Source organism: Dyadobacter sp. HNCC25DJ184, assembly GCF_056895215.1.
In genome coordinates, this window is sequence record NZ_JBXHAQ010000003.1 from 1 (window position 1) to 57,671 (window position 57,671).

Annotated in this window: 53 protein-coding genes, 3 tRNA genes and 1 pseudogene (1 of these 57 running past the window's edge); 18 read left to right on the top strand and 39 right to left on the bottom strand. The window is 40.8% G+C overall.

From position 1 onward, the window contains the following. Window positions 1–211, top strand: a 211-nt coding sequence (locus AC1XUD_RS05165; protein ID WP_483359901.1) for a hypothetical protein, incomplete at its 5' end; no start/stop codon positions are given. A 187-nt stretch (window positions 212–398) separates the two neighbouring features. Here AC1XUD_RS05165 and AC1XUD_RS05170 read toward each other — a convergent pair. From AC1XUD_RS05170 to AC1XUD_RS05255, 18 genes and pseudogenes are all read right to left on the bottom strand, one after another. Continuing rightward, window positions 399–1,055 (bottom strand): P63C domain-containing protein, encoded by a 657-nt coding sequence (locus AC1XUD_RS05170; protein WP_483359902.1) that lies wholly within the window; start codon window positions 1,053–1,055, stop codon window positions 399–401. After that, the gene (locus AC1XUD_RS05175) at window positions 1,052–2,266 is read right to left on the bottom strand and encodes an ImmA/IrrE family metallo-endopeptidase (RefSeq protein ID WP_483359903.1); all 1,215 of its coding nucleotides are present in this window, start codon (window positions 2,264–2,266) and stop codon (window positions 1,052–1,054) included. The genes AC1XUD_RS05170 and AC1XUD_RS05175 overlap by 4 nt, the downstream gene beginning before the upstream one ends. Before the next feature lie 408 nt (window positions 2,267–2,674). Next, a complete protein-coding gene (locus tag AC1XUD_RS05180; protein ID WP_483359904.1) occupies window positions 2,675–3,517 on the bottom strand; it encodes a relaxase/mobilization nuclease domain-containing protein in 843 nt (280 codons plus the stop codon). Then, window positions 3,514–4,185, bottom strand: a complete 672-nt coding sequence (locus tag AC1XUD_RS05185; RefSeq protein WP_483359905.1) for a plasmid mobilization protein — start codon at window positions 4,183–4,185, stop codon at window positions 3,514–3,516. Before AC1XUD_RS05185 ends, AC1XUD_RS05180 begins: the two co-directional genes overlap by 4 nt. A 236-nt stretch (window positions 4,186–4,421) precedes the next feature. Continuing rightward, the gene (locus tag AC1XUD_RS05190) at window positions 4,422–4,949 is read right to left on the bottom strand and encodes a hypothetical protein (RefSeq protein ID WP_483359906.1); all 528 of its coding nucleotides are present in this window, start codon (window positions 4,947–4,949) and stop codon (window positions 4,422–4,424) included. Then, a complete protein-coding gene (locus AC1XUD_RS05195) occupies window positions 4,930–5,637 on the bottom strand; it encodes a P-loop NTPase family protein (protein ID WP_483359907.1) in 708 nt (235 codons plus the stop codon). Before AC1XUD_RS05195 ends, AC1XUD_RS05190 begins: the two co-directional genes overlap by 20 nt. After that, window positions 5,634–6,005 carry a hypothetical protein gene (locus AC1XUD_RS05200; RefSeq protein WP_483359908.1) on the bottom strand — a complete coding sequence of 124 codons (372 nt, stop codon included), beginning with the start codon at window positions 6,003–6,005 and terminating at the stop codon, window positions 5,634–5,636. The genes AC1XUD_RS05195 and AC1XUD_RS05200 overlap by 4 nt, the downstream gene beginning before the upstream one ends. Then, on the bottom strand, window positions 5,974–6,333 hold the full coding sequence (locus AC1XUD_RS05205; RefSeq protein WP_483359909.1) for a hypothetical protein: 360 nt from the start codon (window positions 6,331–6,333) through the stop codon (window positions 5,974–5,976). The genes AC1XUD_RS05200 and AC1XUD_RS05205 overlap by 32 nt, the downstream gene beginning before the upstream one ends. 3 nt (window positions 6,334–6,336) lie before the next feature. Further along, window positions 6,337–6,612, bottom strand: a complete 276-nt coding sequence (locus AC1XUD_RS05210; RefSeq protein ID WP_483359910.1) for a helix-turn-helix domain-containing protein — start codon at window positions 6,610–6,612, stop codon at window positions 6,337–6,339. A gap of 134 nt (window positions 6,613–6,746) precedes the next feature. After that, complete coding sequence (locus AC1XUD_RS05215; protein WP_483359911.1) at window positions 6,747–7,505, bottom strand: hypothetical protein; 759 nt, start codon at window positions 7,503–7,505, stop codon at window positions 6,747–6,749. A 197-nt stretch (window positions 7,506–7,702) separates the two neighbouring features. Beyond that, window positions 7,703–8,260 (bottom strand): antirestriction protein ArdA, encoded by a 558-nt coding sequence (locus tag AC1XUD_RS05220; protein ID WP_483359912.1) that lies wholly within the window; start codon window positions 8,258–8,260, stop codon window positions 7,703–7,705. 862 nt (window positions 8,261–9,122) lie between these two features. Next, a pseudogene (locus tag AC1XUD_RS05225) lies at window positions 9,123–9,536 on the bottom strand (IS256 family transposase); the annotation flags it as partial. A gap of 285 nt (window positions 9,537–9,821) precedes the next feature. Next, the gene (locus AC1XUD_RS05230) at window positions 9,822–12,851 is read right to left on the bottom strand and encodes a metallophosphoesterase (RefSeq protein WP_483359913.1); all 3,030 of its coding nucleotides are present in this window, start codon (window positions 12,849–12,851) and stop codon (window positions 9,822–9,824) included. An 800-nt stretch (window positions 12,852–13,651) separates the two neighbouring features. Next, window positions 13,652–14,470, bottom strand: a complete 819-nt coding sequence (locus AC1XUD_RS05235) for a hypothetical protein (protein WP_483359914.1) — start codon at window positions 14,468–14,470, stop codon at window positions 13,652–13,654. Between the two features lie 58 nt (window positions 14,471–14,528). Further along, window positions 14,529–15,443, bottom strand: coding sequence for a BRCT domain-containing protein (locus tag AC1XUD_RS05240; protein WP_483359915.1), 915 nt, complete (start codon window positions 15,441–15,443; stop codon window positions 14,529–14,531). Window positions 15,444–15,643: 200 nt separating this feature from the next. Further along, window positions 15,644–16,075, bottom strand: a complete 432-nt coding sequence (locus AC1XUD_RS05245) for a phage integrase SAM-like domain-containing protein (RefSeq protein WP_483359916.1) — start codon at window positions 16,073–16,075, stop codon at window positions 15,644–15,646. 528 nt (window positions 16,076–16,603) lie between these two features. Continuing rightward, window positions 16,604–17,824 (bottom strand): site-specific integrase, encoded by a 1,221-nt coding sequence (locus AC1XUD_RS05250; protein WP_483359917.1) that lies wholly within the window; start codon window positions 17,822–17,824, stop codon window positions 16,604–16,606. Between the two features lie 250 nt (window positions 17,825–18,074). Next, window positions 18,075–18,147, bottom strand: a tRNA-Lys gene (locus AC1XUD_RS05255). 61 nt (window positions 18,148–18,208) lie between these two features. Here AC1XUD_RS05255 and AC1XUD_RS05260 point away from each other — a divergent pair. Continuing rightward, on the top strand, window positions 18,209–18,952 hold the full coding sequence (locus tag AC1XUD_RS05260; protein ID WP_483359918.1) for an SH3 domain-containing protein: 744 nt from the start codon (window positions 18,209–18,211) through the stop codon (window positions 18,950–18,952). 80 nt (window positions 18,953–19,032) lie between these two features. Next, window positions 19,033–19,503, top strand: coding sequence for a CHRD domain-containing protein (locus AC1XUD_RS05265; RefSeq protein ID WP_483359919.1), 471 nt, complete (start codon window positions 19,033–19,035; stop codon window positions 19,501–19,503). A gap of 81 nt (window positions 19,504–19,584) precedes the next feature. On the opposite strand, the gene AC1XUD_RS05270 is transcribed toward AC1XUD_RS05265, so the two are convergent. The 8 genes from AC1XUD_RS05270 to AC1XUD_RS05305 form a co-directional block, all read right to left on the bottom strand. Continuing rightward, complete coding sequence (locus AC1XUD_RS05270) at window positions 19,585–20,817, bottom strand: DEAD/DEAH box helicase (RefSeq protein WP_483359920.1); 1,233 nt, start codon at window positions 20,815–20,817, stop codon at window positions 19,585–19,587. A gap of 182 nt (window positions 20,818–20,999) precedes the next feature. Continuing rightward, window positions 21,000–21,908, bottom strand: coding sequence for a bestrophin family protein (locus tag AC1XUD_RS05275; RefSeq protein WP_483359921.1), 909 nt, complete (start codon window positions 21,906–21,908; stop codon window positions 21,000–21,002). 35 nt (window positions 21,909–21,943) lie between these two features. After that, complete coding sequence (locus AC1XUD_RS05280; protein WP_483359922.1) at window positions 21,944–22,402, bottom strand: hypothetical protein; 459 nt, start codon at window positions 22,400–22,402, stop codon at window positions 21,944–21,946. A 147-nt stretch (window positions 22,403–22,549) separates the two neighbouring features. After that, window positions 22,550–23,917 carry a HAMP domain-containing sensor histidine kinase gene (locus tag AC1XUD_RS05285; RefSeq protein WP_483359923.1) on the bottom strand — a complete coding sequence of 456 codons (1,368 nt, stop codon included), beginning with the start codon at window positions 23,915–23,917 and terminating at the stop codon, window positions 22,550–22,552. Further along, window positions 23,901–24,596 (bottom strand): response regulator transcription factor, encoded by a 696-nt coding sequence (locus AC1XUD_RS05290; protein ID WP_483359924.1) that lies wholly within the window; start codon window positions 24,594–24,596, stop codon window positions 23,901–23,903. The genes AC1XUD_RS05285 and AC1XUD_RS05290 overlap by 17 nt, the downstream gene beginning before the upstream one ends. A 112-nt stretch (window positions 24,597–24,708) precedes the next feature. Further along, window positions 24,709–25,008: a chaperone modulator CbpM gene (locus tag AC1XUD_RS05295; RefSeq protein ID WP_483359925.1), complete on the bottom strand. Its 300-nt coding sequence runs from the start codon at window positions 25,006–25,008 to the stop codon at window positions 24,709–24,711. Window positions 25,009–25,020: 12 nt separating this feature from the next. Further along, the gene (locus AC1XUD_RS05300; protein ID WP_483359926.1) at window positions 25,021–25,899 is read right to left on the bottom strand and encodes a DnaJ C-terminal domain-containing protein; all 879 of its coding nucleotides are present in this window, start codon (window positions 25,897–25,899) and stop codon (window positions 25,021–25,023) included. 52 nt (window positions 25,900–25,951) lie between these two features. Then, window positions 25,952–26,182 (bottom strand): VF530 family protein, encoded by a 231-nt coding sequence (locus tag AC1XUD_RS05305; RefSeq protein ID WP_483359927.1) that lies wholly within the window; start codon window positions 26,180–26,182, stop codon window positions 25,952–25,954. A gap of 85 nt (window positions 26,183–26,267) precedes the next feature. On the opposite strand from AC1XUD_RS05305, the gene AC1XUD_RS05310 reads away from it, so the two are divergent. From AC1XUD_RS05310 to AC1XUD_RS05330, 5 genes are all read left to right on the top strand, one after another. Further along, the gene (locus AC1XUD_RS05310; protein WP_483359928.1) at window positions 26,268–27,248 is read left to right on the top strand and encodes a Gfo/Idh/MocA family protein; all 981 of its coding nucleotides are present in this window, start codon (window positions 26,268–26,270) and stop codon (window positions 27,246–27,248) included. A 206-nt stretch (window positions 27,249–27,454) separates the two neighbouring features. Then, on the top strand, window positions 27,455–28,354 hold the full coding sequence (locus AC1XUD_RS05315) for a hypothetical protein (RefSeq protein ID WP_483359929.1): 900 nt from the start codon (window positions 27,455–27,457) through the stop codon (window positions 28,352–28,354). A 31-nt stretch (window positions 28,355–28,385) separates the two neighbouring features. Beyond that, window positions 28,386–29,330, top strand: a complete 945-nt coding sequence (gene miaA / locus AC1XUD_RS05320) for a tRNA (adenosine(37)-N6)-dimethylallyltransferase MiaA (RefSeq protein ID WP_483359930.1) — start codon at window positions 28,386–28,388, stop codon at window positions 29,328–29,330. Window positions 29,331–29,373: 43 nt separating this feature from the next. Next, the gene (locus AC1XUD_RS05325; protein WP_483359931.1) at window positions 29,374–29,802 is read left to right on the top strand and encodes a hypothetical protein; all 429 of its coding nucleotides are present in this window, start codon (window positions 29,374–29,376) and stop codon (window positions 29,800–29,802) included. Between the two features lie 334 nt (window positions 29,803–30,136). Continuing rightward, a complete protein-coding gene (locus AC1XUD_RS05330; protein WP_483359932.1) occupies window positions 30,137–31,414 on the top strand; it encodes a citrate synthase in 1,278 nt (425 codons plus the stop codon). 103 nt (window positions 31,415–31,517) lie between these two features. Here the strand turns inward: AC1XUD_RS05330 and pdxH are convergent, their stop codons facing one another. Continuing rightward, window positions 31,518–32,159, bottom strand: a complete 642-nt coding sequence (pdxH, locus tag AC1XUD_RS05335) for a pyridoxamine 5'-phosphate oxidase (protein ID WP_483359933.1) — start codon at window positions 32,157–32,159, stop codon at window positions 31,518–31,520. Window positions 32,160–32,266: 107 nt separating this feature from the next. On the opposite strand from pdxH, the gene AC1XUD_RS05340 reads away from it, so the two are divergent. Further along, a complete protein-coding gene (locus tag AC1XUD_RS05340; protein ID WP_483360260.1) occupies window positions 32,267–34,171 on the top strand; it encodes a DUF349 domain-containing protein in 1,905 nt (634 codons plus the stop codon). 111 nt (window positions 34,172–34,282) lie between these two features. Beyond that, window positions 34,283–34,355: transfer RNA gene (locus AC1XUD_RS05345), tRNA-Thr, on the top strand. 946 nt (window positions 34,356–35,301) lie between these two features. Here the strand turns inward: AC1XUD_RS05345 and AC1XUD_RS05350 are convergent. The 3 genes from AC1XUD_RS05350 to AC1XUD_RS05360 form a co-directional block, all read right to left on the bottom strand. Then, window positions 35,302–36,744 (bottom strand): T9SS type A sorting domain-containing protein, encoded by a 1,443-nt coding sequence (locus AC1XUD_RS05350; RefSeq protein WP_483359934.1) that lies wholly within the window; start codon window positions 36,742–36,744, stop codon window positions 35,302–35,304. 124 nt (window positions 36,745–36,868) lie between these two features. Next, the gene (locus AC1XUD_RS05355; RefSeq protein ID WP_483359935.1) at window positions 36,869–37,225 is read right to left on the bottom strand and encodes a hypothetical protein; all 357 of its coding nucleotides are present in this window, start codon (window positions 37,223–37,225) and stop codon (window positions 36,869–36,871) included. Window positions 37,226–37,451: 226 nt separating this feature from the next. Beyond that, the gene (locus AC1XUD_RS05360) at window positions 37,452–37,883 is read right to left on the bottom strand and encodes a hypothetical protein (RefSeq protein ID WP_483359936.1); all 432 of its coding nucleotides are present in this window, start codon (window positions 37,881–37,883) and stop codon (window positions 37,452–37,454) included. Between the two features lie 886 nt (window positions 37,884–38,769). Between AC1XUD_RS05360 and AC1XUD_RS05365 the strand changes: the two genes are divergently transcribed. After that, window positions 38,770–38,851, top strand: a tRNA-Leu gene (locus tag AC1XUD_RS05365). Window positions 38,852–38,898: 47 nt separating this feature from the next. Here AC1XUD_RS05365 and AC1XUD_RS05370 read toward each other — a convergent pair. Beyond that, entirely contained in the window at window positions 38,899–39,513 is a 615-nt protein-coding gene (locus tag AC1XUD_RS05370; protein ID WP_483359937.1) for a deoxynucleoside kinase, read from the bottom strand. Between the two features lie 281 nt (window positions 39,514–39,794). Between AC1XUD_RS05370 and trhO the strand changes: the two genes are divergently transcribed. Further along, window positions 39,795–40,769, top strand: a complete 975-nt coding sequence (trhO, locus tag AC1XUD_RS05375) for an oxygen-dependent tRNA uridine(34) hydroxylase TrhO (protein ID WP_483359938.1) — start codon at window positions 39,795–39,797, stop codon at window positions 40,767–40,769. Between the two features lie 89 nt (window positions 40,770–40,858). Here trhO and AC1XUD_RS05380 read toward each other — a convergent pair whose 3' ends face one another. After that, on the bottom strand, window positions 40,859–41,350 hold the full coding sequence (locus AC1XUD_RS05380; RefSeq protein ID WP_483359939.1) for a GNAT family N-acetyltransferase: 492 nt from the start codon (window positions 41,348–41,350) through the stop codon (window positions 40,859–40,861). 122 nt (window positions 41,351–41,472) lie between these two features. Here AC1XUD_RS05380 and surE point away from each other — a divergent pair, with 122 nt between their 5' ends. The 4 genes from surE to AC1XUD_RS05400 all read left to right on the top strand — a co-directional run bounded on the left by surE (window position 41,473) and on the right by AC1XUD_RS05400 (window position 46,754). Next, complete coding sequence (gene surE, locus AC1XUD_RS05385) at window positions 41,473–42,240, top strand: 5'/3'-nucleotidase SurE (protein ID WP_483359940.1); 768 nt, start codon at window positions 41,473–41,475, stop codon at window positions 42,238–42,240. A gap of 19 nt (window positions 42,241–42,259) precedes the next feature. Then, on the top strand, window positions 42,260–43,843 hold the full coding sequence (locus tag AC1XUD_RS05390) for a GH3 family acyl-acid amido synthetase (RefSeq protein WP_483359941.1): 1,584 nt from the start codon (window positions 42,260–42,262) through the stop codon (window positions 43,841–43,843). Between the two features lie 72 nt (window positions 43,844–43,915). Further along, window positions 43,916–44,257, top strand: a complete 342-nt coding sequence (locus AC1XUD_RS05395) for a cupin domain-containing protein (RefSeq protein WP_483359942.1) — start codon at window positions 43,916–43,918, stop codon at window positions 44,255–44,257. Window positions 44,258–44,507: 250 nt separating this feature from the next. Further along, window positions 44,508–46,754 (top strand): bifunctional alpha,alpha-trehalose-phosphate synthase (UDP-forming)/trehalose-phosphatase, encoded by a 2,247-nt coding sequence (locus AC1XUD_RS05400; protein ID WP_483359943.1) that lies wholly within the window; start codon window positions 44,508–44,510, stop codon window positions 46,752–46,754. Here the strand turns inward: AC1XUD_RS05400 and AC1XUD_RS05405 are convergent. The 5 genes from AC1XUD_RS05405 to AC1XUD_RS05425 all read right to left on the bottom strand — a co-directional run bounded on the left by AC1XUD_RS05405 (window position 46,749) and on the right by AC1XUD_RS05425 (window position 51,392). Beyond that, window positions 46,749–46,985: a hypothetical protein gene (locus AC1XUD_RS05405; protein WP_483359944.1), complete on the bottom strand. Its 237-nt coding sequence runs from the start codon at window positions 46,983–46,985 to the stop codon at window positions 46,749–46,751. The genes AC1XUD_RS05400 and AC1XUD_RS05405 overlap by 6 nt on opposite strands. A gap of 132 nt (window positions 46,986–47,117) precedes the next feature. Continuing rightward, on the bottom strand, window positions 47,118–48,188 hold the full coding sequence (locus tag AC1XUD_RS05410) for a dipeptidase (RefSeq protein WP_483359945.1): 1,071 nt from the start codon (window positions 48,186–48,188) through the stop codon (window positions 47,118–47,120). 57 nt (window positions 48,189–48,245) lie between these two features. After that, window positions 48,246–49,352 (bottom strand): D-TA family PLP-dependent enzyme, encoded by a 1,107-nt coding sequence (locus AC1XUD_RS05415; RefSeq protein WP_483359946.1) that lies wholly within the window; start codon window positions 49,350–49,352, stop codon window positions 48,246–48,248. 86 nt (window positions 49,353–49,438) lie between these two features. After that, window positions 49,439–49,915 carry a RidA family protein gene (locus AC1XUD_RS05420; RefSeq protein ID WP_483359947.1) on the bottom strand — a complete coding sequence of 159 codons (477 nt, stop codon included), beginning with the start codon at window positions 49,913–49,915 and terminating at the stop codon, window positions 49,439–49,441. 172 nt (window positions 49,916–50,087) lie between these two features. Continuing rightward, on the bottom strand, window positions 50,088–51,392 hold the full coding sequence (locus AC1XUD_RS05425) for a gluconate:H+ symporter (RefSeq protein WP_483359948.1): 1,305 nt from the start codon (window positions 51,390–51,392) through the stop codon (window positions 50,088–50,090). 274 nt (window positions 51,393–51,666) lie between these two features. Here AC1XUD_RS05425 and gyrA point away from each other — a divergent pair, with 274 nt between their 5' ends. Together gyrA and AC1XUD_RS05435 are read left to right on the top strand one after the other, a co-directional pair. Next, entirely contained in the window at window positions 51,667–54,270 is a 2,604-nt protein-coding gene (gene gyrA, locus AC1XUD_RS05430; protein WP_483359949.1) for a DNA gyrase subunit A, read from the top strand. Between the two features lie 60 nt (window positions 54,271–54,330). Next, on the top strand, window positions 54,331–55,791 hold the full coding sequence (locus tag AC1XUD_RS05435; protein ID WP_483359950.1) for a tetratricopeptide repeat protein: 1,461 nt from the start codon (window positions 54,331–54,333) through the stop codon (window positions 55,789–55,791). A gap of 379 nt (window positions 55,792–56,170) precedes the next feature. Here the strand turns inward: AC1XUD_RS05435 and AC1XUD_RS05440 are convergent, their stop codons facing one another. Next, the gene (locus tag AC1XUD_RS05440; protein ID WP_483359951.1) at window positions 56,171–57,340 is read right to left on the bottom strand and encodes a hypothetical protein; all 1,170 of its coding nucleotides are present in this window, start codon (window positions 57,338–57,340) and stop codon (window positions 56,171–56,173) included. Further along, window positions 57,337–57,671: the final stretch of a hypothetical protein gene (locus AC1XUD_RS05445; protein ID WP_483359952.1), read on the bottom strand. The gene runs 775 nt beyond the window's last position; the window shows 335 of its 1,110 coding nt (coding positions 776–1,110); the start codon falls outside the window, past its right edge; it ends in the stop codon at window positions 57,337–57,339. The genes AC1XUD_RS05440 and AC1XUD_RS05445 overlap by 4 nt, the downstream gene beginning before the upstream one ends.

Genomic DNA, 57,671 nt, shown 5'->3' on the forward strand with positions numbered 1-57,671 from the left:
ATCGCGCCAAAATAATGGAATTTTCGATAATAGAATACTAAGGTTAGATCTATTCAGGAAGATCCTCCCTTCCAAATGTGGTGAGTTCAGTGAGTTTGTCGGAGAGTTGTTTTACGCGAATCGCCAATTTTCAACTGACGCAATTCCCTTGTCATTCACACCAGAAAATAATGATATTGTACATCCTGTGTTGGTTGTTACTCAAATCTGAGTGGCATTTTTCACTTATGAATGGTATCAGCAGACAGAAAAAAATATGTTACTTTTCTACCAATATCTTCCAAATATCACACAAGATTCTCCTTTTACTACGACGAGGAGATAGGTGTTCACTTTTTGAACTCAGTACATAAAGAGAAAATCAAAAATGACAATCCAAGACTTGCTTAGTCTTAATGCTATTCTGATTTATGAAAAAGCTGAGATTGGTATCCCACATCGTATTTCTTGAATAAGTCTTTTCTGAATTCATACCAGTCGGTATGTTTCTTCATTAGCTCTATACTTTCATCTCTGAATTGCATCAACATTTCGATTCCCTTGTCATTTAAAAAATGGTATAATTTCCCTTTACGTACATAACTACCAGGGAGTTTTGGGTTCATAACGCGTAATGCAGGGAGAACATCTTTATGAAACCGAGAATAAATGACCTCATTAATCCACTTTCCCACTATCGCTGGCTTGTGAAAGTCATTGGGGTTCAGAGTATCCCATTTGTTTAGTCGATAAATTTCGCTAAAAAATGGCACATCATTAGGGAACATAGCCTCGTACTTTCTTTGGACAGCACTTAGTAAGGATTTTATTTCCCCTATGGAAAGCGTTACTCCATTTATTTCTATGGTAGTATCCTGAAGCACCTTTTTTCGCTTCCGCTTTGCCTTAGCTAAATCATCCGTTTGCTGAATTAGCATACCAGCAAGAAATAATCGCTCTTGGCGTGACTCCTCGCTAATTTCCGGTTGTTTAACCTCTTTTAAATCATTTTGTTCTTTTTTAACGATTTCGATTGCCGAGGATAATAGCGCAAGCTTTTCTTCTTCCTTTTTCATGATGTAACTGTATTATATGATTTGTGTGCAAAAGTGGGAACTAGTAACTCAATACGCTCGTGCTCCTTCCAAGATATGTCCAAAGGTTTTTCGCACTCGTCAAGATCAGGAGAAAAAACACGAGCTCTCGCCCAAGCAGACCTATCCGACTTACTCGCATTGAACGCATGAAATGCGTAGATTAGGCTTTTATGAATCTGATTTTCGGCTGCAAACTCAGCTATAAATGTTTCATCATTGATTAGCCTCTTTACAATCTTCATCTTATCTTCTGAAAACAGATATTCTTTGGCGAAATTATCCGCCTCGGCTTCTCGCTCTCTAACTGATAGTTTCTCATTTGAATCGTCAGTAAGGTGATATCTATTCTCTTTAATCTCCTCCCAGTCAAACAGCACGTGGTACAATTCATGAATCAGTGCAAACCACAACGTAGAATAGAATCCTTGATAATTCGTCAAAATGATCGAAGGATTTCCATTATGATTAAATGTAGCTCCCCTCAATTGTAGAGTTAACATCGACGGCTGGTACAAGACGGTCAGTCCCAAATCAAAAAGCTCCCGTGATATTTCTAAAAGCCCCTTTTGGACATTCATTGTATACCACCTAATTTTTGGAAAAAGTCTAATTAGTGCCTCTCGATCAAAAGGGTTAGGGTTTCGTATCTCAGAAAGAGAGGCTTGAGCCGCACTAATCCAAAATGCTCTTGTAGCATTATTATCTACTTTTCTTGAACCTGAACTAAAGGCTACATCAACCGTCGGTCTCTTATATTCAAATATTGAGCGTAATCCTAATCTAGCAGTAATCCTTTCACGAATGTGTTTGAAGTCTCTAATATTGTCTATCACGCCAGCCTTTTTTAAAACAGTGAGATCAAAATTCTCATTTATAAAATGAATTTCGTCAGAAGATATATTGATCATTGGGAAATTCTTTTCGATTAATTCCACATACATTTCAACTACCTCTGATTTCGATATTTGTAAGAAATGAGAAAGTTTTATCAGATTTAAAACGTCTACTTGCTTTTGGGATCCGTTCAATATTCCCTTCATTGTCCTAGACTGTACCTCCATTACATCGAATGCATCGGTGGCAGAAATTTTCAATTCATTCAACTTATTATCAAACAGATCTTTGAGAGTCGGTTTTTGTGGTTTTAATCCACTCAACAGTGCTTCGATATCCGTGAACTTGTTATTCATTGAGCTTACTCCTTAATTTAATTGTACTTATACAAACCCAAATATATATCAAAAAATGACATATTCTTAATTTATGACAGAAAAATTGTAAATCTGCACCTAAATTTTTCGCTAGCCAGATTGTGTGATTCTTAGTGCAAGATAACAAATGTGACCGCTACTAGATCAATACACCTTTCATATGATAACTTGATATGACTATCTTATGTATCACGAACAATGCTTCACGACTAATATAAATTGGATGTAACCTCAATAACATTGTTTCTGATTAAGGAAGCATTATTTTGATTTTTAATGCATCTATCACAAAAATGAGGCGCGCCGGTTTTGGTGCCTTATACAAACATTAAAAATTTTGCATTCAGGCAATGTCTTTGACCGAAGCACTGGCCCCTGTGTTGGTTATCAACTGACTGTGAGCTTTTTCGTTTTATGCAAACTCTTTTCTTTTCTCTCAGCCTGATCTAAGAGCAGTGCCATACCCAATCGTTTTTCCAGATTAGCTAACGAGTATTCCCTTCCGATCTGCGACCCTTTGAGTTTCATACCATTTTTGGTGTTCATAAACGCTATGCCTCTGCCCAAATAGGTTTTGTAACCCTGTTTTTCAAGCTGTGATTTCAGCTCTTCAACACTCTTGACAGCAGACAACTGCTGATCGATCATTTCTTTTAGTCTGAGGATCGCTTTGTTGGTTTGTCTGTTTTCCTGTCTGTTCTCATCGGTCAGATGCATTTCCGGCGTGATTGACAAGCCTAGTTCCAACTCTATTCTACGGCAGAATTTTCCAGTACGCGCATAATTATTGAAATGATCCGCCGTGTTCTTTCCGTTATAATTAATACGATTGGCGACCAAATGGAAGTGCGCATGCATCGTGTCCGTGTGCCGGAATACCAGCATCTGGTTCTGCTCAAAACCGAAGTCTTTGGCAAATTCGGCAGTGATCTGCCGGATCTTATCATCGCCCGGATTCTCACCGGGCGGAAAACTAAACGACTGGTGCCAGACAAATTTATTGAGCTTTGTATTCTTGTCACGGTTGTCTAAAAATTGCTTGATCAGATTATCAATATCAAATCTTCCATCAGGCAGTTTTTGAAGTGCCAGGTGCTGGATGTAGACAAGCTCCCCGCGAACATCGTCCGGCCCAACTATCTTACTCTGCTGTGGTGTGAGGTGTTTGTCGTAGTAGCAATACTCAATGATCCGTTTTGCGTAATTTCCCAGTTTCACTTGCCCAATCATAATCTTCTGTTTTTAATCAGCTCCTCGGCTGCCTGTCTGATCATTTCATAGACTGCTGCTGGCTGGGTGTTTTCTGATTCTTTCCAAATCGGTAAAAGCTCATCAGGTATTTCGTCTTTCAGATAATGCGCTTCGTATTTTTTCAAAAGTTCACCGCTGGCCTGATACAGATGCTGAGTCTTTTCCATTACACTGGTTTTGTTCTCTGTCTGTGGCAAAACAATATCCAGATAACTATACAACTGAGATGTCCAGTCCTGAATATCAGACAAAGTCTTACGCACCGTTCTAAGCTCAAAGTCCTCAAATGCAAAAAGCATGATCAGTTTAGAAAGCAGTCTGACCTGCTGGCTGCTTTGCTGCCATTGGCGGGAAAGTATATCAGCACTGGATGCTTTTAATACCGCGAGTGAGAGAATTCCGCTGAGCTTTTCAAGGATCAAAATCGTTTCAGCCGTCTTAGCAGGAAGTGATTTTTTCTGAGGTCTTTTAATGGGTGTGTCCAATGCCAGTGTCAAAAAGAATTGACTGGCTGAAAGCCCGCTCTTTTCGATCAGCACATTGACGCGCTGCTTTTCATCGGCAGTAGCCCATACGGAAAAATGAGACCTTCTGACAACCTTTTCGCTTTTAGGCGGCCTGCCTTTTTGTTTTTTATTTTCCATCATCTTTAAGATTTAAAATGGTCTGTCACAATGAGCTATGAGCCCAAAGGCGAATAGCGAGGGGGTCAAGGGGGCGTAGCCCCTTGCAAGCTCCCGCCGGTCGCCGTTTTTCACGGCGTACCGGCGATAGCTTGTTTTGGTAAAACCAACGCCAAGGCTCATAGAAGTTTACAAATGGCCACTTTTGGCAGCCAAAGTTTAAGAAAGTTCACAAAAGTTCACTTGCAGATTTTCAGACGCTATTTTAAACCCAGAGGCACCAGAACCCGTTTTTTTTGATGATCGTAGATGTAATCTTTTCCGATCGTGGTACCGCCCTTTTTAGGCAGCGGGTACAGAACGAGGTAATTGACTCCATCTTTTTCAAGGATCTCACCTTTCTGAATAAGAGCCACATAATCCGAAACATTTTCGTAGGTGTCGAGGACCTCTTTTTTTTGCTTGTAATCCTGACTATTACTGGTATACCAAAAAATCAGGATCGAGACCACAATACCAGCAACGGCAGCCGGAGCGGTTATACCAAGCCCAAAGAATAAGGCTTCACGGTCGCTTTTGAAATGAATGGACTTGTGACTTCCTCTAATTTGTGCTGCTGCTTTGCTGATCTCCAGAACCGACATCTTCACACTGCTTTCAAACTGCCTGAAATTTTCATGCATTTCGTGAAACAGAATAGGCGACCACTTATCCATTAGTCTGCCGTATTTCTCCGTATACCTGCCCCGGATACGGTCTACTTCTTCCTTACTGACCTGGTTCATCATTGAAATTATTTTCAAGTTCCGTTTCCAGACATATCTGTGCTCCAAATGGATACTCATCAAGACTGTAACCATTTCTGATTCCATCCAGTATCTGGTTACCCAGAAGCGTATCGGCATCAAAGTCGCCGAACTGCCGTAGTTCAAGGCCAAACCTGGTGCAGTTGTCAGACAGCTCGAGGGCTAGCTTGGGAAACTGGCTGAATGTGTTGATGTTCTGCCAGACAATGACCCGGAACCGTCCCTGTGTCACCTGTATCATTTTTTCAAGGTATTCAACGCAGGCCCGGTAAGCACCACCACCTGCGATGATGATATGAAAAATAGCTTCATTGCCCAGCCTGTCACACCAGGTTTTAAAGTTCAGGTCCCTGGAAAGCAGAGAAGGAAACTGTTCGCTTTCCGGAGCTCCAAAATCCATAAAGATTTCGTTGAAGGGCGCTTTAACCAGGCTTTCTACGTAGCCGATGAAAATGTCCCGGACGATCATATCGCGTTTACCGATCAGCGAAAGGGTCTCCATCCTGGAGTCTCCCAGAAATTTTAGCTGACGGGTAGAAGTCTTTGTAGAATGATCAACATCCACAAACAGGGAAGAACCATCCCTTTCCGAAAGCGCTTTTAAATACGTAAAAAGACTTTTGCCTACACCGCCCTTGGCTTGCAGGACATAATGGAATTTGCGTTTCATTTTTTAGAGAATTTAGATTGAACAATAATATTTTCCTGTGTACTCATGGTTTCCGGGTCCGAACAAAAACTGGCAAAGCCGTCTTCGGGAGTTTCCGTTCTCAGTTTAGCAGTGACCGCTGAAACAGGACTTTGAACGATCGGTTTTGCCGTCACTGGACGTATCGTTTTGTTTTTGAAGTGAAACCGGCAGAATTTGATATCTGCTGCACATACCATCTCAGCCTGACCGAGATCATTACAGATCATTTCGGCGATATAACTCGCTGTCAGTTTTGATGTGATCAGATCAAAGTAGAGCTCATAAAGGATCCGCCTTCTTTTCTTATCTCGCCGCTCAAAAAGGTCGATCAGTGTTTTCTTGTCCATTGATCTTCTGGTTTGAGCTTCCGTTATCCCGGCCGGTCAGTGCTATACGGCTTGCACGTAGCGGATGATAGGAAGGCTGGTAATCAATGTGGCCGTAATGTGCCAGCTCCCTGATACAGCTGTGGTAGGTAGCTATTGATCGGATTCTGGCAGATCGCATCAGAATTCTTCTGCTAATCCGGATCTGGCTTTGATCTGCCTTGCCGCAGTGATGCGCAATGGCAGCATACAAACAGATATGCACAGCCCGAAGTCTGGGATCATCCCATACTCCTTCTATCAACCCGGCTCCCGCCGGATTGATAAAGTTTTGTTTCGATGCCCGCATGATCTACCGTCTTTTAGAAGGGTCTTTTGCCAGCATTAGCTCAATGTCCTGATACTGGTAGTAAAAAATGCCGCCCACTTTGGTGTAACGCAGATGACCGTTGACCCGCAGGTTCAATAGCGTTCCAGGTGAGATGTTTAAAAGCGCACGCACCTGGGCACTTTTTAGCCATTTGCCTTGTGGGCCAGGTTTGGCGGCCGTTAGAATGGTTTTTAATTCGGTAAGAAGTTCAGTTTTAAACTGGTGCAAGTCCTCCCTCGTGATCATCTCTACATGCATGACTGCTTTTGTTTAATGGTGAAACATAAACCATGACAACAGGCCGGGTACCACGGCCCATTATCATCAAAAGCAAACATAAGAGGGGAAGGGTAAATAATAATGACCAAAACATGCTGCTGGTCAAAACAAATTTATCCATTTCGCTTTAAGTAATTGATTTTGAATAGCTTTTGAGATGAATAAATTTCGGTTCCTTTGATAAGTGTTTTATCTTTTTGTGCCGGAAAGTAGTTCCGAGCGGTGTTTACAGGGATCTCATTGTTGCCATGAAGGAAGTATTTGGCAATCATTTTATACCAGCCGCTCTGGCCAGAGCTGGTCAGAAGCTTATTTCCATCCGGCAGTTCCAATTCCTGCATCTGTTTAATCAGGTCCAAGAAGGTTGGTAAATAGTTTTCGCGGATCTGGATTTTTTTGCTCGTTTCAAACTCTTTGAGTTGCCTGTTCTCCTCTTCCAGAAAAACAACCCTGGCTTTAAGTGAAGAAATCAACTGGTCTTTTTCCATAATGACCGATTCAAGCGGCTGATGCACATGCCACTGATCGATCGAGTGAAGAAAAGATTGAAAGGATTCGAGCTTGGCTATATTGGATTGATATATCTGCTGTTTTGATGAGAACGGGTCCTGCATCTTGTAGTAGGCAATTCTCTCAGCGGTAATCCGGTAAAAGTGTGCAAAGAATTCCTGCTCTTGCTGTGGATTTGATCGGAGATAGTGATCAAGATGATATTGGTAAAACAAAGGATAATCGGCTACGCTTAGGCCATATACCTTTTTAAGTAAATGATTATAGCTGAAATGCCGTCTTTGGATCAATGGGTTTCCGATCTCAAAACGGTGCGGTGAAAAGTCAAATCTGCCTCTGATTTTAAAGTATGATCTTATCATGCCAAGACGAATTTTTAATTAAGTTACTGACAGATACTAAAAATTCCAATTCGCCGGTGAAATCAAACGACTCAATACCAGTCCAGAAAGTATTAAAAACCGCTTGATTCTAATCTTCTGCCAATAACTTCAAACTTCCATCCGACCATTTTTTTAATTCAGGAGTCTGAAAAAGTATCAGACTCCTGAAAAAACATTTAAATGTCGATGAAAACATGACCGTTGTATTCGGAGTATCCTTCCAGGAATAGGTCCCTTCCAAAGGCTTCATAGTCAAAATATCTTTCAATATTTTCAGGTACTCCTGAAAGCATTCCGGTATCTTCTACATATTGATAGGTAAATTCTGTTTTCGGATCTTTGAAAGCTCCTCCATAATATCCCTGATAAGCTTCATTAAAACTTTCCAGTGTTTCTTCCAGATCATTTCCGTTTGCTGGCCAGGATATAATATCTGAGCAGTAAATCTCAAAAGCTTCCGCTCTGTCATCATCCATTTCAGAGACTGCTTCAAAGTACTTGAATGTGTCCTCGTGCAAACTGCATTCCGAGATCAGAAAAGACGGAATATATTCCCAGTCCTGGAACATAAGTTCCGGATCAAACTCGTTCCTATGGTATTCATAACAATCCTTGTAAAACTCCTGTACATCTGAGTAATCTGAAAGATCAAACCACTTTCCGAAAAGCGATCCGGAATTGTACATCCCGTAAGTCCCTACGTAAATCTTTGGAGTGTTTTTTGAATTTTTCATCAGTGAAAGACATTTGAAGTAGCTAAGCCCGGCTCTGTGCCAAAGGGCAATCGCATGTCCCACACGAGTGAAAAATGACGGGGTTTATCCCCCAGGGTTCAAAGCCCAGACGGCGTTTAAGGAGCGGCCTTTCGCCGCGGTAAATAGCCGGCTGACGAAGTGAAGGCTTGAAGCCGTCATTTTTCACTTCGTAACTTTCGTTTGCACTGACTGGTAAACGTGCGGCTGGTTGGCTTTACAGTATCTATTAAACATATTGTAATTCACTTCGTGACTTTTTATTTTATTCTAGACCAACCTTCGATCTAAATACCTTCATAACTGGCCATAAGTCTTAGGCTTAACTAGGCATCAGCAGCAAGATGGAACTTGTTAATCGGTAACTATTTTGACTGATTGGTTGCTTATCTTAGGGGAAATTACGGTGCAAAAAAGGGTATATCCAACAGTGACCTCTTGTTCTCGATAGGTCATCTTTGCATACTTAATCAAAGCGGGAAGCAAGCCTCTGTCGATCCATTCTTTTTCAGAAGGTCCATAACACAGTTTTGCATATCGCAATTGCTAGCTGTCGTCTACACACTACCATCATATTTCGCGATTTGTAGTTGTCTCATCACAAAATTCTCATTTACAGAACATTAAACTTTTCTCTATAACATTTCCCCTCCTCTGTCGATATGAATAATAGCTTTCCTCTTATTCCAACGTTTCAAGCGCCCCTCCCGATTACATGCCTTCTTTCCGACGAAGGAAGGTTTTTCAGGCTAGCACCATCGGAATCCAGTTCCAACGACATCAGACCATCAATGAGTTGATTTAGTGTATTTTAGACAGAATCTACAATAATATCTCCGAGCCAGATTATACAAAGTTGAACTTTTGTTTTAGGAAATACGGCTTCTATGGCTTCCGGGAAACCTTTTAAGCCATCTATGCAGGCTATCAGAATGTTTTCAACACCACGTTGTTTTAAATCTGTAAGAAAAGATAGCCTAAATTTAGCGCCCTAGTTTTCAGATAGATAAACCCCAATCAAATGTTTTTTCCCCTCACGGGCTATGCCCAATATATTATAAATTGCCTTGGACTCAACGGTTCCGTTATCGCGTACTTTACAATGCATACAGTCCAAGAAAACGAAGGGATAAACGGCTTCTAATTCTAATGGCCTTTTACGCCATTCATCAGGAATTATCTTGTCCGTGATATGAGAAATCTCAGTGGCAGATATTTCCATTGCATACATTTCCTTGACATAGTCGGAGATATTACGGGACCTGTCAGCTCTTTCAGGAAGTTACTCGCCTTTCAAGATATTCCAGCTATGCTATTTTGATCTTGTACAGCATTTCTTACCCGGGCAAGATATACGGCTTTTTTAAGAATTGGAACAATCGCTCTTCATTAGCCATTTTACTGAGAAAGATCGGTGTGAATCGGAATGAAATTTTCTCACGTGTCTATCTGAGTTTCTTCATGTAATGAATCTTCGGTTTTTAGTCTACGAAAACCAGAAGGATTATTGAAATTTGACTGGCGCTCAATTATTGCCATCTCTTTACTCAATATCCCTAATGCTTCTATTTGGGAGAACATTATCAGATACTTTTGACACGGTGTCAATACCTGGCTTTGGACTACCTGTATTATGCTTCGCCCAACAAGCTTTTATTAAGTATTCAGTATCAACAAGCTCAGCGGTAGTCATAAATTTGGTTGAGTAACTATTTGTAAGGTGAGAAAATAAGTCACCTAAATAAAAGGAGTTTTTGTCTACTTTTTCGATATAATTTAAAACCGAGTCTTTCCAACCCTTTGGCAGTGTCGAACATTCCAATAAGATAATTATGTGACGAATATTTGGATCAGGAAACTCAATCATGTATTTTCTTAGTAATAATATCAGTTTATCGGAAAAAATGTCATCTTTATTCCATAGGGTCAAGTTGTACGGCAAGGATCTTATTATATTTTTTAGGCATTCATTGAATTCTTTCGGGAATTCGTCTGTAAGTTTAAATCTAGCTCCACCAACACCTCCGAAGCCGTTTCTTGCGAGTACGGGAGCAATCAAAAAAAGAACTCTAATTGTTTCTTGCCATCCCAAAAATATTTTTTCAATCAATTGTTCTTTTAGTTTGCTTGATATAAACTCACTATTTCTCAATGCCCGTGAAGCCGATTTTGTCAGGTCCATTAAGTTTTTTACTTCATATTCTTCAAGAAAGGTATTGATTGTTTGGGTATATGGCTTAATACTGTTATAATGTCGATCGGCAACTACATCTTTAATTTCATCAGGCAACTTTGAATTTTGAACATTCTCTATTAACTGATCCTGAGTCATTCCGATTTTAGTTTCATTAAATGACCATTTTATATCTTTGAACGGATTGTAATCTTCGTCTAAACCCACCCTACTATGTACTGTTTGAGACAAAGAATCTAAATCATCAATTAACATTCTTGCAACGTCTTCTCTGGCTCCGTCAATACCAGTGTAAAATTCGATAATTTCCGGAAAATATAGCGAATGCTTTTTCTTAAACATGAACTCAGCAAATTCTGGTGCGATTTTCATTCGAAACGCTGCGAAATAATAGATCCAATAAGTGAATCGAAATTTTAAACTTCCATTGAAATTTACTATTATCTGATTATTTTTTAGTACACTAAGTAAATCGTAAGTATTAGTTGTATTATAATTATCCTTACAAAATGGAGTACACACATCTTGAAACTGTGATTCAGTAAAAAACTCCCTATCATTTTTTAAAAGATGCTCGCAAAAATACCCCAAAATAAAACTACAATTTTCTTCGTCAAGTGTATTTCCATAGAAGAGTTTGCCGGGGTTATCAAAAATAACCTTCAAGATGTGGCCAAATACCTTTGATCTGTTAATTGGACGTTCTTCGAAATTATTAAGAAATGCTATTAATATTTGAAGGCAATTTAATGGCGTTCTGTGGATATTTAGGTCGATCAAGTCGATGTCTAGTCTTTCAAGAACACGATTCTCATCTCCAATTTGACTATCTACATTGAGATGTCTAACTATATTTCGGAGGCCAATTCTTTTTAACTCAGACAAGTAAAGTGGTTCAAATCCTTCATGGCTTTCATCGGAATCAAGGCCTTCAAGAATAATGTTATCTTGAAAATTTGATAGAATAATCATGCGAGAATTAGGTGCTTTTCTTCTCAGATTTTCTAAAATTTTACGCGAATCTTTTAGTGTATTTCGCCAATTGTCTAATAAAACACATTCGATTAAGCCAAGGTCATAATTGAAATCTATAAGAGCGTCCTCCAGGTCTGCATGATATTTTGAATAGGTCCAATTATTTGTGTCCAAATATAGCCATTTTTCATTCCTTATCTGCCACGCTTTAATTGTAAGGTACCTTGCGTAACAAGTTAGACCAAATTGAGGTGCGGCAATGATTTGGTAATTTTTTTTGGAATTAATTACATTTATGTAATCTAAATTTTCGCCATCATTTTCTATAACTAAGTTTAAAGGTTTTGTTCTCAAAGTTCTTTCAATCCATTGAGGTGTTATTGAATATGATTTCATTGCCTTTTGAAAATAATTAAAGAGCTTCTGAGAAATCAAATCTTGATTCGTATTCTCAGTTTTTCTGAAAGAAACTATTCCGTTTTCCGAGCTTGAAAAGTCTCGTCCCGCCATAAATTTTCTCTGCCTTCTGACCCACTGCCTATATTCAATGGAATCTAAAATTCCTTTTTCAAAATTCAATATCGAATATCCATTTAAATCAGTTTTATCGGAAAATAGTTGTGGAGATCCCATCTTTATCACTCCTTTGTTCTCAATTATGTAGTCTTGTGTTAGCTCCTGCTCGTGTATATGTCCAGATATTAGTATATCAATATCACTGGTTAGCATTGATTTGATTTCCGATTTTGCGAAATTTGTTAGATAATCGAGGGGATGATGCATTACCAAAACTTTCGTTCTTCCATTATTCTCTTGTATCCATTTATTTATACCTGAGGTCTCGATTTTCAATAGTCCTCTGTCTTCAACATTCTTGTAACCTCCATAGCAAAAAAGAGAGCAGTTTAAAAAAAATATTGAGATTTCAGGGATAGGATTGTCGTAGTATCCTAAAAGATTAAAATTTGGTAGATGAAGTCTATTTTTACAAAAATTCTCGTAAAATGATAACTTCTTTGTGAAAATATTGTCTTTTATTTTAATAAAGTCATTGAAAGCTGACTCAGTAAACTTTTTTTGAACAAGCTCATTATGCTCATCGAAATTAGCCTCTACAATTTTTCTATTCACATCGTGATTCCCTGGTGAACAATATATATTTTTTATTGGTATGACTTTAGCTAATTTAACTATGAATTGTTCGAAAAACTGATCAAATACATTGTCTGAATTTCCCTTGTTAACTAGATCGCCCGAAATTATACAGTATGTATTTTCTCTATTTTTTGGGTCAACCTTGTTGTGCAAGTCCGTAAAGAATGATTTTATTATAAGTCCTTGATTTTCTGGTTCGTTGTTTTCGAAGTGAATATCTGAAATATGTATTATTCTTAATGTGTCCATTTTTAATAATTGATATAGTTTTCAATAGTATTGTTACATTGAGTGTATTGCAATGTGATTATTTTGACTGGACTACAAGGTGTTGTTTGTGTCCCAACTTGGAAACCTGCCCGTTTTCATTATTACACCTTTTTGAAAATAATGCATATGAATAGTTAAGTGCCTCTGTTGCCCTTCGTCAAAAGAAGTAGCATCTTAGTTCTTACTATATCTATTTTAGTTGCAGGTATAATGGCATGTTCTTTCGTTGAAATTTTTGTAAAAAAATTTAATTGTGTCTTGTGTATTTTTCTCGTAAATTCAATATTGAATGCTTGTTAGTAGGAAAATCGTTGAACCGGCTCATTGAATTAGGGCTTGCCATCATGTTTTTGAATAGCGTTCTGCACATTTTGCTCATTTTCACTGAGTTTACTTCAGTTGGACTAACAGACCCACCACATTCATCCCTCTTATTATAGCTGCATTGTTAATTTGGAGCCCAAAGATTTTCTGCCTGAGCATATTGGATGGGGCTTTGCCAGGCAAATTATCAATGTAAATAGCTTTGCTTTCTCATGTTCCTGACGTTTTTTTCCCAAAGTCGCAAAGCGACGCCACCATGTTAATTGAGGTTTTTGGGATATGTATACCGGCTGTAATCTGTATGCGCAGCAATCGGGTTATAATCCAAAGTGCTAAGACAAGTTCTTAATATTCAAAAGAATGGAGTTTTTGTTTCGAGAGGAAGATATAATAATGATGACCTTAAGGAATCACAAAAAGCCCATCGCCGTTGTTAAACATTTATTATACCAACATTAATTTGCCGCTAACACGTAATTATATAGCGTGTTTTTATCCTCAAATACAATGGTAAATGAATCTGAATCATATCTAATCACACGATATCTCGTCTCTTTGCCTTTGTTTAGCTTCCCGACTACAAAAAATAGTTTCCCGTCCATCGTAACTCCCGAAAGCTCAAAATTTCCTTTGAATGGAATCTCAGAGGCATCCTTTGCATTGCTATAAAGGGTAATTTTTTCTCGGCCGTCAAACTTCTTCTTACTTGCGATAAGTTTTTCAAAACCCATCTTATCTGGTAGGTTGTTTGAGTAGGCTACCCCGGATAAACTGGTCTCAGCCGCCTTGCTAGACCAATACCCTGTCTGGGCACCAGCTGAGTTGAGCTGTGTCATGTACACAATGTTAGCCCCTACCATAGCGGCCTGTATTTTGAGCTTCTTAAAAGCTCTGTCTTTTATACGTTCCATTCCAGTTAGGGTAGTGCCACCCTGGGCTTTTGAACTAATGTCTCCGAGTTTGAATAATCCTTTTACTTCACTCTCAACTTGGGATATTGAGACTAGCTCCCAATCCTTAATACCATCAACTTTTTTAAAATTTGTGGTTTCTGAGAACATTTGAACTCTACCAGACTTAAACACAATTTTTTGTATGGCATTTTTGAAAATACTATTAGAGATATCTTCCTTTGGATAATTAAATTTCACCGCGTCAACACCAACCTCTTTGATGTCGACTATAAGCTTCTCATTAGCGAGGTAAATGGTATCAAGTTGAGCGAAGCAAACAGAGGTTACGATGGAGAGAAAAATTGTAAAGCTTATTTTCATGATAATAAAACAGATGAATAGGTAAAGATATGCGGCAAAGATAGGTAATTGTTATAGGTTAGTGCGAGAAGCCAAACACATTCAGTGCCGCAAATAAATCCTCTTCAAAAACCACTTCCGGTCCAACCCCTTTTTTCTTCATATTCATGGCCTTTTCAACCTTTCGCCCATACATTTCAAATGCCCAGGCAGGGTTTCGAACATCGCATATCACCAGGTAGTGGAGCTTTGCAGTGACTGAATCGGCGGCAATGCCTCCGTACATTTCAACAATCTGCGCCAGTTCCTTTCGCGCATACCTGGAAGATTCCCCGGTGAAACAGAAACTGCATTCCTGAATCAGGATAGAAACCTGCTGTTCCGATAGCTTGACCGGAACAGTAATCTTTTCCCGTACTACCAATTTGATGGATGATACCGAATGGCAGAATGTGAGCAGTTCATTGTGCTCGTTTGCAGATAACTGCCCCTCGACTTTGATGCGATCAATGGCTGGCAGCAAGGTGTCAAAAGGCCACGTTTTAAAAAGTGATGCATTTTCGGAAGACCAGTTGCCCAAGGCAGTGAGTTCTTCGATGTTTATTGTTTTGTCTGCTGAAATCCCGGCCAGAAACCCACCGAGCTGCTGCGTTGATGATGTGATCACATCATAATAAGGATTTTGGTTGTAATCCAGATAGTTCTTGCAAAGCCAGATCAAGTCTTCAGCTTCTTCCGTCGTTACAACGCCATCCCTTATAATGGAATTGATTTTGGCGACAAACTTGTTGTAGGGAGCTTTGGTCTGCAAGCTGGAAACAGAGCTGATCCACGCGCGGAGCATGTCGATCTCACTGTCATTAATGTGACCATCAGCCTGAATGCCAACGATTAGCCCATAAAGCGTATTTAAATCTTTGTGAACCTGAGCGGGCCCGCAAAACTGGCGGAACGAGCCGTTGTCATAACTGTCGAAGTAAGATGTATTAAGCATTGGAGGATTCTAGGTTTATGGCAACAAGTGTGTTTAGTATTCAATCTACTTGAAAAAAGGTTGACAACTTATTAAACGATTTAAGTTACCTGGAAGAGCCCAAAATCAGGCCATAACGCTGACTTTTTTGAATTCACAAGTCACTGATAGTCGTTTCAACTCGTCCCTAGACAGCGGATTCTTCACGACTTCCTTCTTCATCAGCTTGAAACCTTGAAGTGGATCCTTTTCAGCCATTTGTTATTGACGCAGATCAGCACAATCTTTTTCAAGTTACTTATGTATTTGATCGCCGAGTTATGATTGCACCCTCGAGCACTATGCAGCCAGAAATTGAATTCAGTAATGAATTCAAAGTTCAGATCTTTAATTGCCATATCATCCTTCTTGTATTTCCACTTGATGAAGGAAGCAGTGTGTTCCATAGCCGTCTTGTAAATTTTCAAAGTGAGTGGTGCGAACTCTTGGCCAACCAGAGCTTCCATCTGCTCATTATGGTGCGCAAAGACTTCGAGGATTGTCCGGGTTTCATTGCTTTTGCCGAGCAATATGTTTTTAAGCCCTTCTGCTAAAATTTCTTTGTCATCTTCAGTAAGAATCTTCTTGGCCTGGTACACTTTGGCAGTAAGCATGTCCAAATACGCATTGAGCGTTTTTGCGTCTTCCTTGTTTCCGGCGGGACGTCCGACTGAGGAACTCCACCTTTCAGTATTCCGTAACTTCTTGGTAGATAGCTCGGCGACCTTTCAGTCGACAGTAATTCGCAGATAGATGTAGCGAATTGTTCCTTTATGATTTCTGGCAGGCTTTAAATAGTAAAGCACACAAAATGTTTTCTCCAACATAAGACAAGCATTTAAAAGTGGTTAAATATCGAATTACCACGCTTGCCAATCAAGTTGTCTACCGCGTAAACATTTTGCTACCAATTTGTTATGCCGTTTCCAGTGAGTCTTTTTCTCAAAGTGAGTGAATTACACGAAAGACTCACTGGAAACATGGGAATTTTTGTATTTTTTGATATAATCTGAAAATCAAAACTGCCTGCAAATCAAGGATTTGCAGGCAGTTTGTTTGACTTTGAACTTATTCCAAGGGATGGAGACGGGACTAGAACTCTTATTCCCGTTAATATCTAAATTTAATAAAAACAATAATCCTCACTTACTCTTTAAAAATTTGTTTTTCAATGCAAGCATATCTTTGCTCACCTTAATGTCCAGAATCTTTGCATAAATCTGTGTAGTACGAATATTAGTATGCCCGAGCATCTTCGAAACCGTTTCAATCGGAACTCCGTTCTGTAAAGTAACAGTTGTGGCAAAGGTATGCCGGGCAACATGGCAGGTCATCGTTTTATTGATGCCACACAGCACCGCAATTTCTTTTAAATATTCATTCATCTTCTGGTTGCTCGGCACAGGTAATAGATTTTCTTTCAGAAGACAAAAAGGATGATTTTTGTATTGATCAATAATCTTCCAAGCCTCGGGTAATAAAGGAATATGGCAGTTTTGATCTGTTTTTACCCGCTGCGAGGTTAGCCAATGCTCTCCATCAAAACCTACCGAAATGTCGGAGGCTTTTAGTTTCTGTACATCACTGTAAGCAAGCCCGGTATAACAGCAAAACAAGAATGTATCCCTAACCTGCGAAAGCCGTTCAGAAATAAATTCCTTGCTGGCTATCAACTCAATCTCCTGCTTTGTCAATATAGCTTTATCCACCTTTTTGTATTTACCCTTGAAATTCGCAAACGGATCTATTTGGATCCAGCTGTTATTCAGGCAAATATTAAGAATCTTGCGAAACATCTTCATGTGTTTGACGACCGCATTATTGCCCATTTTGCGAACGGTTCGCAAATAGAACTCGTAGTCCGTCACAAAGGCAAAGTCGATTTTCTTGATATCGAAATCCGAAGTCTTATATCTATCCTTTAGAAAGGCCACTGTATGACGTTCCAGAACTCTATAACGTTTCAGAGTGCCGGCTGCATATTCAGTACCTACAAGTGCTTCCATACGCTGGTTATGGTCCTTGATAATACCTAAGATCATTCTCGGCTTTTCAATACGACCAAGATATTTACTCCTAAGAGATTCAGCGGTTACTATTTCACCACTTCTTACAAGTTCGCTGTGTGCATCAAATAACTTCTGTTGCAAATTGGCAAAATAAGCATTTACTGAGCGAGCGTCCTCCTTACTCCCTGACATCCTCCCGGATTTAGCATTCCACCGTTTAGGATCGCATTGCCTTCCTGTCGTCATTTCTGCTCTTTTCGAATTGATTGTAATTCTCAGATAAACCGGGACCTCGCCGCCTTCATAATTCTTTTGCTTTTTCAAATAGAAAAGCAGACTGAAATTTGTCTTCATAACTTTTTAGTTAAAAGGTTAAACAAAGTTAGTCTTGCAAATCCGGCAGCACAAGATGTCCATTCTATGAACAAGCTGTGGCACAATTGGTTAAGTCAATTCTGGTGAGTTTCAGAATGCTGGAATTTACTCACCGAATCACTCACCTTTTTTTTGAGAATTATTGAATATTTTGAGGTGCTTTCCAAAAACAAAACTCCTGCAATGTTTTGATTTGCAGGAGTTTAATGTATTTTGATATTGTTTGGAGTGATCCCGCTGGGATTCGAACCCAGGACCCATACATTAAAAGTGTATTGCTCTACCAGCTGAGCTACGGAATCTTGCAAGGTTTTGGATTAGCCGGGGCGTTTTCCGTAATTGCGATGCAAAAGTAGAATTCTAATGATTATAATCCAAGCCTTGGTAAAGAAATACTGTCACATTTATATCTTTCTATGTTGCTTTTTGACCGCTTCTTTTGCCCCTGCAGCGAATGTTAAAGAGCTTAAACAAGCTGATTCTCTGTTTGCTATAGCCAGATATGATGCGGCCAAAGTACTCTATGAAAAAAATTTCGGGGAGGATAAAAAAAATAACCAGGCTTTACTTTTAAAGCTTGCATTTTTGTCCGAAAAATCGAATAACTATACCAATTGTCTTTTTTACCTCAGCAAATTAGCATTACAAAATCCTTCCGGCCGTTTGTTTGAGAAAATGGACAAAATTGCTTCCGAGCAAAATCTGAAAGGATATGATTTTGATGACTACAACTATTTTATCATCTTTTATCGTCGGTATGGTGACTATATTCCGTTGCTCCTTTTGGGGCTTGGAGCATATATCGTTTTTATCATGACCAGTAAAACCAGAAAGAAAGAGGGGATTCTAATGATTCACAAAATTTCAATTTTGATTTATTTGATAGCATTATTTGGGATTTTGAACCTTCCCTCGCTTTATAAAACTGCAATAATTATTAACCAAAATACTTTTTTAAGAAACGAACCTTCTTCGGCTGCGGGAGTTGTAGAAAAAGTTGGTAAAGGTCACAGGATCACGGTAGTAGGTTCGGTCGATACCTGGAACCGAATTATCTGGAACAATAAGCTTGTATATGTTCGTAAGGCCGATCTGAAAAATATCTAGGTATTTTATCTTGGTATCATTTTTGAAAGCTTATATGTTTGTATGTATATTTATCGATCAGTTTATCTAATTTGTTATCTATGAAAAAGCCAATGAAACGTTTTTTACTATTTTTGACAGCCGTAGTTTTAACGGGAATCTCATTTTCTTGTACAGAAGAGGGTCCTCAAAAGGATGATATTGTAAAATTCTCAGCCACCATTAATAGTCAACAAACGGTTCCGCGTGCAACTTCAACAGCTCAGGGTACTGGCGTTTTTGAATACAGTAAAAGCACAAGAAAGCTAAAGTACAATATCACCTATCAGAACGTAGTTCCAACTTCTATAACTCTAAATGTCGGTTCTCCGAATTGGTGGGATGCAGGTCCAATAGTATTCACTTTGGCGGCTAATCCAACTGGTACTCAGGTTCAAGGTGAAGTTGCGCAGCAATTGACAGAAGAACAGCAGACTTGGTTGATTACTGGTGTTACTTACATCAATATACCATCTGAAACTAATATTTACGGTGAAGCAAGGGGTAGAATCCTTGCAAATTCCGACAACTAAGAGGAGTTTTTTTCAAAGTTGTATCACAAAAAAACAGGTGCCTCGAAAATCTCCGAGGCACCTGTCTTTTTTGATTAGTCGTTATTTCTTCTTTTTCTTTTTTCCGGATTCATACGCTTCGACCTCTTTCATCAAGCTTCCCAGGTCGTCTTTCACCTCATTTGTAAAGTCAATCGTTTGGTGATATTCGGTACTCGACATATCGATGATCGTGACCGGTTTGCCGAGAAACTCCTCAATTTGCTTCAATATCTCTTTTTCTTGGTCTGAGCAGAACGAAACTGCGAGACCCTTTTGAGTGCCACGACCCGTACGGCCAACGCGGTGAACATAGTTTTCCACCACTTCGGGCAAATCATAATTGACAACAAAATCCACTTTTTCGATATCAATTCCTCGTGCTGAGACGTCCGTTGCAACCATCACACGAATATCTCCGCTGCGAAACTGATTTATAGCTTCAAACCGGCTTTGCTGGTCTTTGTCGCCGTGCAATGACACACTTTGGATTTTCATCCGATCCAGCGCTGCCACAACCCTTTCGGCCCGTACTTTAGTGCGTACAAAAACCAGAATTTTACTTTCCGGATTTTCATTGATGATACGTTCCAGGAAAAAGCGCTTGTCGTCCATTTGAACAAAAACCACGGAATGGGTAATGTTTCTTGCCACTTTGTCGTTGGGCGATATCTGAATTCTGATCGCCTTGGAAACCAAAGAATAGGCCAGTTTTTTGATTTTCTCATCAATTGTTGCGGAGAAAAATAATGTTTGGCGTTTTTTGGGAAGATGTTTGATCACATCCTGAATATCTTTTATGAAACCAAGGTCAAGCATATGATCTGCTTCGTCCAAAACTAGTGTTTGAACCTGATCCAGCTTCAGGTACCCCTGATGAACCAGATCGAACATACGGCCTGGCGTCGAAACCAGAATATCGATTCCTTTTTCAAGTTTTAGAATTTGGGGATCTTGTTCCACACCTCCCACGATCCCGAAAACCTTTGCACGGGTACGCTTGCTGATATTTTGAAAAACTTCTGTGATTTGAATTGCGAGTTCTCGTGTCGGCACCATTACCAGACATTGAATACCTTCGGCTCTTTTCGAAGTTTTCAGTTTATGAACCATATCCACTATAGGAATGGCAAATGCAGCTGTCTTTCCAGTGCCTGTCTGAGCTATGGCTAGAACATCTTCTCCTTTGAGAATAGCTGGAATAGCTTTAAACTGTATATCAGTAGGGCGTTTAAATCCTGCGTCTGCAAGGTTCTGCTTAATCTCGTCGGCGATCCGGTAATCGTCAAATTTCATAGTTGGATGGAACGGAAAACAGTGAATCTACTGAAATTGACAGATAGACTTTCCATTCGTTTAATTGGTTATTGGTGCAAAGATAGGTAGCTCAATGGTTAAACAAGCATTCCTGATTATGCCAAAAAAAGAGACAGGTCGGATACCTGCCTCTTGTGAGCAACATTATGGAGGGTTATTAATTATAAAATGTAGAATGTATCGGGGTGCACAGCCACTGGAACATGCTCCTCCTTCATCATTTGCTTCAAATCCCTTTCAATATTACGTGATATGCTTAACATCGGCGTATCAGTCGGTTTGTTTTCAAATGGATCCTGTAGATGAATTGCCATTTTTTCGATCAGGAAGAAGCATGCGGTAATAACAATCAGCACAGGCACCATCAAAAATCCAAATAAATCCACCAAGCCAAAAGGCAACAGAATGATAAAAAAGTGTAGGGCAATATGAATGTAAAGGCTGTATGTAGCTGGGAAAACAGTATTCTTGATCCGCTCACATTTTCCCATGGCGTCGCAAAGTCTTGTGAGTGTACTGTCAATCTCAATTTGTTGATATGGATTTACCCACCCCTGCTTTAACGCATTGTTCAGGTCGCGAGCGTGGAGCTGGGTGATCCCGACATGCTTATGATCATATCCTTTGAGATACTCATAATCACTTCTGGACAACAAATCTTCCACTGCTGGCATTGGATCCTCTTTTCGGAGTCCCTTTCCCAGCGCGTAACACCAGGCAATTTGCCTTCGTATAAAGCGATTTCTGAAACCTTCGATATTTTCAGATTCATAGGGGCTTTCGACCAAAAACAGAATTTGCCTAGCGAGCGTTCTTGAATCATTGACAATCGAACCCCATATGATACGAGCTTCCCACCAGCGATCATAAGCCTGGTTCGAACGGAAGGCAAGCAAAAGGGATATGATGGTACCCAAAACAGTCGGGACCGTCATAGGTATCGAGATATTTTTGATCTCATAGTTTTGGTATACGATTTCGATCAGCAAACCATAGATCGTTACGAAGGCGATTTCGTATTTGATCTTACCAAAAATGTATTTTATGGGGATGTTTTTCTTGAGCAACATAGCTGTTAATGATTTTACTATAAGGAGTGTGACTTTTAAACTCTGTTTTCCAAATACGCTGGTTCAGTCATCAGATCCGTATTAAGAAGCTTCAAACCACTTTTCTTGATCACTGGCAAGGCATCAATGCTGCTTTTTGAGATCAATGGAACTCCATAACTATCCGAGTAGGCGATGGCTTCCGCCTGATGGTGATCGAGAAAATTTTTGAATGACGCCAACGTATTTCCGTAGTAGAACTCGATTTTGATTTCTTCCAAAAGGGTAGGATAGAAGTCTTTTAAAAGTTCGCATTCCTTCCAAAACTTGTCGGATACGAATTCATATTCTTTCTTGCGATACGTCGAAAAGAGCAAATCTTGAATATCTGTTGCGAGATGGAACAAGTGTGTGAAGACGATTCGTATCGGCTGATCCGCTTTTCGGAGAATGTTTTCTGCGACGAGCAGGCTCTGCTGGCTGAAATCGCTAGGAATCATGATAGTCTTGGCCATAATGTTGATTGATTGTCAATTACTTGGTTGTAATTGATAATGCAATACTACGGCGGGCCTATTAGAGCCAGTTAAGACTGAAATTATAATTGAATGAGCAACTTATTAAGATGGGATTAGAATGTTAAAAAGGGATTAGAGCTAATTTTATTCGGCAAAAGGTAGGTAGGTAAGAAACCTGGTACCTCGATCTTCCTTGCTTTCCACCGAAATTGTACCCTGGTGCATCTTGATAATATTGTTTGTTAATGGCAACCCAATACCATATCCTTTGTATTTCGTGGTGTTGGAAGCTCTGAAAAAAGGAACAAAGATCTGTGAAATTTCCCGGTCCGGAATACCAATACCTTCATCATTTACTTCCACCAACACAGAGGTACTTGAGGCTCGGATATTGACTTGCACTGGCTTATTGTCGGAATACTTACAGCTGTTAAGAATGATATTGGTAAATGCAGATTTCAATAAGGCCTCATTTCCCGATACCGTCAATTTTTTTTCTTCCTCCGGTAAGTCGTCAAAATTGATCTGAACCTGATTTTTAGGCGCAATCTTATTGATCGTCTCCTGCACCGATATTATCAGTTCATCAATCCTAAGCTTTTCCCACTGCTGTTTTTTGCCATCAAACCCTGTTTGAGCTAGATTAAGCATGCTGTTAGTCAGATGCTCAAGTCTTTCGGTTTCGTCATGAATGACCTGGAAAGAATGTCTGAATTTTTCAGGGAGCTCTCCATCCAAAAGCCCAATTTGAGCCTCGCCGCTAATGATAGTTAAAGGTGTTTTAAACTCGTGAGAAGCATTGCTGACAAAGTTGTTTTGCATTTCGAAAGTAATTTCGAGTCGGTCCAGCATATTATTGAACGTGTTCGAAAGCAGATCAACCTCATCTTCTGTGCCATCGATGATCAAACGTTGATGCAGATTGTCTGCATTAATACCGTTTACATTTTTGATAATGCGCCGGATCGGGAAGAATATCTGGGAGGAAAAAAACTTTCCGAACGTGAAAATGAAAAACAGTGAAATTAAGAAACCGATTGTCAGCAGTTTTTTGAGGTTTTCCATCTCCTCAATTCCATATAAATCTACCGCGGAGGAGATAACCGTTATCTTCTGGTTTGACTTCTCAATCGTCAAGGCAACGTACGACGTGTCCTTTTTGATAGCGCGGGCATTTCCGGTCGCTTTAATACTATTATAAAATTCGCTTGTGATCGGAAGCTGGCGGCGAAGTGCCTTTAGTTTGGTGGAGTCGTCAAGCCAGATCGTCCGATGTTGTTCAAAAGGCAAATCGCCTAAATGCCTTTCTTTGATATCGTAATAAATTGAAGTTTTCGATCTGTTTTCGTGCAAAGCAGCATTTGCAACAATATCTGAACGGACTTCCAAACGATGGAAAAAGCTATTTGAAATGCTGTCGGCAGCAAAAAAGTATATGAAGATATTCAGCGAGACGATGATGCCGCCACATAAAATGGTGAAAAGTAAAGCAATCTTATTTTGAATTTTCATAAGCCTGGCGCATTACATATCCCATCCCGAAAACGGTATGAATCAGTTTAACCGCTTGATCTTTGTCGATTTTCTTACGTAAATAATTGATATACACGTCGACGACGTTGGTTCCCAGATTGAAGTTGATATCCCAGACGTGCTCCAGAATTTCCATTCTATTAAGTACTTTGTTCTGATTATTCAGCAGGAATTCGAGCAGCCGGAATTCAGTGGCCGTAAGATCTATCTGAAGGTTACTACGAGTGACAGTCTTGGTCGTTTGATCAAGAATCAGATCGCCAATGATGAGCAAGTCGGCCTTTTCTTTTTCCGTGTCTTTTGTCCTTCTCGTTAAAGTGCGTATCCGTGCTTCCAGCTCAGCGAGCTTGAACGGCTTGGTCATATAATCATCTGCGCCTGCATCCAGACCCGATACAATATTTTCGGTAGTACTCAGGGCTGTCAACATTAAAATTGGCGTACTTGACCCGGCACTCCTGAGTCTTCGGCAAACCTCCATTCCGTTCATAACCGGCAGCATCAAGTCAAGCATGATGAGGTCAAACTGATGTTGTCTGGCCATTTCCAACCCCGATTGCCCGTCAAGCGCGACCGTGATCTCATGTCCGGCGGCAGACAAACTTCTTTGAATTAATGATATTACGTTCGATTCGTCCTCGACAAGCAAAAGCTTCATGTACATAAATTAAAAGTAAATGCTTGAATGAGCAGTAAATGCATCCATTCAAACAATTGAGAATGAGCAGTTTGATCAGCCCCCTGCGTTTTTAGAAAACCCGAGCCCCAAGCTAAACACTCACCTCAAATATCCGCAGTTGATTTTTTAACAAATTAATCTCTGCCTTCATTTCATCCATTTTGGTTAACAAGTTCCCGATTACCTCTATGCCTTCCGCGTTTATATTCAAGTCATTATAGAGACGAATGAACTGTTCTAATTTTCCAAGATGCTGGTAATGAATAAATTGGGTGTCATTGATATTTGTGGTTTCAATTAGCCCAACTTCTCGGAAAGTTTCGATCGTGGTATATTCCACCTGATAATAAGAGCAGAAATTTTCGGTTGATATCAATTCTTCGATTTCCATGGGTTCAGTTCGTTAGGATTGCGAAATTTCTCTAAATAATTCTTTCTGTTTTTCGGTCAGATTAGTCGGAAGCTTTATATCAAATGTTACGTAAAAGTCTCCGAATTGGCCTTCTTTTTTGTATACTGGAAAACCTTTGCCTTTCAATCTTACTACCGTTCCATTCTGCGTTTCTGGTTTGACTGTTAGCTTAACTTTCCCGTCCAGTGTTTCTATAATTTTTTCTCCACCCAATAGCGCAGTATACAAGTCCAGGTCTTCTTTTACATGAATATCATTCCCGGACCTCCTGAATCGGCTGTCATTTGCAATGTTAAAGGTGATATAAAGATCTCCAGCGGGACCATTATTGTTACCGGGCCCGCCATGACCAGCTATCTTGATAGTTTGCCCATTTTCAATCCCAGCCGGAACAGTAATTCGGATATTCTTTCCGTTAACTGTGAGTGTCTGTTTATGAGTGGTATACGCTTCTTTTAATTCGAGGTTAACCTGCGCCTGATAATCCTGCCCGCGAAAACGGGTTTGTCTGCCAGAACTGAAACCTCCACCAAACATCGATTCGAAAAAGTCGGAAAACTCTGAATCACCGCCACCGCCCGACCAGCCACTTTGAGATCCGCGAGACTGTTGACGAGCTTGTCGAGCCTTTTCGTATTCTTCGCCATGCTCCCAGTTTTCACCATATTGGTCGTACTTTTTCCGTTTTTCCGGGTCGCTCAATACTTCATTGGCTTCATTCAGTTCCTGAAATTTCTTGTGCGCACTCTCGTCATCGGGATTTAAGTCCGGGTGGTATTTTCGCGCAAGTTTCCTGTAAGCGTTTTTGATGTCTTTTTCCGAAGCCGTTTTATCGACTCCCAGAATTTTATAATAATCTACAAAAGGCATATAACTTTAAATGTTATGGAAGCTTTGATAATGCGATTTTAGGCTCGATAACTTATCGTTCACCCAACATATTGATATATAAATCTTCCACTTTTTGTCGTGCCCAGGGAGTTTTTCTTAAAAACTTTAAGCTACTCTTGATGGAAGGATTTTCCTTGAAACAATTGATACTGATATAATAGCCCATCTGCTCCCAGCCATAGTAGTCCAGTAGTTCTGCCAGGATATTCTCCAGTGTTTTTCCATGAAGAGGGTTATTAGGTTGTGCTTGAACGTTACTCATTTCTAAAATTTCGGTAGCTTGGCAAACAATTATTAAATATCTGAATTCTCAACTTAAGTTTAATAGTTAAGGTAAAAATAGCAATATGGATCAAATAAAATGGGGAATAATTGGATGCGGTAATGTTACTGAGGTAAAAAGTGGCCCGGCGTTCAATAAAGTTGCGAATTCCAGTCTTGTGGCGGTCATGAGAAGGGATGGTGCTTTGGCGGCAGACTATGCGGCTAGACATAATGTTCCAAAATGGTATGACAACGTTGATGACCTCATTAACGACGACGACGTAAATGCGATATATATCGCGACACCACCCGACGTGCATGAAGAATACACTGTCAAAGCATTTAACGCTGGTAAGCCGGTATATGTCGAGAAGCCAATGGCGCGAAATGCCGAAGAGTGCCAAAGAATGGTTGACGCTGGGAAAAAGGCCAGTTTGCCGCTTTACGTGGCATATTACAGACGCGCCTTGCCCTATTTTCTGAAAGTAAAAGAACTGGTTAATGGAGGCGCGATAGGAGATATCCGCTTCGTCGATATTACCTTGCAGTGGCAGCCATATGATGAAGAAGTGGGTGATAAACCGAAGCCGCGCTGGCGTGTAGATCCGCAAATTTCCGGGGGTGGGCATTTTCATGACTTGGCTTCCCATCAATTTGATTTTCTGGAATATTTGCTTGGGCCGGTAAAGAATGCAAAAGGATATACGAGAAACCAGGCTGGATTATATGAGGCAGATGATATAGTTGTCGCCAATTTTGAATTTGATTCAGGTACTCTCGGAAAAGGGAGTTGGTGCTATACAATAAGTAAGGAACAGCGGGAAGATCAGTGTATTCTGATTGGATCTGAGGGGAGGATCATTTTCTCATTCTTTGAGAAGTTTGATATATTTCTTGAAAGCAAAAATGGAAATGAACACTTTAATATTCCATATCCTCAACACGTCCAACAACCGCTTATCGATTTGATTGTCAAAGATTTAAGAGGTGAGGGGACTTGCCCCAGTACTGGTGAGACCGGTTTAAGATCGAATCTTATAATGGATTGGATTACAGCTGATTAACTTGTTTTAATTGAAGTGAACTAGCGTTGGTCTAATATCTAAAGTATTAGGTTGACGCTTTTTTATTAATAAGGCTGATTTTACCTGCTGATTATGAGATTGATGTCAACAATGGTCCTCCTCTGATATGTAGCCAGGCTGTTTTGATTAAAGCAGATTTAGGTTATTTATCGGCCAGGTTATAATTTCGCTCCGTGACTGACCTGATGAAAAGCGATATCAAACCATTTTACGAAGACGTGATGTCCTGGTTAAAGCAGGCGTCACTTTTCCAAAGTATTGTTACAGAAAATTATGCATCATGGCCAGCGTTACTGAAAATCAAACCTGAAAAGGGTAAACCCCTTGAAATTGCGTTGATTGCACTGGATGATTGGGCCACTAATCCTGACCTTCAGATAGTACTTTCTGAGTATCATAGAAAACAGCAACAGCTTCGTAGTGAGGGTATTAATAGCATTATCCTCTGGGAAGATTTTTGGAAAACAAAAACGGATATAGTCAAATCGAGGATAGCGTCACTATTGGGCATATCAAAAACGATTCCGGCGAGGCTTACCCAGGTTAAAAGAATTGACAAAAAGCTTTCGCGAGAGTTTCTTGACCGAAATCATATGCAGGGAAATCCATCTTCCAAATATCGGTATGGACTATTTCTGCCAAGCCGCTATTTTCGTGTTCTGCCCGAAGGCTTGCCTGAAATTACTCCGGATTCGCCTGAACTACTGGTGGCCGTGGCTACGTTTAGTGCTCCTCGTATATTTTCACGTGATGGTGAACCACATCGTTCTTACGAGTTAATCAGATTCGCCAGTGTGCTCGATATCACCGTTGTGGGTGGTTTCGATAAACTCATTAAACACTTTATCAAGGAGATACAACCCGATGATATCATGACCTATGCCGATCTCGAATGGTCCGATGGTAGGAGTTATCAAAAACTTGGTTTCGAATATATTTCAGATAAAGAGCCAATGAAGATCCTTTTGGATACCACTAATTTTACTCGAACTAGCGTGATAAGCTTTGCGGCAGAAGGAAACAATCTGATTAAAGTACTGAACGCCGGTAGTCGTAAATTTGTGAAAACCGTTGAAAAAGCATAGATAATCTGAGTATGGAAAACGGATTTTAGATATGAACGAATCTCGCAGCGATAACACGATATTGGTAATACTGGGGCCGACGGCCTCGGGGAAGACAAGTCTGGCGGTGGAAGTGGCACGCACAATGTCTGGCGAAATTATCAGTGCGGATTCGAGACAGGTATATAAGGGAATGGATATTGGTACAGGAAAAGACTTGCACGAGTATAGAGGCCAGGATTTTGAAGTGCCTTATCACCTCATTGATATACTTCCTGCAGGTGAAAAATATAACCTTAATAAGTTTTTAAAAGATACCGAAAAGGCCTGCGAGGATATCAATTCGAGGGGACGGTTGCCGATTGTTTGCGGTGGAACGGGACTGTATATTCATGCACTACTTATGGGATATGGTTCGGCTTCGATTCCTGTTAATGAGGAGCTCAGGCTGCGTTTGGATCATTTGGAAAAGGATGAATTGTTAAGCTGGTTTAATCGAATTAATCATTTTTCCGAAATTCCTTTCGATACATCCACACGGAAACGACTGATGAGAAGTATTGAAATTTGTGAATATCTGCAGATTTCTCCCCATGAACTTGAAATATTAAAACAGCAGAGAAAGTTTGATGCCGTCGTCTTCGGTCTCAATCCGTCGGTTGAGGCAAGGCGTGACCGTATATCCAAAAGATTAAAGCAAAGGTTAAATGAAGGTTTGGTAGAGGAGGTTGAAGCCTTGCTTACTTCCGGACTTACGCCGGAGCAGGTGGTGTATTATGGGCTTGAATATAAGTATGTTACAAACTATTTAACAGGCTCGCTCACCTTCGATAATATGAAAGCAAAGCTGGAGACTGAAATTCATCGTTTCGCCAAAAGGCAGATGACATTTTTCAGGAAAATGGAGAAGGATGGTATTGATATTCACTGGCTTGGCGACGCGCTGACTATGACGGAAAAGATTAATAACATTAAAGACACATATAACCGGCGTTAGCTTTTAACTTTGTAAAAAGATAGGCAGTCAGAAAAAACATAGTATGAATAAGAAGTTGAGCAGCCTTTTATTGCTCATTACATTAAGTATTACCGACGCATATTTGCTCGCCCATCCGAATCTAATCGGGCGCATCGGAATCTTGGTTTACAAGCATGATTATATCAAAACGTTTCCAAGGGCTTTGTTTACAGTTATATTGTTGGTGGGGATTTCTCTAGCGATGTGTGAGATGTTGCGACGTTTCGTTCAACCCAAACTGGCATCAATTTGTCTGACAGGACTTTTCCTGATCGGAGTGGTTTGGATCGTGTATGTGTATTATACATTTTCCAGCTTTTCATACCGTATTACAGGAAAAGCATTTGTTTATGGCGCACATTTGTTGCCCGCGATTCTGACTGGAATATATGGCAGGTACCTTTTTAAGTCAGTCGTGCCGTCGGGGGGTAAGGAGATTTCAGCAGTCTGATTATAATGGTGTCCGGGTTTCAACGGCGCGTGGGCGGCTATTTGAGGAAACAGAAATTGAGAGGATATACGCAAAATCAAAAAGATTGTATATAATCTTAGAATTATTAAATCGGACGTTGTTTAACTTGATTTTTTACAAATTAAACAATGATTATAATAGAAAGTACAGAGTTTTTTAAGATATTGCAAGTCGTGTTTTCGAGCAAATTTGATGTGTTGAGAGGCTATTTTAAGCAATTTTAATTTGTTATTTGAAGTAAAACCCATTTGAACATCTGATTAGAATCATCAACACAGATTAATATTAACCTTATAATTTTATTTTTGTTTATATGTCTCAAGTAGCTGAATTAACCCTTGAAGGTAAATCTTACCAATTTCCAGTAATAGAAGGTAGTGAACAAGAAAAAGCGATAGATATTGCCAAATTACGTGATCAGACAGGTTATATAACGATTGATGCGGGGTATAAGAATACGGGTGCGACCAAAAGTGCGATCACCTTTTTGGATGGTGAAGAAGGGATATTGAATTATCGCGGATATTCTATCGAGGATCTTGCAGAAAAGGCTTCGTTTTTGGAGGTAGCCTATCTTTTGATTTACGGAGAGTTGCCTACTGAAAAGCAATACGCCGATTTTGAATACGAAATTAGAACGCATACCCTCGTAAACGAGGATATGAGAAAGATATTTGAAGGCTTTCCTGTGAACGCGCACCCAATGGGCGTGTTGTCGTCGCTTGTGAGCGCTATGAGTTCTTTTTATGGAGACAGTATCAATGATATGGATTCAACAGAAATTCATATTATCAGATTGCTGTCAAAACTTCCTACGATCGCTACATGGTCGTATAAGAAGTCTCAGGGACATCCGGTTAATTATCCTCAAAACGACCTGGATTATTGCTCGAACTTCATTAACATGATGTTCTCTTTGCCCGTAGGCAAATATGAGGTTGATCCTGTCGTTTCGGCTGCTTTAAACAAATTGCTCATTCTGCACGCGGATCACGAGCAAAACTGTTCAACTTCAACGGTTCGTCTGGTAGGTTCATCTCATGCGAATATCTATTCTTCCATCTCTGCTGGTATCAGCGCGCTTTGGGGTCCACTTCATGGCGGAGCCAATCAGGAAGTGATCGAAATGCTTGAAGCAATTAAAGCTGATGGCGGCGACGTTCAGAAATACGTGGATATGGCGAAAGACAAAAACAGCGGTTTCCGTTTGTTTGGATTCGGTCACCGGGTTTACAAGAATTTTGATCCGAGAGCCCGTATTATTAAGAAAGCTGCTGACGATGTTTTGCATAAACTAGGTATTAATGATCCAGTTCTTGAAATTGCCCAGAAACTGGAAAAAGCTGCTTTGGAAGATGAGTATTTCGTAGCAAGAAAGCTATATCCTAACGTTGACTTCTACTCGGGGATCATCTACAGAGCATTGGGTATTCCGACCAACATGTTCACGGTGATGTTCGCCATAGGCCGTCTGCCAGGATGGATTGCTCAGTGGAAAGAAATGCGTACCAACAAAGAACCAATCGGACGTCCGCGTCAGGTTTACGTTGGAGCTCCAAAAAGAGATTTTGTCGCGATGAGCGAAAGATAATTTCCGATATAAGAAAAAAATAAGCGCTTCAGGTCATCTGGAGTGCTTATTTTTTTGATCATGTAAAAATTGACAAATGTATTGATCAGTCATTGTTGTTCAATCACGGAGACAACCGGCCTCTGAGCCAGCCTCCATCAGAATCAAGGGTATATGCAAACCTGTCATGCAGCCGGCTTGGTCTACCTTGCCAGAATTCGAAATGATCCGGGATGACTCTATATCCGCCCCAATGTTCGGGACGAGGAACTGGCTTACCAGCAAACGCATTCTCAAAATAGGATAGCTTGTCCTCCAGAAATTCACGGCTTTCAATGACCTCACTTTGGTTAGAAACCCAAGCTCCCAATTGACTTCCACGTGGCCGGGAATTGAAGTATTCATCTGACTCCTGCGCGGTTACTTTCTCAACACGGCCTTCAATCCTCACTTGCCTCTCCAGTTCTTTCCAAAAAAACGTAATTGCAACCTGAGGGTTCGCCGCCATTTCTTTGCCTTTTCTGCTATTGTAATTTGTAAAAAAGGTAAATCCCAGATCGTCAATATCTTTCAATAAAACAACGCGGGATTTTGGACGTCCGTCCGAAACTGTGCTGAGAATCATAGCATTAGCCTCGTATATTTCATCTTTTAATACCTCACTGAACCACGTTTTGAATTGTAATATCGGGTTATCTTTTAAATCAGTCTCAACTATTCCTCTTAGTGAATATTCATTTCGAATATCAGAAATCTCACGATTCATTTCTTTTGAATATGTTTTAATGTTAAACAGCCAAAATTAGCCAATTCATAGGAAAGATTGTTAGATTTGTATTTCAGAGAAGACGTACTTACGAAACATTTATCATGATGGCACAGGAACTTACAGAAGGGTTCGAGAGCAATGAGCAGGAAGACCTGACAAACAAATCTATTGAAACCCTTGAAATTGATATACACACGGATTTGGGTGAGGAGCATGAGGAGGAAACGCCAGATGTTGATTATAGCGTATTGTCGAAGGCTGAAATGATAAAAATGCTTGAAGATGATTTGGCGGGACTTCATAAGGAAGACAATAAGCCATCTCTTTTCAAGAAAGCTGATGCGGTGTCAAGGGAAATTCGTACGGTTGTTGATCAGTTAAAACATAAGGAAAAAGAATCTGCATCGAAGGCCTTTGTTGCTGAAAATGGTAGCGAAGAAGGATTTGAGTTCAAATATGATCCTGAAATACAAAGAATAGATGCACTTGGCAGAGAAATTCGTGATCTGAAAAAGACATTTTATCAGAAACAGGAAAAGGAAAAAGAGAAAAACTTTAATACTAAAACCACGCTTTTACAACGACTTCGTCAACTTCTGGACGATGAAGAAGGTCGTGAAACGGACGCTTCGGGATTAAAAAGCAGTTGGGAAGAGTTTAAGAAAATTCAGGATGAGTGGAAAGGTGCGGGTAACATTGCCTCCCCACATAATGGAACCCTTTGGGCAACATATAATGCGCTGATCGACAGGTATTTCAGTAACAGAAATATCTACTTTGAACTGAAAGAACTTGACAGACGCAGAAATTCCGATCTGAAAGCTGAACTCTGTGAAAAGGTAGAAGAGTTAGGGAAATCGCTGGAAAACCGCCCGATGACCAAAGAGATATTAGCTGAAGCAAATCATATTTTCGAAGACTATAAACATATTGGCCCTGCTCCAAAAGAAGATCAGGAGGTTTTGTGGCAACGATTTAAATCGGCTTTGGACGTCCTATATGATGCTCAACGAGGACAGTTTGCCGAGCAGAAGAAATCGATGCAGGAAAACTACGAATTGAAGCTAAAGATATTCGGGGAGATCGAACCTTTCACAGCTTTCAGTTCGGGAAGTATTAAAGAATGGAATGCCAAAACGAAAGAAATCATGGCGTTTCAGGATCAGTGGGTGGCGATGAAAGGCATTATGCCAAGAGAAGAAGGGAAGGAATTGAGCAAGAAATTCTGGAGTGCTCTCAAAACATTCTTTAACAACAAAGGAGAATTTTTCAGACAACTTGAATCCAAGAGAGAGCAAAACCTGGCGTTGAAAAACCAGCTTTGCGCAGAGGCAGAAGCGATTCTGGAATCGGGCGAAGATACTGCGTCAAATACCCAGAAGATTATTGAGCTGCAGAAAAAATGGAAAGGTATTGGTCAGGTGCCGGAGAAATTCAAGGATACGATTTACGAGAGGTTCAAACAGTCTTGTGACGCATATTTTGAGCAGAAGAGATCGAAAAATAAAGAAGTAGAAAAAGAGTTTGAAGATAATCTGAAAAAGAAAACGGATTTGATCGAACGCATAGAGAGAGCGGCCAGCAGCAAAGAAGAATCTTCATTGAATCTTTTGGGCGCATTCAAGAGCGAATGGGCTTCCGTAGGTTTTGTGCCTAAGAAGGATATGCAGACCATTCAGAAGCGATATATATCGGCAATTAACACATATGTTAGTGCTATCGGTCAGTTGTCAAATAAGGAGAAGGAGCAGGCTGTTCTTGAAAGCGAGGTGGAAATGGTGCGTGATGGTGAGAGTAGCAGAGGCTTGTATCGCAAGGAATCGGATATCCGCCGCAAGGTGACGCAGCTTGAAAATGACATTTCACTATGGCAGAATAATATCGAGTTCTTCGCGAAGTCGAAAACTTCTGATCGGGTGAAGGCAGAATTCGAAAGAAAGATAAATAGTGCGGTAGCTCAGCTGGAAGAGTTAAAACACCAACTCACTATTATTCAGGAGGCTATCTAAAACTTGAAAAAAAAGTTAAAAATTTTTCATCGAGAAGCTTGCATTGAATAGTCTTTCCTTCTACTTTTGCACCACGATAACGGAATAACAAACGGCAATCGGAAAACAAAAGCCTCCATAGCTCAGCTGGTAGAGCAACTGACTTGTAATCAGTAGGTCGTTGGTTCGATCCCGACTGGGGGCTCTCAAAATCAGGCACTTAGCAAATCTTCTGCTAAGTGCTTTTTTATTTAGTGCAAGTAAAAGTGCAAGTAACAATTTAGGATCAGGGATCAGGGATCAGTCCGAAAAGTTGGGGGGCGACTAAAAAAGTAGTTTTTTTGGGATCAGTCCGAAAAGTTGGGGGGCGACTAAAAAAGTAGTTTTTTTGCAGTGAATCAATATCTGAATGCATTGCAAGAGTCTTATCAAGCGTTAGTCCGTTTCCTATTACCTGAGGGTATCCTAAATTATTTTGAGCTTTCCAAGATTGTAGAAGGCCTCACTGGCCTTCATATTTATCTGGAAGAAAAGAAGGGATCAAATCAAAAACTTGTGGAGCGATAGGATTTATGTAGGTTTGTGTTTTTAATCAAACCAGTTTGTTTTGGAGAGTTTCTTGCCTATTGTTCAGTTTCTATTACCCGAATTCATTTTAGAAAATTTTATTCTTACTTCCGTAGACAAAGACGGAGATACATTGATTTAAGTCATAAAGTTGTGGAAGACGCTGTATTTTTCTAAGTTGCGTTTTTAATCAAGTCTATATTTCCGTATGTAAAAACCGGTTGGCTCCACGCCAGAATTTCTCCAGAAAGGATCCTATGATCGTCTTAGGATCATGGCCTCGGTTGGATCCTGGCCTCGGCAGATCAATAAATTCATCGACCTATTTGCAAAATTCTGGCTTGTCAAGCATCTTCCGCACCAAAACCATTCCGCCCCAAGGAGTGATTTTCTTCTCACTGCATGATATATCGATTTCCGTAACCCTAATTTGTCCAAAAGATCCGATTGCTATGCATTAGAAATTCCCAATGCGTAATTTGGTTTTAAACTACCGGTTTCAATACTCTTCAAAGAATCTGCGCTACTGTAAATTATGGACATCCCTCTTCTGAAATAAACACACGGAGGGGATTTGTGCCTCCCTATAATCGAACTATTTTTTTTACAACCCTCTTATTCTTGTATTCAAATACCAAAAGATAAAGTCCAGCTGGCCAATTTTTTACATCCACTTCAAATGTATCATTTAGGTAATTGACATTTAAGGGAAACTGAATTCCAGACATGAAATACACTTTTAGATTGAGTAGCTCACAGCTCTTGTCCCAATCAGTACTATCCATCTGCACAGTAAATTTTTCGCCCAATACAGGATTTGGGTACACCAAAAGATTGTCGTTGCAATCCAAATCCTCTGGAATATTTGTGTCAACTTGGGATGTGTTAAAAGTAGACTGAATAAAATTGGGCAGGCCTTCCAATACTTTACCGCCTTTCAAGTCGAAGGTAAGCTCCTGAAGATCAATTTCCTCGCCTTTCTTATTAGGCGTATTGATAACAATCAAACCTTGCCTATCTATACTGGCAACGTACAACTTTCCATCAGGGCCTAACTCCATACTTCCACCAACAGCAGAACTGATCTTTGAAGTGTCTCCAACCGAGATCAAAAAAGGATCGGATTTTAAATCATTTAAATCAAATTGATAGCAACCTTCATCACTCAATCCTGCCATGTAGAGTTTCGAATTGTCAGGTGAGAAAGAAACGCCGTATTGGCCACTAAAATTACCTAGATTTCTATAATTGGAAATTATACCTGTCCGATTATCAAAATCATACAATTCGAACGGTCTGTTAACGCCATAAATAGCAGCAGCTAAAAGATGGCCGTCCGGGGAAGCTTTCAAAGCCCCCATTTCTTCGCCTATCTGATTATTTTCAATCGAGGCCTGATGATATGTTCCTATTTTTATTTCTTTGGCATTACCAATACCAGATGGAGAAACCAAGTAAACCAAAAAAATATCACTATCCCAACGATGGGTAATAAGCCAAAAATCCCTCTGATTAACATGTGGAATAGCCGTTAGTTTTTCTGAACCATATCTTTCCAGCAAAGTGTTCTTATCTTCCTCTCGAATACTGCCGAATCCTCCCGCCAAAGTCATATCTACGAGAGAGTAATGCAATCCTCCTTTGTTGTCAGCATAAGAACGAGTTGTAAATAAAAAGTACAAACCAGGCTTTCCAGGAAACTGTGTGATTAAAGCGGACTGGGTAGAAGTTCCGCTGCCCATTAGCCCATCCCCATTTTCTAATAATTGTTGCATGCGATTCCATGCCTTCACTCCATCTGTATAAAACAACAAGTTTCCTGTAACCGGATCAGAAATGACTGCGGTTCCTTCTATTTGATGTATAGGGCTACCATATATAGGCGTTGGCCTACCCATAGCAAAGGATAGTCCAACACCATTACCAAAGAACCAGTTGTCTGCCTCATGCTGAGCCCAAATAACATTAGGCAAAAAAGACAGAACAAAAGTGAGCAGGATGATTGTAAATAATGAGCTTATTTTCAAAGTCTATTTAGATTAATATGCATAAATAAAGCCTTATAATTGAAAATGCCCAGCCTATGGTAATAACAAGAAGATAGTGACGGTTTAGCTTTTCCGTTAATTTAACTTTCTTGCAAAACATTTTCTATGGTACCAGAGCTTGTTTTTGAGCACTCCCAACTCTGCCTCCACCTGGATATGGTGCATTTCCAGTACCAGGGGTGGTGGAACATTCCATACGATACTTAATATAAGTTTTGTCAACAAATTCCCCTGAAGCAGTTGTTGGTGTTTTGAAACCAATTTTCACTTTGTATGCCCTATTCGGAAAATTGCCATTGCCGTTGGATCTTGGCACATCTATTCCTCCAAAACTTCCATTAAAGGGATTCCCATTCCAGTCAGTCGCCCCATCCATATTTGTAATAACTATAAGGCCAGAGCAGGGAGCAACAGGTGGCATAGCCTCGACAACAACATAGTAACGGGTATTTGGAGTCAAAGTTGTTACTGTTGTTCCTGCCTCATTTGTTATATAAGGAGGCGCCCAGTTAGTTTGCGGGCAGGTGGTAGGATATGGGTTTGTGGGACAGCTAACAGGAGTAGCTTGGTATTGAGCGATTGCTGCTTAAGCGATAGACAATAGGAACGCAAAGGTTGAAACGCAAATTATCATATTTCTTTTCATGAGTATATCGTTATAGTTTGTTGATTATTTGTACTTGTGATTATTCTTGGGGAAGTAGAAAATTGGAGAAATTTAGTTTTTTTAGCTGCCCATTTTCAACAGTTAACGGAACAATGCTGATGTATAATTTTTCAGGAATAACTGCGTCCGTTTTTATCAAATAATTATTGCTTTTGTTTTCAAAATTGTCGTCAATTATTTGAAACCCTTCTGAATTTCGGATAATCAGTCTTGACTTTTTATCATCAATTGTTATTATATATTCAGAATTGGGTTTAAGCTCATCGGGTAAGATGGCTTGCCCAGTTTTTGATTTCAACTTTGCAATCAAGTTTAAACTTCCATTGGCCCTATTGAGTTGGAGAAGATTTACTTCCGATTTTGCAATTTCGGGTTCTACCGATGTCATTTGACTTTCCTTCTGACAAGAAATGAACAAACCACCGACTAATGCTAAGTGAATAAAATACATTTTCCTCATTGTTTAGTTTGTTAAAATTGTGATCAATTAACACTGTCATTGTACTCATAATATTTATTAGGACTACTTAATAACAAAAGGTTACATCTTTTCTTAAGTTATTTTTTCGCTAACTTATTCTTTGTGAATTTTCTCTCTAAAGGAACTCGCATAAGGTTGGTTTCTCATAAATTTTAGATGGCTTCAATATAAGCTTGGAGTATCATGATGCTGTAAGTGTCCCCCAAAAACAGACAGTTTGAAATTAGAGAATAGCACCGCCCGGCGGCCCGGTTAATTCAAGATTCACCGAGACGCAGTCGGGTGGGATCCATATCGTCTGCCAAACAAATGTGGGGAGAAGTTTTTGGAGCGATTCAAGATAAGTTCTGGGTTGAATGGATGATTAATATTGGCAGCAGACAGGAATAGTTGGCTGAAAAGAGCGTGAGTAACTTTTTGACTAAAAAGCATCCTCTTTTTGCTCTTTTAAACTTGGGAAGTCCTTTTGGGTTTATTATCTGCAGATAATCCAATAAAAGTTTGCTGGCTCCAACCTAAATTCATCCCTCTAATATCAACAATAGGTGAAGCTACTCCGTCCATCGCTGGACGAACTGGTTGCCGAGGATGTCAACTAACTTATAGGTCTACAAGTTTCGGAACTCGAAACACAGATGCAACAACCAAGATAAATTTAATCGATTGCTCATAAGTTGGATCGACAGATATTTATTGTTTTTGAGTTTGCATGACAGCTCAAAATAGTAAATTGTTCAATATCAGATTATTAATCATTGTGCCTGAAACTTTATCAGCGGTGGCTTCAATTTTACTTGTAAGACAATCCTAAATTTGTAGTTTTGCATCGCAATTCGAAAGTGGGTTGCCCCTTAATGGCCAGGTGGTGGAATTGGTAGACACGCTACTTTGAGGGGGTAGTGCCTTCGGGTATGGGAGTTCGACTCTCCTCCTGGTCACATCAAAAGAGGATTCGGCGACGGGTCCTCTTTTTGCATATGAGCCGTCAGCTGTAAAACAACTCCTTATCCAACCGATCCGTAATGACTTTAAAATCAGTGGGATTCGATACAAAATCCATATTGTTAACGTCTATTTCGATGATCTTGCCGAGGTCGTAGGTGTTTACAAAGTCTTCATAGTAATTATTCAGATTTTCGAGGTATTCCGTTGATATATTCGATTCAAAATCGCGGCCTCGTTTCTTGATTTGAGCAGAGAGCTTAGGTATATCTGCTTTCAGATAAATGATCAGGTCGGGATGGGATACCGTGTTGACTATTGTTTCAAAAAGAAGCAGATAGGTTTGGTAATCCTGTTGGGAGAGTATATTCGACTCCACCAGATTTCGAGCAAATATGAATGCATCCTCATATATGGTGCGATCCTGAATGATAGTCGTGTATGTCGCAGATCTGATCTGCTGAACCTGCGCAAAACGGCTGTTCAGAAAATAGATCTGAAGATTAAAAGCCCATCGATGCATATCCTCATAAAAGTCGGCGAGATAGGGGTTGCCTTCCACGGCTTCGTACATAACGTCCCAATTGTAATGCTCACCCAGCATCTGAGTTAAAGTAGTTTTTCCGGCGCCGATATTTCCAATTACAGCTATATGCATATGGTATTGGTTTGAAGTTTGTGAGTACAAAATTAATTGATGACCGCGACGTCACAAAGGCTCGATGATGAACATAAGTGCTGTCACTTCAGGCGTTGTTGCAACTCGCTTTATGTACTATGAATCTCAGTTTCCCGAACAATTAGACAGCTGGTGATATATGTCATCAACGATGATTTTCTTTAACCTTTCTCAATTCGTATATTTGCATAAAATTGGGAACTGTCGTTTTTCCTGCACTGTTACCCTGAAACTTGTTGTAATATCATAAGTTGAAGTTGATGAAGCCATACCGCGTAATATTATATTATTGTTATTCTCCTATAGAAGATACCGAAGCATATCGCCATGACCACCATTTATTCTGCGTGGAAAACAATCTGCTCGGAAGAATCATCATTGCTCCCGAAGGACTGAATGGAACCGTTTCAGGAACAATCGCTGATTGTGAGGCGTATATGAACTATGTTCGTTCTGATGAACGCTTTGCATCTGTTCAGTTCAAAATTGAGGAACATGATAAAGTAGCTTTCCAGAAACTTCACGTACGTGTTAAGGAGGAAATCGTTAACTCTGATCTCGAAGTAAATCCGCGCGTGAGGACGGGCAAGCATATGGAGCCATCCGAGTTTAAGCAAATCATCAATGATCCGAATGTGGTTTTGGTGGATATGCGGTCTGATTATGAGCATAATGTGGGAAAATTCAAAGGAGCTATCACGTTTGATATGCACAATCTGCGTGAACTGCCAGACCATATTCATGAAATTGAGCATTTGAAAGATAAGAAGATTGTCACGTACTGTACGGGCGGGATTAAGTGCGAAAAGGCGAGTGCATATTTATTAGAAAAAGGCTTCAAGGACGTGTATCAGCTGCATGGCGGTATAATCAGGTATGGGCTGGAAGAAGGTGGCGAGAATTTTGACGGAAAATGTTACGTATTTGATAATCGAATAACTGTTGATGTCAATCAGGTTAATCCAACCGTGATATCTCAGTGCTATATCTGCGGCACGCCATCCGACAGGATGATCAATTGCGCCAATGCGGAATGCAATACGCACGTCCCTGTTTGCGAAAATTGTGGCTGGGAGATGAACGGAGCGTGTTCTGCTGAATGTAAATCAGTTCCGGGAATCAGGACCTACGATGGCACCGGATATTATGTAAGCCAAAGTAATAACTACCAGCCAATCCAGGGCTTCAAGAGTGTTAAAAGAAATTTGAAACAACTTCGGGTGGCTGCTGAATAGGCGGTAAAAGGGCTAAGGGTTAAAAGGTTAACGGTCAAAGAATCTGCTCTATCGCCGTTAACCCTTTTCACCCTTAATTTTTAACCCGGTCATAATGACTTTTCCAAAATGAAGTCATTCATCCAATATGGCCCGATGGCGATATCTTCTTCACCGACAACCTCATATCCCATTTTTTCGTAAAATCCTTTTGCTCTGTTATAGCGGTTCACGTTGAGGCGCATTACAGATGCTCCTTGTGATTTCGAAAACTGTTCGGTTTCCAGAAGGAGAAATTTTCCGGCGCCAGTTCCTTGTGTGGAAGGAAGAACATATATCTTGTGAAGCTTGAAAATACCGTTGCCGTAATCGGAAACCGAAGAAAAGCCCTCTGGAGTACTCGAGTTTTCCATCATTAAAAACCGGTGACCTTGCAACATTTGCTCAGTTAGCGACTCTTTCGAATAAATTTTTTCAAACATAAAATCGATCTGATCCTGGCTAAGTATATCACGATAAGTGGGTTCCCAGGTTTTTTCCTGGATGGCTATTATGGTGGGGATATCTTCGACGGAGGCATGTTTTATTGCGAATGAACTCATTATCTTTATTTTTGACTTAAGTTTGTCGGCGAAATAAGTACTAAATTTTTAAAACAGAATATTCCATCCTGAAAATCATCGACAATCATTTTCGAAGTCGTGATTTTAAGATGGGTGAAAATATGAGACCTCTAATATTAGTGACCAACGACGATGGAATAACTTCAAAAGGTATCCGTACTTTGGTAGATATAGTAAAGACAATAGGTGACGTTGTGGTGGTGGCACCCAATAGTCCGCAATCAGGAATGGGCCATGCGATCACAATCGGTGAGCCGCTTAGATTATATGAAACCGATATTTTTGAAGGTGTTGAAGAATATGAATGTTCAGGCACCCCAGCTGATTGCGTAAAGCTTGCGAAAAATCACGTTCTGAAAGATAAAAAACCGGATCTTGTTGTGAGTGGAATTAACCACGGAAGCAACAGTTCGATCAGCATCCTATATTCCGGGACGATGTCTGCCGCCATCGAAGGGGCTATCGAGGGTATCCCTGCGATCGGTTTTTCACTATGCGATTTTAAGGAGAATGCCGACTTTGATCATGCCACTGAACATATTGCACATATCATTCGCACGGCCCTGGAAAAAGGTATTCCCAAGGGAATTGCACTCAATGTAAATATACCGGCAAAGGGCGTTGAACCATTAAAAGGTATCATCTCATGTCGGCAGGCGCGCGCCAAGTGGCAGGAGAAATTTGACTACCGAATTGACCCCAACGGAAGAGGGTATTTTTGGATGGCTGGTGACTTTGTAAACTTTGAGGCAGACAAAGTAGATACCGATGTGTGGGCACTTGACAACAACTACGTGTCCGTGGTTCCATGTCAGTTCGATCTGACAGAATATAAGGCTTTGGAAGAGCTAAAATCGTGGAATTTGTAAAAATAAAGCAAATCTGTAAATGGCGCTCGTAGGAAGTTTACTCAAGAAAGGGATACTGTTTGGAAATATTGTGGCCAACAGAAGGAAGAAGGGATTGAAGCTTCAACAAAAGAAAATGATCTCAAAACTTCTGGCCAAAGCTCGCTATACGGCGTTTGGTGAGAAGTATAATTTTGACGAAATACTGTCGACAATCCTTTTTGGGAAAGACGATGAATATTATGAATTGTACAAAAAGCTGGTTCCGGTATATGATTATAACAAGATTTTCAACGAATGGTGGCACAAGTCGCTCGACGGTGAAAAAGATGTTTGCTGGCCGGGTCAGATAAAGTATTATGCGCTAAGTTCCGGAACATCAGAAGCTGCTTCGAAGTATATACCGGTTACTAAGGCCATGTCCAGAGCTATTCAAAAGACGAGTATCCGTCAGATTCTTTCACTTGGACATTATAAAGACCTTCCTGATGATTTGTACGAAAAGGGGTTTTTGATGCTCGGTGGAAGTACCAATTTGAATAACCACTCGAACAAACATTTCGAAGGTGATTTGAGCGGTATTACGGCGAAGCAGATCCCTTATTGGTTCCGGCCTTACTATAAACCAGGCGAAAAAATTGCCTCCCAGACTGATTGGGGCCTAAAGTTGGAAGAAATTACATTGCAAGCCAGCGAATGGGATATCGGTTTCATCGTCGGCGTTCCTGCATGGATACAGCTTTTAATGGAAAAAATCATTGCACACTATAATGTGAAAACGATTCACGACATCTGGCCGAACCTTCAGGTTTTTGCTCATGGCGGAGTGTCGTTCGAGCCTTATCGCAAAGGTTTTGAAAAACTCCTTGCTCGACCACTGATTTATATCAACACCTATCTGGCGTCTGAGGGATTCATCGCATATCAAACGCGTTCGGAAGCCAAAGGGATGGAACTGGTTTGCGACAACGGTATATTCTTCGAATTTATACCATTCAATGAAGCAAATTTTGACAGCGATGGAACATTGCAGCCCAACCCGGAAACTTTAATGATTGGACAGGTGGAAGAGGATAAGGAATATGCACTATTGCTGTCCACTTGCTCTGGAGCGTGGAGGTACCTGATTGGTGATACTGTGAAGTTTGTGAATAAGGAACGGGGAGAAATAGTGATAACCGGTCGAACAAAACATTATCTGAGTTTATGTGGAGAACACCTTTCGGTGGACAACATGAACAAAGCCATTGATATCGTATCGGATGAGTTAGGAATCACTGTCAAGGAATTTACGGTATGCGGCGTGGAACATGGAAGCATGTTTGCACATCACTGGTATATCGGAGTTGAAGAAGGGGAGACCGCTGATAATGAACGACTAAAGGAGGTTCTCGATCAACAGCTATCCAAATTGAATGACGACTACGCTGTGGAACGTCGTCATGCCTTGAAAGATATATTTGTGACTGTGTTGCCAAACAAAGCCTTTTACGGCTACCTGGAATCCAAAGGGAAAATGGGTGGTCAGAACAAGTTTCCAAGAGTTTTCAAGAATTTCCTGATTAAGGAATGGAAAGAATATTTGGAGAATCATGGATATGTTACTCCTGAAGTTATTAACTAATGTGAATTAAATGACCAGCTTATGCTGGTCATTTTTGGTTGATCGATTTGTAAAATTCAAGTTTTCTTTAATATGCCTTTCGTCGATTTCAATTCAAAAAAAGTGGTTCAGATCTGGAACGGAATAACCGGAACACTCGCTCATTCTGACCAGATGACCTTCGGGCATTTTACGATCGTTGATGGAACAGTGCTGCCAGAGCATGCACACGTTCATGAACAATGGAGCCATGTAATTGAGGGAGAACTGCTATTTACAGTCGGCGGTGAGACGCAGAAACTAACAGCTGGAATGACCGCCTATATTCCTTCAAACGTCCCTCATTCAGCCGTCGCATTGGCAGAATGTAAGGTGATCGATTGCTTCACCCCAGTGCGCCAGGACTTCGTCGAACTGGAAAAACAGTCTGTTTAATTGTGGAAATTTTGGGGTAGAGTCAGGAAATACTTCATCAGTTGTTAGGTATTTCTGCCTTTTTAGAGGTTATTTGATCATATCAAAGTTGAATCCGCTTTCTGCATAGTGCTCTTTTAATCCGCTGATTTCCATCAGAAAATCAAATATTTTCTGAATCCTTGCCACCTACGCACGATTTTTTCAGTGTTTTCGGAGCTGGCTTTAGCATTTGTGCAGTTCACTATGCGCGGGTCCGCACCAGATTGTTATGAAAAAATTAAACCATAAAGAAAAGAAAGGGCGCCTGATTATTGTGGCATACCGGCTTCCCTTTAAGATCATCAATGAAGACGGAAACGTGAAGTTGTTTCAGAATTCAGGAGGTTTGGTGTCCGCCGTTCTGTCATTGATTGCAGAGGATCGAGAATCATCTTATTCTTCCGAGAAAATTCAGTGGATCGGATATGCAGACAATGAGCGGGAAGAGCTGGAAGGCGCAAATCTGGAAAATGACAATTTCGTTGCTCACCCTGTTTTTATACCCGCTGAGCTGAACGAAAACTACTATGAAGGTTTTTGCAACGATTTAATCTGGCCTTTGTGCCATTATTTCCCATCTCTCGCCAATTTCAACGAAAAATATTTCACGGCATATCAAGAGGCAAACAAATTGTTTTTTGATAAATTGAATGACATCATTCAGCCGGGCGATGTAGTCTGGGTTCAGGATTACCAGCTGATGTTGCTCCCTAATATGATTAGGCTTGCTCATCCTGAAAATAAAACTGGTTTCTTCTTCCATATACCATTTCCATCGTATGAGCTTTTCAGGATGCTACCGGTATCCTGGCGTCAGGCTATTGTAGAAGGGATTATTGGCGCGGATGTCGTTGGATTTCATACCAACGATTACGTAGAATATTTTCTGAAAGCAGCCCGGATGGTGTTGGGCCATGGAAATAAGCTCCATTATCTCAACCTGAGCAACAGAATTGTTAAGGTAGACGCATTTCCAATCAGTATCGATTTTAAAAAATTCAACGATGCCTTTACCAACGATGAAGTAACGGAGGCTCGCGAAAATGCGAAGAACTCTATAAAAGGGAAGATTATTTTTTCCGTAGACAGACTTGACTATTCTAAGGGAATAATTCATCGTCTTGCAGGGTTCGAGCGTTTTTTGATGCAACATCCGGAGTGGCATGAGCAGGTTTCGTTCATGATGGTGGTTGTACCCTCCCGGGATACAATTCAGCAATATCAGCAAATGAAATCCGAGATCGACCAGACTGTCGGCCGGATTAATGCGAACTTCAGTAACATCAACTGGCAACCGATCATCTATCAATATCGTTCTATGTCATATGCTGAGATGGTTGGAATGTATACGGCGAGCGACGTGGCGCTGATTACTCCAATTCGCGACGGTATGAATTTGGTTTGCAAGGAATTTGTTGCTTCCAGACAAGACGAGCATGGCGTGTTGATATTGAGCGAAATGGTGGGAGCTGCGGCTGAATTAGGAGAGGCAATTATTATCAATCCGCTTGATAATCAGGGTATTTCTGATGCCATAAAAAGGGCTTTGGATATGCCCGCTAAAGAGCAGGAAAAGCGGATGAGGAATATGCGGGCGAGGATAAAAGCCTACGATGTTTTTGCATGGACAAATGACTTTTTTACCCAAATTGATATGTTGGATCATGAATATGAAAGGTTGAGACAGGTCTTTCTGACTCAATCAGGTATAGATAAAATTAAAAGGGCCTATCATAAATCCGATAATCGGATCCTGTTTTTTGACTACGACGGAACACTGGCTCCGATAGTTGCGGATCCTGCAAAAGCGATTATCTCCGAGGAGTTGAAGAAATTGCTGGTACAGATCGCGACGGTCGATACTGTGGTTATAATCAGTGGGCGGGATCGAAATTTTTTGAATCAATTATTTTGGGATATGCCTGTTCACATCGTAGCAGAACATGGCGCGTTGATCAAAATGAAGGACAGCGACGAATGGAGGCTGAACGAAAACTACGAAGAAAACTGGAAGGATAGTATTCGCCCTATCATGGATATGTATGCAAAAAGATGTCCGGGCGCATTTGTAGAGGAAAAGGAAACCTCGCTGGCCTGGCACTACCGGACTGCGGAAGATAACGAGTATGCCACAAGAAGAGCGCAGGAGCTGATATGGCAATTGAAAAGATTTATACAGCCCGAACTAAATCTTCAGATTATCGATGGCAATAAAGTGGTTGAAGTAAAGAAAACAGGTTTCAACAAAGGGACTTCTGCCAAACAAATAGTCGATGAAGGCTCATTCGATTTCATATTGGCGATCGGAGATGATACCACCGACGAGGATATGTTTTTGGCCCTGCCCGAAACAGCCTATACCATAAAAGTAGGAGACGAGTTATCCGCGGCCAAAAACCATATCCATAGTCAGGAGGAAGTATATTATTTCTTTACAAAACTGGTTGAAAAGATCTCGGAACCAACTGGCTTATAAGGCAACACTAAGCTGTTCTATTTTAACGAATGAGCACGGCATACCGGTTGATCCAAGCTCCTTTTCTATAAGCTGGGTATCCCTAAATTCGGAACGGATGACGAGGATTAACCGCTGCAAATCGTAAGTCCAGTATTTGATATTGTGCTTTTTAAGGGAATCGTGTATTTTCTGAAAAGCGGTGCTGCTTTTGACTCGGGCTTTGAAGGTTATTTCATATATGGCTTTCATGCAGTTGAATTTAGAATGGAGTTATCTTATCTGTAAAGATACTATTTGAACTCTTTCTAAATAAAATCAAATTGTTAAATAACCATAAAAAAATCGCCACTCGGCGATTTTTTAGTTAACGGTAAATTGATTTCATTGCCAGGCTTCTTCCAGGAACCGTAGCCAGTTCTTTGACATAATGTTTTCAATATCTGCTGTACTATATCCGCGGGTTTCTAAGATGTCAGGAATCCGTTGCAGGTCAGCTATTGAATTCAGATCGCCAGGAGCTTGTTCTGTTCCAAACGCTCCGTCTAAATCGGATCCAATGCCCACATGCAAAGAATTACCAGCCAGTTGGCATATATGATCAATATGATTCGCAGCATGTTCAATTTTAAGACCGGTACTTTCGGGAGAAGATACGCCGCGAACCCAGCCCGGAATCATCATCCACGCGTCGAATGCCATACCTATAACGGCCTTACGTTTAATGAGCTCCAAAAGCATTTCGTCTGAAAACTGGCGATTGTGCGGTACCAGTTTCCTGACCAGATTATGACTTGCCCAAACAGGCCCGTTATAGATATCCATCGCATCCCAAAATGCACTGTCACACAGGTGCGTTGCATCCAGAATAATACCCAGTTTTTCCATTTCACGGATCAACTCTTTACCTCTTTCACATAATTGTTGATCAGAATCTGTACCGTAAGCATATACGCCCGGGCCATAGTGGGCAGGCCCAACGGCTCGCAATCCATATGCATAGGCCCTATGCAGGTGATCGACTGACAGCAACGAGTCAGCCCCCTCAAGGCTCAATATGTATCCAATAGGGAGATTGTCCTTTGTTTCGGACGCCTCCCACATGGCCAGATGCGCATGGAGCCCGGCAAGATCAGTAATCTGAACCATTTCTCCCTGCTCTTCCATGGATTTGTACCAGGCAATCTGCCCCTGGGTTTGCGCCCAGGCTTGTGCCGGTGAATTCCATCCCGGAAATTGACTCTCCGGCCTAACATATCTGGCAATTTGAGTTGCCACGCAGATTCCAATATTCCCTTTGCGCATTTCCGGAAAGCATACAACGCCATTTCCGCGGTCGGGTTTATCATAAAGGTATTTTTCTCTGTCACGTATGGTTTTGAGATCTTGCGTAAGATCTCTGTTCCATTCCAGAGCATTCATAGAGAGGTCTAGGTGGGCGTCGAGCAAAAACATAAAACGAAAGATTTCAATTTGAATAATATATTAAGGGCTTATATTTTCAGCCAGGATCTAGACCGTGATGCGTCGGTTCCTTGCCACTATCTTCCACTCATCCATCACGTTACCGTTTTGAATGACCGAGGCAAAATCGTGCAACGCCACCGTCGGGCAGATGTGATACGGCAAAGCATAGAATATGTCGCCGATCGTTATTTTATGCCATATTTCATCAGAGACCTTTAACACGCCGTGTTCTTCACTTTGACTTGAAACAGTATATCCGGCAAGGTTCAGGATTCTGAATCGGCTTTCAACCGGGTTTTCGGCGGCTATAGCTTTGTGCCCCAAGTCAATAGTGATAATGCCTGATGCAGGTTTGGAAATGACTCTGGTGAGAATCAACGCTGCGTGTAGAAATGGCTGGTCTTGAAACCTGTCACCATATCCGTAGTCCCATAGTACGTTTGTTCCGGGACTCAGATAGACATCATGCTGTAGCGCATGTACGTTGAAGGTAGGAGAGCCTCCTGCCACAATGATCAGATTGTCAATGCCCTGACGTGCAATATCCAATAGCGGGGCCACTGTATCAAAGGCTTTATCACTGTTAACCTTCCTTTCATCGAATTCCGCATCTCGAATATGGCCGTCGTAAATATGTATACCGGTTATATTCAGATTTGTCAATTTACGGGTGAACCTGTAAAGTGCCAATATGTCGTCGTCTGTAATATGGCCTGAGCGGTTCATGCCATTGTTGACATCTATAAAGATGTCTGAAATCAGATTTTTTTCGCTTGATTTTTTATTGAGCAGCGTTGCTGTTTCTCTATTGTCAATGAGTGACGCAAAGTGAACATCCGGATATAAGCCTCGTAATTTGAAAAGGCGATCGATATTGGGACCAACAAGTTGATAAGCAATCAATATCCACTTTCCACCAGCCGCTGCGATCATTTCGGCCTCAGCGATGGTTGCGCATTTGAATTTAGATATCCCAGCTTCCAGTTGTAAGTCAACTATCTCTGCAGTTTTGTGGGTTTTTACATGCGGTATAAGCCGATTCGGATCACCGGCCATTTTGATCATACTGGAGATATTGTCCTTAATTCGCTGCTTGTAAAATAGCAGAGAAGGGGAGATTATATCTTCCGGATTTTTTAAGGTGTACCACATATCCTGGTGCAATAGGGGTGAAAAAAAGCGGTTGTCCTTCTTAAAGAATACTAAGATAGGGACAACCGGAAATGGTATTAAGGATATTACTTTTCTTCAAGCTCAAACATCGCTTCGATTTCCACCGGGATGTTGTCAGGGAGCGTCCCCATTCCCACCGCGCTTCTAACACCAATACCGTTCTCTTCTCCCCAAACCTTAGCAAACAATTCACTGCAGCCATTAATAATGAAAGGATGTTTCTCAAAATCAGTTGTGCAATTCACCATACCCAACACTTTGATCACCCGTTTTACGCGGTTCAGACTTCCCAAATTTGCTTTCAGAGTCGATAATATCGCAAGGCCGACCTGACGAGCCGCTAGTTTTCCTTGTTCTGCATCCATGTCTTTTCCAATACGTCCGATAATCAAAGACCCGTCGTCCTGAACGGTACCGTGACCTGACACATAGACCCATCTTTTGTCGACAATAAGTATTGGTTTATATACTCCGACAGGTTTTGGAGGTGGCGGAAGGGTCAGTCCTAGTTGTGCAAAATTGGATTCAGGAGTAGCATTCATATTTGATAAGAGTTTTTAGCTGTACGCTATTAGGTGTTAGTTTTTTGCTTTGTAAATCAACATCGTAACCAACATTCCGAATCAAGATCCGGAGTGTTTGCTATATGTAGAATCCGCCTAATTGTCAATTCAAAGAGATTTGAAATTAAGTGAATTTTACAAAATTACATGTTTATACAAATAAATTTAACAATAATACTCCGAGGAGCCCCATTATAGAAACTATAGTTTCCATAATGGACCACGTAAGAAGTGTTTCTTTAATTGTTAGATTGAAGTACTCTTTGAAAAGCCAGAATCCACCGTCATTAAGGTGAGAAAACATCAGACTGCCTGAGCCAATAGACAATACCAACAATTCAGGGCGAACTGCGGTATTGGCAAAAAGAGGCCCCAATATGCCGACGGTCGTCAATCCGGCTACAGTTGCTGACCCGACACAAACTCGGATGATTGCTGCGACAGACCAACCCAAAATAATAGGAGAGATGTCAACATGCTTAAGACTTTCAGCGATATAATTGCTCACTCCACTGGCAGTCATAATTTCTTTAAAGACACCCGCGCCGGCGATGATCAGGAGTATGACAGAAACTCCTTTGAAGGCATCTTCCATAGATTTTCCAATGCCTTTCATATTCAATCCGCGTTTGATACCAAGTGTATATGCCGCAAAAAGAACAGAGATCAGCATGCCAAAATAAGGTTCCGCAAAAAGTGCTATTAGCTTGCTCTGTGGAAAAATTCCCTTAATTGCTGACATACTCGTCAATAGAAAAACCGGGAGTAATGCCGAGATGATACTAATTCCAAGACCCGGAAGTTCATTGGAAGGTCGTGGTTTTACGTTGAATAGTTCGGGATCAGGTTTTGGCTGAAATCTCTTTAAAGTGCTTCCAAACAAAGGGCCTGCCACTGCAATGGCGGGAAGAGAAACGATTATTCCGTACATCAGCGTTTTACCCAAATCCGCATTCAGCTGGCTGGCGATAGCTGCAGGAGAAGGGTGGGGTGGGAGATAACCGTGAGCAACCGAAAGGGCTGATAGCATGGGTACACCTATATATAGCAACGGGAGTCTGGCGGTAGCACTGATCATGAAAATCAGTGGAATAACGATTACAAAACCGGCATTATAAAAAAGAGGAATACCGATCACAAATCCGGCAAGTGCCATTCCCCATTGAATATATTTCTTACCAAAAATATTGATCAAAGTGTCCGTAATTCGTTGGGCAGCGCCGCTGTCTGCCACAATTTTGCCCAGCATTGCACCGAACCCGACAATTAGCACCAGGTCGCCAAGAGTTCCCCCAACTCCTTTTTGAATGGCGGTACTGATGGTCTTTACTTCGAGGCCGCTTGCAAGGCCGAGCCCGATCGAAACGAGGAGAAAGGAAATGAAGGTATCAATTTTTAACCATGCAATAAGGAGTATCAGGCATAGTATTGCGATGAAGGTTAGTAATAAAGGCATAGTAGTTTTTTAAGGATTAGCAACATGTCTTATAAGAATGGTACATGAAATTATTACTTGATTTTAGTCAATATTTGGTTAGTGAAAAATGGTAACATCCAAGTAATCACTTATATATATTCTTAGAGTCGAATTAGGACCCTGATAGTTTGTTAGAGTGCCCAAAAATGACGAAATTTGAGCTTTTACGGAAAATAAATTTGTATTATACCGACGACGTTTTGCATTAGACCTAGTCAACAATTAACAACTTACGATTCTTTTTTAATACTTTATGGCAGAATCTTCTGGTGAAAACATTATCCCTATTAATATTGAGGATGAAATGCGGGGTGCGTACATCGATTACTCGATGTCAGTTATTATTTCTCGTGCTTTACCCGACGTACGCGATGGATTGAAACCTGTGCACCGCAGAGTACTTTACGGAATGTCGGATCTCGGTGTAGGGTACAATAGGGCGCACAAAAAATCGGCTCGTATAGTAGGGGAGGTTTTAGGGAAATATCACCCTCACGGTGATTCCTCAGTATATGGTACCATGGTGCGTATGGCCCAGCCATGGTCATTAAGATATCCGCTCGTTGATGGTCAAGGTAACTTTGGTTCGGTTGATGGCGACAATCCAGCGGCGATGAGGTATACCGAAGCAAGGCTTAAACGTCTGGCAGAGGAGCTTTTAGCTGATTTGAATAAAGATACCGTTGATTTTGTGCCCAATTTCGACGACTCGCTAACAGAGCCTTCCGTTATGCCGGCCAAGTTTCCAAACTTGTTGGTAAACGGTTCATCCGGTATCGCAGTAGGTATGGCGACGAACATGGCACCTCACAATTTGAGTGAGGTTATTGATGGCGTCCTTGCATATATAGACAATAACGAGATCACAATTCCTGAGTTGATCGAATTCGTAAAAGCACCGGATTTTCCAACAGGTGGTACAATTTACGGATATCATGGAGTACGTTCTGCATTCGAGACGGGGCGTGGAAGTATTGTTATCCGCGCGAAAGCTCATAACGAGGTATCCAAAACGGGAAGAGAACAAATCATCGTAACTGAAATTCCTTACATGACCAATAAAGCGGCCATGATTGAGCGGATTGCAGGTTTGATCAATGATAAAAAACTGGATGGAATTGCCGATATCCGCGACGAGTCGGATAGAGATGGGATGCGTATCGTATTTGATCTTAAGAAAGATGCGATCCCTAATATCGTTCTTAACCATCTTTATAAATATACACCACTTCAGTCTTCGTTCGGTGTAAATAACGTAGCGCTTGTAAAAGGCCGTCCTGTCCAGTTAAACCTGAAAGATCTGATCAAACATTACGTTGATCACAGGGTAGTGGTGGTAACCCGCCGCACTGAATTTGAGTTGCGTGAAGCGGAAAAACGTGCGCACATTCTAGAAGGTTTGATTATCGCGTTGGATCACCTGGATCAGGTGATTGCGCTCATCAGAGCTGCGAAAGACCCTGAAACTGCGAAAGTTGGTTTGATGGAGTCGTTTGCACTAAGTGAGATTCAGGCAAAGGCCATTCTGGAAATGCGTTTACAACGTCTGACCGGTCTGGAACGTGACAAGATTGTGAAAGAGTATGAGGAGATTATGGCGTTGATCACAGACTTGAAAGATATCCTTGCAAATGAATCTCGTAAATTTGAGATCATCAAGGCGGAATTGAGTGAGATCAAAGAACGCTATGGTGACGAACGTCGTACGAAAATAGAGTTCTCTGCCGAGGAATTCAGCGACGAAGATATGATTCCTGATGAAGAAATGTTGATTACAATTTCGCATGAAGGATATATCAAACGTACGCCACTAGCAGAATATCGTACCCAGACAAGGGGAGGGGTTGGCTCAAGAGGCGTGAAGACTAAGGATTCGGATTTTACCGAACATTTGTTCTCCGCTACGATGCTTAACTACCTCTTGATATTTACCGAATATGGTAAGTTGTTCTGGATGAAGGTATATGAAGTGCCGGAAGGAAGCAAAACTGCAAAAGGGCGACCGATTCAAAACCTGATCAGCCTGGAGAGTGGTGATTCGATCCGATCGGTTATTAATGTAAAAACACTCAGCAATGATGACTACATTAATAACAACTACCTGATTATGTGTACAGAACAGGGTACTATTAAAAAGACTTTGTTGGAGGCATATTCTCGTCCAAGAACCAACGGTATTATTGCAATATCAATCAATGAGGGCGACAGACTTCTTGATGTTGCTTTGACCAACGGTGACAACGATATCGTTATCGCTTCAAGCGCGGGTCGCGCGGTTCGTTTCAATGAGAAAGGAGTGAGGCCAATGGGGAGAACAGCTGCCGGTGTGAGAGGTATCAACCTTGGAGATGGGGGTAATAAGGCAATCGGGATGGTTTGTATCAACCGTGAAGACGCCCAATTACTGGTAGTTTCTGAAAATGGTTTTGGAAAACGTTCATCCATTGATAGTTATCGAATAACTAATCGTGGTGGTAAGGGAGTTTCCACCATGAATGCCACAGATAAAGTTGGTAAGCTGGTTGCAATCCGCGAAGTGACCGAAGAAGATGATTTGATGATCATTACCAGAAACGGTATCGCGATCAGAATGAGCGTTTTGGATATTCGTCTGGCTGGTAGAAACACCCAGGGCGTTAAACTTATTCGTTTGAATAATTCTGATGAGATTACTTCTGTAACACGGATATTGAAAGATCCGGATGAGAAAGAGGAGGTAGAGTTGGACGAAAACGGTAATCCGGTTGTTTCTGCTGACGTGGTGACATCTGAGTATATCGAAATGTCTAATGAAGAGGGATCAGAGGAAGATGCTGCTGATTCGGAGGATGAAGATGCCGACGAAGAAGAGGTATGATTTTTGTAAAAGAATCCATTTATATTTACGAACCTAAATAACCATCAAAAGAAGAGTTTTATGAAAAGAATATTTCTGGTTTCGGCTCTTGGCCTATTAAGTTTCTCTGCATTTAGCCAGGATGCCCTACAAAAGGCCGCAACCGATCAATTTCGTAAGGATAAAGAAAAAAGCGATGGCGGGCTTTCCGATCCGAAAAATACTGCTAAAGCAGCTTATTGGATGGAAAGGGCCAATCTATATCAAAGTATAGCAAACGGACCTTCCGAAATAGATTCAAGTGCTGCCAAAACTGCTTATGAAGCTTTCAAAAAGGTGGTCGAACTTGACAAAACCAAAAAGGGAGAGCCTGGGAAATCTGCAAAAGAAGCAGAAAGTGCTTTGACTGGCGCTGCAGGGACTAGTCTCTACAATGGTTTTATCAAACAAGGTGCTGAAAAATATCAGAATAAAAATCTGGGTGGCGCACTTGAAATGTTTGAGTTGGCTCAGGATGTAAACAAGAAAGATACGCTCGCTGCTCTCTATGGAGGTATCGCTGCGCAGGGAATTGACAAAAAACCTGAGGCAATCGCTCAGTTTGAAAAGTATGCGGCCAACGGAGGAAAAGATCCTTCTGTTTTTTATGGCTTGGCTCAGCTTTACCGTGCTGACAACAATTTTGACAAAGCGCTTGCTGCTTTGAACAAAGGCTTGGAAGCGTCTCCGGGTAACAAGGATTTGAAGTCAGAAGTTGTGAACATCTATTTGGCATCAGGCAAAGAAGATCAGGCAATTACTGAACTTACCGCGTTGTCGAAAAGTGATCCTAAAAATATCCAGAACGTGCTTAATCTTGCGATTTTGTACGACAACACCAATACCAAGTTGAACAAGGAGATCAAGGAACTTCAAGGTAAAATGGGTTCTGGAGGTTCTAAGGTTGACGCGCTGGGCAAAGACCTTGAAAACGAAAAAGGTAAGATCGAAGTATATGACGGTGAAGTAAAGAGAATCGGTGGATTATTGAAAAAACAACCATCGAGTGCAGATTTGAAACGCCAGTTAGCAGATGTTAATTCTAAGAAGAAAGAATCTTTAGCGAACATAGCGAAAATCGAAAAAGATATCGCCGAAGCTAAGGATGCTGCTAAAGGTGCTGACGTTGCTGGTATGGAAAAGCAATTGGCAGATCTTAAAGCTAAACAAGTAACTGCTTCAACTGAGGCGCAGGTGAATTATAAAAAAGCTTTGGAAATTGAGCCAGCTAATTATGACGCGCTATATAACCTTGGTGCTTTTTACTTTAACGACGCAGTTCAATTGAAAAGCGTTGTTGATAACATGAGTATGGCTGACTACCAGGCAAAAGGTAAAGAAGTTGAAGCCCGTGTTTGTGGTAAGTTTAAAAAAGCAAAACCATATTTCGAGAAAGCTGTTCAGGCTAAGGACGAAACTGAAGCAAAAGAAGCTCTTGAGCATTGCAACAATATCGTTACACAATTGGAAGGCAAAGGAACTCCTTGTGTTGCCGCTGAATAAGCAAGTATAATTGAATTATAAAAGAAAAGGCGGCAGGGATGTCGCCTTTTCTTTTATCCGAAAGTCTATTTAACATAATATAAATTATATAACAAAAGGATATGTTTGTCTGATTGCGACAATATTGCTGTTTTTGTATTTGCGGGTGTTTTATGGGAAATTATGACTACTGAGAATTAATTATTCTAGTGCAGTGCCCAGTCAGAAATTGCTGTCAAAACCTCAGGGCGACTTAAGAAAGTATTGTTGATAGTAACGCGAGTGAACCTTAGCTAGTTACAGCCTGGATTTGAGGTTTAAGTTTTTAGATTAACTTTTCCAAAATTGAGGCAGATCAAATGAAGAATTAAGAAATAAAGGCCAGTTTATTCTCTTAAGATCAAAATACTTCAAACGGAACGGCAACATACTTTCCGAGTTTCCTATCTGGGGTCTTTTTGGATATGTCTTTTTCAAATGGACGATTGATATTGTTTCCCGCTAAGTCCTCAAGGCGGGTTTCGATTCGGATCAGGTAATATCCGGATTCCCAGTTTTTGTCTGGGATAAATTCAGCTGATTTTTCTCCAGGACCTATTTGCCATTTACCTTTGATACTAACTCGATTGTCTTCATTCATCACGATCTCGCTCTCATCATTACTCGGATTTGATGTTTCAATGTTGCTCAGTTTCTGAGCAACAAGCGTTTCGCCCAGTAAGCCATGATCCAACGGCTCTCCAAAATTCACCTTTAGGAATTGTCGCGTTCCAGCATTTGGATTGGAAGTTGTCCAGCGAATTGGTGTGGGCGAAAGACTATCACGGACTGCTGTTATGAATGACTTCGTGAAATTTCCGGACAGCTTCGCTCCCTGCTGACTTTGCCAGTCTGGCGAAACAATGATTTTATATTTGTTTTGATTTTGTAAAGGACTTCCGAGCGACAAGTTTGGTTGTAGATCTCGTTTGATTCTTCCCGGATCCAGCCAGAGTGTTAATATGGTCCTCTCTTCGTTCCAAAGCTCCGGAGTCAGATTCAGGAATGCCCCTTGAATGGTGTCGTGGTCGTTTTTTACCAGTGACACGTATTTCTCAGACTGGCTTTCCCGCATGGGCTTCGAAAAATGAATATAAATCTTCAACAAATTTTCGGGTAAAGTATCCTCTGACGGGAACATCGCCACGACCACCGGGGCATCATTTGGATCAACTACCGGTATTTCAAAGTCACTCAGAAATTTTCCACGAAATAAGATCTCATATCTTAATCCGTGTGTAAATGGAATCAGCGGTTTGAATGTGATATATGATCGGTCAACCTGGAAATCGCCAAGGATGGCAACTGGTTCGTTTTGTGAAATCAGTTGAATTTGAATGAGTTCTGATAGAGAATCGACTGGGATTGAGCCTGTTAATTGAGTTGAAAATGAAACTCCCATGGCCTTACTGTCTTTCCAGATCAGTTGCACCCCTTGCTTGGTTTGACAACTGGAAAGAGCACCAAAAGCAAAAAAGATCAGACCATATACAGCATATGACCTGACCTTCTCCCAACTGGATTTCATCATAAATATCTTTCGCTCGACGTCCACAAATCCAAGTTTCCGTTAGATCTGCGTTGCAACAGAATCATTTGACTATCATCCAGTTTGTCTAATTGTAAAACATTTGTGACAGGAAGAGATACAAACTCAACACCAGCCGTCGCGAAGCTTTCTGCAACGTGGGTCGTTAGTGATCCCTGATATTCAGCGATATTTTTGTACTTCACCTTGAAAACGGGGCGTGCCGAGTTAGACATCAGAAGGTAGGACTCCCCTCCTTTCGTGAGCGTCACCATATCGATCGGCGAATTGCCGCTCCCCATTTCAGCAACCGTTCTCCCTTTTATATGTTGGC

Excerpts from the sequence above, each read along its gene's own strand:
- AC1XUD_RS05170 (WP_483359902.1), bottom strand. The coding sequence starts at position 1,055 with ATGAAAAAGGAAGAAGAAAAGCTTGCGCTATTATCCTCGGCAATCGAA.
- AC1XUD_RS05175 (WP_483359903.1), bottom strand. The coding sequence starts at position 2,266 with ATGAATAACAAGTTCACGGATATCGAAGCACTGTTGAGTGGATTAAAA.
- AC1XUD_RS05180 (WP_483359904.1), bottom strand. The coding sequence starts at position 3,517 with ATGATTGGGCAAGTGAAACTGGGAAATTACGCAAAACGGATCATTGAG.
- AC1XUD_RS05185 (WP_483359905.1), bottom strand. The coding sequence starts at position 4,185 with ATGATGGAAAATAAAAAACAAAAAGGCAGGCCGCCTAAAAGCGAAAAG.
- AC1XUD_RS05190 (WP_483359906.1), bottom strand. The coding sequence starts at position 4,949 with ATGATGAACCAGGTCAGTAAGGAAGAAGTAGACCGTATCCGGGGCAGG.
- AC1XUD_RS05195 (WP_483359907.1), bottom strand. The coding sequence starts at position 5,637 with ATGAAACGCAAATTCCATTATGTCCTGCAAGCCAAGGGCGGTGTAGGC.
- AC1XUD_RS05200 (WP_483359908.1), bottom strand. The coding sequence starts at position 6,005 with ATGGACAAGAAAACACTGATCGACCTTTTTGAGCGGCGAGATAAGAAA.
- AC1XUD_RS05205 (WP_483359909.1), bottom strand. The coding sequence starts at position 6,333 with ATGCGGGCATCGAAACAAAACTTTATCAATCCGGCGGGAGCCGGGTTG.
- AC1XUD_RS05210 (WP_483359910.1), bottom strand. The coding sequence starts at position 6,612 with ATGCATGTAGAGATGATCACGAGGGAGGACTTGCACCAGTTTAAAACT.
- AC1XUD_RS05215 (WP_483359911.1), bottom strand. The coding sequence starts at position 7,505 with ATGATAAGATCATACTTTAAAATCAGAGGCAGATTTGACTTTTCACCG.
- AC1XUD_RS05220 (WP_483359912.1), bottom strand. The coding sequence starts at position 8,260 with ATGAAAAATTCAAAAAACACTCCAAAGATTTACGTAGGGACTTACGGG.
- AC1XUD_RS05230 (WP_483359913.1), bottom strand. The coding sequence starts at position 12,851 with ATGGACACATTAAGAATAATACATATTTCAGATATTCACTTCGAAAAC.
- AC1XUD_RS05235 (WP_483359914.1), bottom strand. The coding sequence starts at position 14,470 with ATGAAAATAAGCTTTACAATTTTTCTCTCCATCGTAACCTCTGTTTGC.
- AC1XUD_RS05240 (WP_483359915.1), bottom strand. The coding sequence starts at position 15,443 with ATGCTTAATACATCTTACTTCGACAGTTATGACAACGGCTCGTTCCGC.
- AC1XUD_RS05245 (WP_483359916.1), bottom strand. The coding sequence starts at position 16,075 with ATGCTTACTGCCAAAGTGTACCAGGCCAAGAAGATTCTTACTGAAGAT.
- AC1XUD_RS05250 (WP_483359917.1), bottom strand. The coding sequence starts at position 17,824 with ATGAAGACAAATTTCAGTCTGCTTTTCTATTTGAAAAAGCAAAAGAAT.
- AC1XUD_RS05260 (WP_483359918.1), top strand. The coding sequence starts at position 18,209 with ATGATTATAATCCAAGCCTTGGTAAAGAAATACTGTCACATTTATATC.
- AC1XUD_RS05265 (WP_483359919.1), top strand. The coding sequence starts at position 19,033 with ATGAAAAAGCCAATGAAACGTTTTTTACTATTTTTGACAGCCGTAGTT.
- AC1XUD_RS05270 (WP_483359920.1), bottom strand. The coding sequence starts at position 20,817 with ATGAAATTTGACGATTACCGGATCGCCGACGAGATTAAGCAGAACCTT.
- AC1XUD_RS05275 (WP_483359921.1), bottom strand. The coding sequence starts at position 21,908 with ATGTTGCTCAAGAAAAACATCCCCATAAAATACATTTTTGGTAAGATC.
- AC1XUD_RS05280 (WP_483359922.1), bottom strand. The coding sequence starts at position 22,402 with ATGGCCAAGACTATCATGATTCCTAGCGATTTCAGCCAGCAGAGCCTG.
- AC1XUD_RS05285 (WP_483359923.1), bottom strand. The coding sequence starts at position 23,917 with ATGAAAATTCAAAATAAGATTGCTTTACTTTTCACCATTTTATGTGGC.
- AC1XUD_RS05290 (WP_483359924.1), bottom strand. The coding sequence starts at position 24,596 with ATGAAGCTTTTGCTTGTCGAGGACGAATCGAACGTAATATCATTAATT.
- AC1XUD_RS05295 (WP_483359925.1), bottom strand. The coding sequence starts at position 25,008 with ATGGAAATCGAAGAATTGATATCAACCGAAAATTTCTGCTCTTATTAT.
- AC1XUD_RS05300 (WP_483359926.1), bottom strand. The coding sequence starts at position 25,899 with ATGCCTTTTGTAGATTATTATAAAATTCTGGGAGTCGATAAAACGGCT.
- AC1XUD_RS05305 (WP_483359927.1), bottom strand. The coding sequence starts at position 26,182 with ATGAGTAACGTTCAAGCACAACCTAATAACCCTCTTCATGGAAAAACA.
- AC1XUD_RS05310 (WP_483359928.1), top strand. The coding sequence starts at position 26,268 with ATGGATCAAATAAAATGGGGAATAATTGGATGCGGTAATGTTACTGAG.
- AC1XUD_RS05315 (WP_483359929.1), top strand. The coding sequence starts at position 27,455 with ATGAAAAGCGATATCAAACCATTTTACGAAGACGTGATGTCCTGGTTA.
- miaA (WP_483359930.1), top strand. The coding sequence starts at position 28,386 with ATGAACGAATCTCGCAGCGATAACACGATATTGGTAATACTGGGGCCG.
- AC1XUD_RS05325 (WP_483359931.1), top strand. The coding sequence starts at position 29,374 with ATGAATAAGAAGTTGAGCAGCCTTTTATTGCTCATTACATTAAGTATT.
- AC1XUD_RS05330 (WP_483359932.1), top strand. The coding sequence starts at position 30,137 with ATGTCTCAAGTAGCTGAATTAACCCTTGAAGGTAAATCTTACCAATTT.
- pdxH (WP_483359933.1), bottom strand. The coding sequence starts at position 32,159 with ATGAATCGTGAGATTTCTGATATTCGAAATGAATATTCACTAAGAGGA.
- AC1XUD_RS05340 (WP_483360260.1), top strand. The coding sequence starts at position 32,267 with ATGGCACAGGAACTTACAGAAGGGTTCGAGAGCAATGAGCAGGAAGAC.
- AC1XUD_RS05360 (WP_483359936.1), bottom strand. The coding sequence starts at position 37,883 with ATGTATTTTATTCACTTAGCATTAGTCGGTGGTTTGTTCATTTCTTGT.
- AC1XUD_RS05370 (WP_483359937.1), bottom strand. The coding sequence starts at position 39,513 with ATGCATATAGCTGTAATTGGAAATATCGGCGCCGGAAAAACTACTTTA.
- trhO (WP_483359938.1), top strand. The coding sequence starts at position 39,795 with ATGAAGCCATACCGCGTAATATTATATTATTGTTATTCTCCTATAGAA.
- AC1XUD_RS05380 (WP_483359939.1), bottom strand. The coding sequence starts at position 41,350 with ATGAGTTCATTCGCAATAAAACATGCCTCCGTCGAAGATATCCCCACC.
- surE (WP_483359940.1), top strand. The coding sequence starts at position 41,473 with ATGAGACCTCTAATATTAGTGACCAACGACGATGGAATAACTTCAAAA.
- AC1XUD_RS05390 (WP_483359941.1), top strand. The coding sequence starts at position 42,260 with ATGGCGCTCGTAGGAAGTTTACTCAAGAAAGGGATACTGTTTGGAAAT.
- AC1XUD_RS05395 (WP_483359942.1), top strand. The coding sequence starts at position 43,916 with ATGCCTTTCGTCGATTTCAATTCAAAAAAAGTGGTTCAGATCTGGAAC.
- AC1XUD_RS05400 (WP_483359943.1), top strand. The coding sequence starts at position 44,508 with ATGAAAAAATTAAACCATAAAGAAAAGAAAGGGCGCCTGATTATTGTG.
- AC1XUD_RS05405 (WP_483359944.1), bottom strand. The coding sequence starts at position 46,985 with ATGAAAGCCATATATGAAATAACCTTCAAAGCCCGAGTCAAAAGCAGC.
- AC1XUD_RS05410 (WP_483359945.1), bottom strand. The coding sequence starts at position 48,188 with ATGTTTTTGCTCGACGCCCACCTAGACCTCTCTATGAATGCTCTGGAA.
- AC1XUD_RS05415 (WP_483359946.1), bottom strand. The coding sequence starts at position 49,352 with ATGTGGTACACCTTAAAAAATCCGGAAGATATAATCTCCCCTTCTCTG.
- AC1XUD_RS05420 (WP_483359947.1), bottom strand. The coding sequence starts at position 49,915 with ATGAATGCTACTCCTGAATCCAATTTTGCACAACTAGGACTGACCCTT.
- AC1XUD_RS05425 (WP_483359948.1), bottom strand. The coding sequence starts at position 51,392 with ATGCCTTTATTACTAACCTTCATCGCAATACTATGCCTGATACTCCTT.
- gyrA (WP_483359949.1), top strand. The coding sequence starts at position 51,667 with ATGGCAGAATCTTCTGGTGAAAACATTATCCCTATTAATATTGAGGAT.
- AC1XUD_RS05435 (WP_483359950.1), top strand. The coding sequence starts at position 54,331 with ATGAAAAGAATATTTCTGGTTTCGGCTCTTGGCCTATTAAGTTTCTCT.
- AC1XUD_RS05440 (WP_483359951.1), bottom strand. The coding sequence starts at position 57,340 with ATGATGAAATCCAGTTGGGAGAAGGTCAGGTCATATGCTGTATATGGT.